Consider the following 56130-nt stretch of genomic DNA (forward strand, 5'->3'; position numbering starts at 1 on the left):
TTTGATCCTGCTGATTCCAAAATCGATGCTATCCAGAGACATCAATGCCTGATTGACCGTCGATTCGCCCGACCCTGTTCCGTGAGCAGGGTCGACGGCGGAGCAGTGCAGCGAGAGGCGTTTTGATTCAGTCCGCTCGTGAGAAGCAGTTCTGGCTCTGAATCCGTTCAGGAACGCCCAGCAAGGCAGTTGTCCACCCGAAAACGGTGTCCTCCAATGACACCGTTTTCATGTCTATCGACGAGTCGACCAAACTTAAACCAAGTCTTCAGGCTGCATCGTCAAGATAATTTTCCCAACGTTCTCGGATGACTCCATCCGGCGATGGGCATCGGCAGCCTGTGACAGCGGGAAAGTGCTATCAACGACCGGCTCCAGGCTTCCAGCGCCATCGAAGCGATCAAGCCAATGCTCGCGAAAGCGCTTGATCATGGCGTGTTTCTCTGGCTGCGTGCGGGACTTCATGACCGTACCGATGATTTGCAAGTGACGGTAGAGGATGTGCTCCAGCTCCACAGTCACTTTGCCGCCACCGCCAAGGATACCGACCTGGATCATGCGGCCACCGTGAGCAAGAGACGCGACGTTGCGTGCGAAGTAGGGCTCGCCAACAAAGTCGATAACGACATCGACGCCTCGACCATAGGTTTTATCGGCAATGACTTCGGCGAAATCCTGTTTCTTGTAGTCAATAGCGATATCGGCCCCCAAGTGCTCCACACGCGATAACTTGCTGCCTTCGGTTGTCGCATACACCGTGGCGCCTGTGGCGTATGCCAATTGCACTGCGGCAGACCCTACGCCTCCAGCGGCAGCGTGAATCAATACTGAGTCGCCGGATTTCAGCCGGGCCAGGTGCATCATCGCTTCATGGGCGGTGACGAAGACCTCGGGAATTGCCGCCGCGTGCACATAGTCGAGCTGCGCAGGGATGTGCATGGCCATGCGGTAGTCGATGCGTGCCAGTTCGGCATAGGCGCCGCCTCCGACGACGCCCATCACTCGATCTCCCACCTCGAACCCCGTAACCGCGCTACCTTTGTCAATCACCTCACCAGCGATTTCCAACCCGATAATCAGCGAGTCGCCGAAATTCGGATGGCCATATCCACCGGTTCGATGAGTCAGATCCGCACGGTTCACGCCCGCTGCATAGACACGTACTAGCAGGTCGGTAGGGCGTACTTCAGGATTGGGAGCATCTGCGAGTTCCAGGACGTCCGCCGCGCCGAATTCTCTGATGTTGATGGCTTTCATCTTAGCTTTGCTCCGATTCGGTAAACGTTGCATTGGCAATAGCAGACGCTGTGATGGCGCCAGGGAAGCCCACGTAAAACGCCAGGTGGGTAATCGCCGCCGCAATTTCGTCATGAGTCACCCCATTGCTGACCGCCCGCCGTAGGTGTGCAGGCAACTCTTCTGAGTGACCACCGGCAATCAATGCGGCCACGGTGATCAGACTGCGGTCACGGGGGGACAACGCGGGATCGCTCCAGATCTGCGGGTAGAGCGTTGAGTCGACGAATTGCGACAGTTTCGGTGTAAACGCTCGGGCCGCTTCGCGAGGACTGCTGAAATTGATATTGGACATGGGACAGTTCCTTAAACTTGGCTGATAAATTTGTTGGTGAGATAGTGCTCAATTCCCTCAATGCCGCCTTCCGAGCCGTGACCGCTTTCTTTCATTCCGCCGAAAGGCAGCTCGGTGGCGACGATGCGGTATTGGTTGATCCCGATCATCCCGGCCTCCAAGCCGTCAGCGACGTCAATCGCAGTTCGAGCGCTGGAGGTGAACGCGTAGGCTGAAAGTCCGTAGGGCAAGCGGTTGGCTTCTTTCAGGCCATCAGTCAGGTCATCGAAAGGCATCAACACGGCGATGGGCCCGAACGGTTCTTCGTGCATGACGCGGGCGTTCATGGGGACATTTGCCAGAACGGTGGGTTGGAAGAAAAAACCTTCACCTGGTAAGGCCTCGCCACCGACCAATACTCGTGCACCTTTCTCGACGGCATCGGCTATCAGCTCCTCCATCTTTGCCAGCTGCCTTGGGTTGGCGAGCGGTCCGACCTGCGTCTGCGGATGCAGGCCATTACCGATTCTCAGGGCTTTGGTTGCAGCGACAAAATGATCGACAAACCTTTCATATGCGCCACGCTGGATCAGAAAACGGGTGGAGGAGATACAGACCTGGCCAGTCCCTCGAAACCGGTTTGCGACACCCTCAACAGCGGCCTTTTCAATGTCTGCGTCTTCAAAGACCAGCACGGGTCCGTGGCCACCCAGTTCAAGGGTGATTGGCTTGACGCCCTCGGCTGCTCGGGCTGACAGGAGTCTGCCGATGGGCACTGAGCCGGTAAATGTCACCTTACGAATGACCGGTGAGGCGATCAGGTGACTGGACACTTGATCCGGGACGCCAAAGACCACTTGCAGTACACCTTTAGGCAATCCTGCATCGTCGAGGGCGCGAGCCAGGGCCAGCGCCGTGGAGGGGCTTTCTTCGCCTGGCTTGAGAATGACACTGCAACCGGCGGCCAAAGCTGCCGAGAGTTTGCGAGCGGGAGTAATGGCCGGGAAATTCCAGGGTGTGAATGCCGCCACAGGTCCGATGGCCTGGCGTTTTACCAGTTGCAGTACGCCTGGACGGTTGGCCGGTACAACACGGCCATCGATACGACGGGCGCTTTCGGCGAACCACTCAAAGTACTCAGATGCACGGGTAACCTCATCCATGCTTTCACCCAGCGGCTTGCCTTCTTCCAGTGTCATCTGCGCTGCAATGTGAGGTGCTCGTTCCAGGATCAGATCCGCGGCCCGTTTCAGGATTTTTGCGCGTTTGTCAGGTACGGTCTGGCGCCATTCTTCGAAGCTCAGCCGAGCCACTTCAAGGGCGTGATCAAGGTCGACTGCGGTGGCGAGGGGGACGCGTCCGATTTCACGTCCGGTTGCCGGGTTAACGACAGAGGCTGAATCGCGCCCTTCGGCACTGATCCATTCACCACCGATAAAAAGATAAAGCGGATCGTATGAACTGTTCATGATTTGGCCTTCAGTTGGTTGTCAGGGATTCGTATGAAGATCGGCGCCTGAGTGGCTGTGCCGCAGGGCCTGTTCAGGCGGCCTGTGCAACCAAGTCTATGGAAGGTGAGCCATTTGATTTAGTCGGCCAAAAGGGAATCATTGTTGTACCCAGAAGTAATATCGAGCACAGGGAGGAGCGTGTAGCATCTGGGGCAATCGCTCGTTCTCACGGGTAATTGTCAGATCTACAGGAAGGTCGGGATGGATAAACTTTCGAACATGTCGGTGTACGTAAAGGTTGTCGAGATGGGCAGTTTCACTGCCGTGGCAAACCATCTGGACTCCACAGTAGGTAACGTATCGCGTGCTGTGTCCGCACTTGAAAACGTACTCGACGCCCGTCTGTTGCAACGCTCGACTCGGCGTCTCTCGGTGACCGATGCGGGCCGACGGTTTTATGAGCGGTGCACGAAAATTTTGGCAGACCTTGAGAGTGCGGAAGCCGAAGCGAGCAATGCAGCCTTGAATCCCAGGGGAACTCTACGTGTGCATTGCGTACCCGGACTGGCGAGGCAACTGGTCACCGGCGCCGTGCTGGAGTACCGCAAGGAATTTCCGGATGTGACCGTGGATTTAATGCTGTCCCAACGAATGCCCAACCTGCTGGAAGACCAACTGGATGTCTCGATCCTGATTGCCCGAACGCTGCCGGATTCCGCGTATGTCAGTCAGAAGATTGGAATCAGCCATTGTGTCTTGGTAGCGTCACCAGACTATCTGAAGAGGCATGCGGCCCCGGTGACCCCAGAGGATCTCAGCGATCACCAATGCCTGCTGCTGGGCACTGTGGACTATGTGAGGGATGAGTGGCAGTTGAAGAGCAAGGCGGGTGACGCGAAATTTGCGCCCACGGGGCCAAGTTTCAGCGTGAATGATATGGACGCGATGGCGGTTGCCATACGGGAGGGCGCTGGGATCGGCTTGCTGGCTGGATTCACGGCCATCGAAGACTTGCGCTCAGGGAAGCTGGTGCGGGTCTTGCCTGACTATCACACGTACGAGCGCAACGTTTATGCCGTCTATACCTCTCGACAGTTTGTCGACGCAAAGATAACTCGCTTTATTGATGTTTTAAAACATCAGGTTGGCAGTAAGCTGGCAACCACTGCTAAAGAACTCATCGATTGAAAAGTGACTGGTAATAAAGGTACTTGCGCCTCGGTCAGGAAACGCTCTGAGGCGCAATTATTGTAAGAACCGGTTGATCAACCGTTGCTGCAATCGCTGCGGCGACGTCAAGGTGGGTGGCGTATGTATATTGCTCGATAGGAGCCTGTTGCCCTTGAGTTTCAGCCCAGGATTGTCCGCCTCTGGCCGTTTTCTGCCTTTGGCGGCCGGCTGAAAACAGCCCAATTGCGGTCATTCAGCACTCTTTCGCATTTCGCCATGGATACTTTTTAGAACCGATCTGCGATTCAATTGACTGTTAGCACCTATGAAACTGGCACAACGAGGGTACTGACTTGACCGATCTGCTCCTGATCATAAACGGAAATATTACTGCCTTCTCCTTCTAAGCTGTGATGACGAATGTAGGGGGGCTGACGTACCCGTATCGATGTCGTACCACTCAGCGATCACAGAAGCGAATACCGCCCTTGGCCTTCAAGTGGCTTGGAGCCTCGACGATCTGCACAGTTACGATTTCCGCCGGTATTTCGTAGCTTTCCACCACGGCCTCGGTGATCCTTTTCAAAAGCAGATGTTGCTGTTCAACAGTCTTACCTGCAGCGGCGTAGACGATGACTTGCGGCATATTGGTTTCCTTCGATTCAGCAGAGTGGCTGGGACTGGGTGTCCGACGATCCACAAGCAGTCAGCGAGTCAATTCTGACTGACGTAGTGCATGCGAATTAACGAGATCCCGAGGCCACTGACCTTCGAGCCCCATCAGCAAGTTGTCCAAGGCACGCTTGGCCATCGCATCGCGAGTGTCATTTGTTGCCGAGCCAATGTGAGGTACCGTCACGACATTTTTCAGCTTGAAAAGCCTTGAGTCAGTCAACGGCTCTTCCACGTATACATCCAGGCCGGCCCCCCGAATCGTCTTTTCCTCAAGCGCTTGGATGAGCGCGTCCTGATCAACCACCGGGCCCCGAGAAACGTTAATCAAAATGCCCTCTGCGCCGATTAGTGCCAGCTCTTTTTGGCCAATGAGGTTTCTGGTTTCTGCTGTCAATGGTACGACCGGACAGACAAAATCAGACTCAATTAACAGCTGTTCCTGCGGGACAAATCTTGCACCGAGTTCTTGTTCCAGCTGAGGTTTACGACTTTTGCCGCTGTACAAAATATTCATGCCGAAGCCGAAAAATCCCCTGCGTGCGATGGCTTCTCCGATTTTGCCCAGACCGATAATACCCAAGGTTTTTCCGTGCACATCACATCCAAAATAGGAGGTGTCGATTGTCGTTGACCAATTCCCATTTTTTGTCCAGGCATCAAGCTCCGGGATACGTCTCGCTGTGGCTAGAATCAAGGCAAAAGCGAGATCAGCAGTGGTTTCGTTCAGCACATCTGGTGTATTGGTCAACATGATCCCCCTGCTATTGATATAGCTGAGGTCATAGTTGTCATAACCAACCGAAATGCTGGAAATGATCTCAAGGTTTTTAGCCGATGCCAGCTCAACCTCGCCCAGGCGACGATTCCCGCCGATCAGTCCATGAGCGTTGGGAAGGGCTGCCTCGAACTGAACATCCATATCACCAAGTTTGGGGCTCATGATGACGATGTCGTACTTATCTATGTAAGGCTCTAGCATGCTGGGCGAGACTCGGCTGAAGGCCAGGATTGTCTTTTTCATGACGCTTTATTCCACCTGTCTCAAGTTCAATTGGAGCCGTTATCCGACTTCAAATAGGTTTTTGCCCATTCGCGGTAATTGTCCGAAAGTGTGTATTTTGAAAGCAGCTCCGGGAGCGAAAGCTCGCGCCCCCCTGCGCCACTTTGTTCGCGCAGCGCCTCGTAGGTCGCATTAAGTGCGGACAAATACGGGGCATGTCCATTGACCACTATCCGTACATTCGCCGCGCTCAGTTTCTCAACATCGCCCAGTGCAGGATTGCCGTAATTGATGAGCATGATCGGAACGGTGAGATGCGCTGTGAGTGCTTCCAGATGCTGCAAGTCCTTTACTCCAACGAAGCAAATAGCGTCTGCGCCAGCCTTTTCATAAGCCGTAGTCCGAGCAATCGAATCTTCCAAAGTGGTAACGGCCACGTTCGTCCTGGCGATGATGCTAAGGGCATCATCTGATCGGGCAAATCGTGCGGCGTAGATCTTGCTCGCGGCCTCTTCCATGTTGATGAGGACGTGCGATTGCTCGTCGTACTTGGCGGGCAGATGCGTATCTTCCAGCGTCAGGGCGGCAACGCCGGCCTTCTGTAACTCCGTAACTGTCCGCATCACATTGAGCGCGTTTCCGAATCCATGGTCGGCGTCCCCAATGATTGGGATTTGGCTGGCACGCCCGACTCTGGAAACCTGCTCAACATACTCATCGAGCGTGAGTAACGAGATATCCGGGGCACCCAGCACTTGAAGCGAGGCGACCGATCCACCCTGGATAGCGACCTCAAAGCCAAGGTCATCAGCCATTCGAACAGAGATCGGATCAAATACTGATGCGGCAAATTTACAGGTTGTTCCATGAAGCAAATCACCGAACGCCTGTCGTAGTTCATGATGAGATCGCTCAATCATTTTTCGGCTCCATCACATTTCAACTGAGTACATCGCTGAATCGTCCTGTGAGAACGAGACATAGCATTGGCTACCGGTCATTACGCCTTGTTTGAAGAGGAATGACCGGTAAGCGATGGCGATTACTTTTGCGCCAGCAACGCTTTACGCTCTGCTTTCTCGCTTTTCATTGCAGCAATTTCACGCTCGCAGGCTTCGACATCGAACGAGTTGTCCCACTTGGCAATCGCGATAGTGCCGATGCCGTTGCCGATCAGGTTGGTCACGGCTCGCGCTTCGTTCAGGAAACGGTCGATGCCCAAGAGCAGTACAAGGCCTACCAGCGGAATGGAGTGGATGGTTGTAAGCGTTGCCGCAAGGGTTATGAACCCGGCACCCGCCACACCAGCGGAGCCTTTTGAGGTCAGAAGGAACACGCCCAACAGAATCATTTGATCCACAAACGTCAGTGGCGTATTGGTTGCCTGTGCGATAAAAATCGCGGCCATGGTGAGGTAGATGCAGGTGCCATCCGCATTGAAGGCATACCCAGTTGGTAGCACCATGCCCACCACTGACTTCTTGCAGCCCAGCTTTTCAAGTTTCACCATCATTCGCGGAAGCACGGCTTCGGTTGAGCAGGTGCCAAGCGTGATGAGAATTTCATCTTTGAAATAACGAAGAAATTGCAATAGCGGCATGCCCGACCATCTAGCAACCGTGCCCAGCACTACCACGATGAAAATCAAGGTCGTGATGTAGAGCGCGATCAGCAACTGGCCGAGTGACAACAACGAACCAATCCCGTACTTGCCGATGGTAAAAGCCATCCCTGCACCGGCACCAATCGGAGCCAGGCGCATTACCATTGCCACGATCTTGAACAACCCTTGCAGAAACAGATCGATGGTATTGATCAGCGGTTTGCTGGTTTCGCCCATTTGAACGAGGGCAACGCCCATCAAAACCGAAATCAGAATGACCTGAAGCATGACTCCATTCGAGAATGCGCCGATGAAGGTGCTCGGGATTATGTTGAGAAAGAAATCGATTGTTCCGCCCTGTTCACTGGCGGCTTGGCTGTACTTGGTGATAGCGCTGGCATCAAGCGTGGTAGCGTTGATATTCATCCCAACGCCTGGCTTTGCGATATTGACCACAATAAGGCCGATGACCAGCGCAATGGTTGAAAGGATTTCAAAGTAGAGCAGCGCTTTGACGCCGATCCGCCCGACTTCCTTAATGCTGCCCATCTTAGCGATACCAACGACGACGGTACCGAAAATGATAGGCGCCAACAGCATTTTGATGAGTTTGATAAAGCCATCCGCAAAAGGTTGAAGCCTGGCTCCGAATTGCGGTTCAAAGTGGCCGATTGCTGCACCGATTACGATGCCGATCAGCACCTGCACATACAGCTGGCTGTACCAGCGGGACTTGGAGATTTCCACGGAAGCACCTCATTTTATTTTTGTGATGGGCGTGTGGCGTGGCGTCAGTGGATGACGCCGGATAACTGTGGCCTCAAGCGCAGAGGCCACAGTTCGGGGCTATCAGCCTTCGCCCAGCTCGCGCATAACTGCGTACAGAGCTGACTTGGCTTCAAAACCAACACCAGGGATGTCAGGAAGGCCTACGTAGCCGTTTTCAACCTGTATGCCGTCAGCAAATCCACCGAATGGCTGGAATACGTCCGGATAGGATTCGTTACCGCCCAAGTGCAGGCCCGCAGCGATGTTCAGGGACATCTGGTGACCACCGTGCGGCACTACGCGGCGAGAAGACCAACCCATTTCCTCCATCACCTTCAAGGTGCGCATGTACTCCACGAGCCCGTAGGACAGTGCACAGTCGAATTGGAGATAGTCGCGATCAGGGCGCATGCCACCGTGGCGCAGCAGGTTACGTGCATCCTGGTGGGAGAACAGGTTTTCACCAGTAGCCATTGGCAGTTCGTAGTGATTGGCCAACTCGGCCTGGAGTGCATAGTCCAGCGGATCGCCAATCTCTTCGTACCAGAACAGGTTGTACTTTTTGATGGCTTCGGCGTACGCAATACCTGTCTGCAGATCGAAGCGACCGTTGGCATCTACCGCGAGGCGACGACCGTCGCCAACTACTTCGAGTACCGCTTCGATGCGACGGATATCTTCGTCCAGTGGCACAGCGCCGATCTTCATCTTGACGACGTCGTACCCACGATCCAGATAGCTCTGCATCTCTGCCTTGAGCTTGGTCTGGTCTTTGCCTGGATAGTAATAGCCACCCGCCGCGTAAACCCAAACCTTGTCATCTGCCACGCCATCGCGATAACGGTCGGCCAGCAGTCGGTATAGCGGCTTGCCTTCGATCTTGGCAACGGCATCCCACACGGCCATATCAATGGTGCCGACTGCAACTGAACGTTCGCCGTGGCCACCTGGCTTTTCGTTGGTCATCAGGGTCTTCCAGATGGCGAACGGATCCAGGTTGTTGTTCTCATGGTCGATTAGAGTCTCCGGATCAGCTTCCATGATTCGCGCCAGGAAGCGATCACGCATCAATGCGCCTTGACCATAGCGACCGTTGGAGTTGAAGCCGTAGCCGATGACAGGTTTACCATCGCGAATCACATCCGTGACAACAGCGACGACCGAACAGGTCATTTTGGAAAAATCGATGTAGGCATTGGCGATTGGGGACGCAATCGAAACTGTTTTTTCACGGATGTCTACGATACGCATGACGGGTTCCTCTTGTTGTTGGTGGCCCCACGTTATGCTTTGCGATGACACTCGCCCAATGCTATTAATGCCGCGCCCTATGCACAGGAGGCATTGCCCTTGGAACTCGTCTGGCTCGAAGATTTTTCAGCTCTTGCGGAATACGGCAGCTTTGTTCGTGCCGCAGAAGCGCGGCACGTTACTCAGCCGGCATTCAGTCGCAGAGTCCGTTCACTGGAGAATTGGATGGGGGTGGATTTGTTTGTGCGCACCCCTCAAGGAGCAACGCTTACCGAGGCAGGAAGGCAGATTTTGCCCGCTGCACAGGAGGCTGCCAGACGCTTGTACAGGATGCGCACAGAGGCACAGGAAGTGGCTGGGATGGCAGCCAAAACACTCCAATTCGCGGCAACTCACTCCCTGTCATTTACATTTTTCCCAAGATGGCTGAGAAGTACTGAAAACGGCGCGCCGATAGAGGCTGTACGCCTGCACTCAGATAGCATGGCTGTTTGTGAACAGATGCTGATCCAAGGCCAGGTTCAGTTCCTGCTCTGCCATCGCCACCCCGACGTTCCGCCGTTACTGGCTCCCGATCAGTTCATTGGGAAAAAGGTTGGAGAGGATGTGCTAGTGCCTTTGGCAAGCGTCTCTGCCAATTTTGGTACCTCACCTGAAACGCTGCCCTACTTGGCATACACCCACGAATCGGGTCTAGGCCGCATCGTCGCTCACCGACTTCACGGAAAGGAAGACTACCTTCACCTAAAGCCACTTTTCAGCAGCCACCTTGCAGCGGTACTGATGTCCATGGCCTTGGAAAGCAAGGGTGTCGCATGGTTACCGAAAAGCCTGACAGAACAGGAAATGGCTGACGGTCGTCTGGTCAGGGCACTCGACGAAAGCTGGGATATTCCCCTAGAGATTCATCTCACTCGTCCCAGGGCCCCAATCAGCCCCTCTGCGGAAGAGTTCTGGGCCAAGCTGGGTGACTAGTCATCTCATTTCGCTCGAGGCCGCGAATTTCCTACAACAGCCAGTGCGGCCTCGCAGCGAGGACTTTATGTTTGATGTGGTTTTTTAGAGCCAATGGCCTGCGCGCTATATTTCGAACATTCAAGTCATGAGCCAAAGGCGGGACAGCCTCAAATGATCGATTGGGCTATGTACCTTCTATTGGGCGCTGCCCTGGGTACGTTATGCCGGGGGCTGAGGCCGATCACTGTCCTGACGAAAGACAGAAATCGACCTCAAACCCCTCTCATTCGGTTTCCGCCGCGGATCGACGCGTGGTAAGCGTCGGCGATCGAGGAACTAAACGGTTCTGACTGCCAAAGCTTTTTGTCGACGATACAGAATCGTCGTCGCCGTGAACCCGCACACCGCCGCGAACATCAGCCAGTAGGCAGGTGATGCCTTATCGCCCGTGGCCTGGACAAGCAGCGTCGAGATTGCCGGGGTAAAACCGCCAAACACCGCGGTGGCCAGACTGAAGGCCAGTGAAAACCCGACGACCCGCACGTTCTGTGGCATGACTTCGGTCAGTGCCGCGACCATGGCGCCGTTGTAAATGCCAAAGAAGAATGAGAAGTACAGCAGGACAGCGAGCAGTCGTTCGAAACTCGCCGCCTCTGCCAGCCAGTGCATGGCGGGATAAGCAGTGAAGATGCACAGCAACGATATCGCCAGCAACAGTGGCCGACGGCCAATGCGGTCGGAGAGGGCGCCGCCGATAGGCAGCCAGATAAAGTTGCTGATGCCGACCAGCAATGTGACCACCAGGCTGTCGGTGGTGCTCAAGTTCAGTACTGTCCTGCCAAACGTCGGTGTGTAGACCGTAATCAGGTAGAACGTGGTGGTGGTCATGGACGCCAGCAAACCGCCCGCCAGTACGGTGCGCCAGTTGTCACGCATCGAGCGAAAAACTTCGCGAGTTGTTGGACGATGGCTGCGAGCCGTGAAGGCAGCGGTTTCTTCCAGTGAACGACGAATAATGAAAATGAACGGGATGATCACGCAGCCAATGAAGAACGGAATACGCCAGCCCCAATCGGCGATTTCAGCGGCTTGCATCGTGGCATTGATCGTGTAGCCCAACGCGGCCGCGACGACGATCGCCACCTGTTGGCTGGCCGATTGCCAACTGGTGTAGAAACCGGTGTGACCGGGGGTGGAAATTTCCGCCAGATACACGGAAACACCGCCCATTTCCGCGCCGGCGGAGAAGCCCTGTAGCAGCCTGCCCAACAACACCAGAATCGGTGCCGCCACGCCGATGGCGGCATAGCCCGGCACCAGGGCGATCAATACGGTACCGGCGGCCATGATCGACAGCGTCACGATCAGCCCCTTGCGACGGCCCACCTTGTCGATGTACGCCCCCAGCACAATGGCGCCTAACGGACGCATCAGGAATCCGGAGCCGAATACCGCGAAGGTCATCATCAACGAGGCAAACTCGCTGGTGGCTGGAAAAAATGTCCGGGAGATGTAGGTCGCGTAGAACCCGAACAGAAAGAAGTCGAACTGCTCGAGAAAATTACCGCTGGTGACCCGCAAAATGGCGCCCAATTTGGACCCCTTGGCTCGGGTTGTTGCCGTTGTCGTTTTCATCATGGCTACCGTTATGCTCACTATTGTTTTTGGAATGAGTGCTTCAGCCGTCAGTCGCTGCCGGCGTTGATCGGGTTGGGTTGACGCTTCTCGATGGCGTGTTTGAGCAGCGCTGCGCTGCGGAATATTCCATGGGCGAATTTGCTGTAGGGCATGGTCAGGAAAAACGCCATGACCAGGCCGAGATGGATAGCCAACATCAAGCCCAGGGCGCTGGTTTCACGCAACGCCAGGAGCGCCAGGCCGCTTGCGCTGACCAGAAACAGCAGCGCGATGAAGCCGCGATCCATGGGTTTTTGGTTCTCGTCGCCGTGCGCAGGGTTGCGACGCAGGTTCAGCCAAAGAAGACCCGCCGGGCCGATCAGCAGGCCGATGCCACCGGCAATACCCAACATCACCGGCAAGCTGAAGATCGGATAAGGCGCCGACCACTTCAGCAGATAGTGAAAGAGCGTGGCGACACCGGTGGCGGCGAAGCACAGCATGAAGCCGTAGAAGGTGAGGTGGTGGAATCGGCGTCGCCACAAGGTGAATTTATCATCGGCATTGTTGCAGCCCTCGCCATGGCCACCGTCCAGGTATTTGAGTTTCGCGACGTTGGCCGTAGCCTCCAATGCAGCGGACGCTTTCAACGGCAGTGGCGCTGCGACCGGTGAAACGTTGCGCCAGAAGCGCCGTACACCCAGGGTCAGGGCAAGTACCGCAAAGCCGAACACTGAGCCGAACATCAGCGCCAAGGTGTTATGCGGGAAAATCTTGTAGAAGTTGCCCCCGGGAATGGCCGTGAACAGGTTGCCCATGAGCATCAGGGTCAGGCATAAAAACAAGGCCAGTCCCCCACCGGCAGCCAGCGCCAGGGTCAGGCCGTTGCGCTGATACAACCTGCCCATCACTGGCGGCCAGGCGTATTCGGCGTAAGTATCCAGGCGCACTTTGGCCATGGCTTTGGGTATGTTGACGTCGAATTCGTGTGGGGCGGCGTACTGACAGGCGTGCAGGCACGCGCCGCAGTTATGGCACAAGTTCGCCAGGTAATGGATGTCGGCCTGAGTGAATTCCAAGCGCCGGGTCATCGCCGGAAATACCGCGCAAAAGCCTTCGCAATAACGGCAGGCATTGCAGATGGTCATCTGCCGCTGGACTTCACTTTCGTCAAGATTCAACACCGGGATCAGCCCGCCCGACGCTTGGGGATCAAACAGTTGCATGTCGAGACTCCGAGTTTGCAGATGAAACGCCAAAGCCCACCGAAGCAGCCGCCTGCACACCGGCGATACGGCCAAACGCAGTACCGATGGCCATGCCGATGCCGGCGGTGTAGCCCTTGCCCAGAACATTGCCGGCCATCATTTCTCCCGCGACGAACAGGTTGGGGCTCGCTTTGCCGTTGAAATGCACGGCAGCGGTTTCGTCGGTGGCGAGGCCGAGGTAGGTGAACGTGACACCCGGTTTAAGCGGGTAGGCGTAGAAGGGTGGTTTCACCAATGGCCGAGCCCAATGGGTTTTGGCGGGCGTCAGTCCTTGGGTGTGGCAGTCGTCCAACGCCGTGTGGTCGAACGTGCCAACGCGGCAGGCGTTGTTGTAGTCCTCGACAGTCTTGACGAATTTTTCTTGAGGCAGCTGCAACTGACGGGCAAGGTCTTGCAGGGTATTGGCGGTGGTTCCGGGAAAGACCGGCGGCATGAAGCGGCCGATGGCTTGTTGATCGATGATCGAATACGCCTGCTGACCGGGTTGTCCGGCCACCAGACGCCCCCAGATCGCATAACGCTTTGGCCAGAAATCCTCACCTTCGTCGTAGAAGCGTTCGCCATCACGATTGACCACCACACCCAGCGATACGCAGTCGATACGGGTACAGATGCCGCCGTCGTAGAGTGGCGCGCGGGCATCAATCGCGACCATGTGTGCTTGCGTCGGATCGCCGATCACATCTGCGCCAAGGTCGAGCATGCGCCGTAGCAAAATGCCGGTGTTGAATCGGGTGCCCCGGATCAGGAAATTGTCCGATGGCCATTCACCGCGCTCGTTCTGACCCCAGGCTTCGCGCAGCCATTCACGATTGGATTCGAAGCCGCCGGCCGCCAATACGCAGGCTCGGGCTTCAATGCGTTCCGCGGCGAAATGCTGACCGTCGACCTCATGTTCGCCCACGTGGGCGGCGACGAATTTCCCCCCATCCAGCTCGATGTCGGTCACTTGCGTGTTGTAGCGAACTTTTACACCCAGGCGCTCGGCGCTGCGGAAATACGCATTGACCAGCGCTTTGCCGCCGCCCATAAAAAATGCATTGGTCCGCGCCACGTGCAGCGCGCCGGACAGCGGTGGCTGAAAATGCACGCCGTGCGAACGCATCCAGTCGCGGCAAGAAGACGATGCCCGAATGGCAATGCGTGCAAGCTTTTCATCCGTGAGGCCACCGGTAACCTTCAACAGGTCTTGCCAGTATTCTTCTTCCGGATAGGCATCGATCAGCACGTCCTGCGGTTCGTCGTGCATGCACCGCAGGTTACGGGTGTGTTGGGAGTTGCCACCGCGCCAGATTTTCGCAGAGGCTTCCAGCAGCATCACGCTGGCGCCCGCTTCTCGCGCCATCAGAGCGGCGCACAAGGCAGCGTTGCCACCCCCTATGATTAAGACATCGATCATTATCGCTCCTCGATTTGCAAGGAAGCGGGAACGAAGTGCTCCTTGCGAGTGGGGAGAACGATAGGGTGGGGACGGAGTGGCCGAAAGGCTGCATTTGACGCGGGGTGTTTAGTTTTTCTAAAGGCTTTTTCGTCAAGACGGACTCATGTGTCCGGGGTGAAGGAGGATTACGCGTCTACACCTTCTATCCATGTCGCTCCTGGCCACTGTTTGTCGACGACCAGCTGTCGCGCCACATCGACAATGACCAACCGCGTTGCCAGCGCCGCCGGAGAGAGTTCGTCGTCAGCCAGCGTCGCCAGAAGATTACGCCGGCCCACATGGGGATCGGCAATCCTGATCAGTGAAAGTCCGGACCCGTCTTTCAATGCAGCGGCCGCCCCCGGTTGTATCGTTGCCGCATGACCGGCCCGAACGGCGTTCATCAAAACAGCGAGGCCGTCGACCTCCATAATGACATTGGGCGTTAGCCCGACCCGCTCGAACGCGCTGGTCAATGTTGAACGCAACCCATGCTGCACGCTGGGCATCACCAGCGGCAGGCCGCCGAGGTCGGCTAACTGCACGCTGTCGCCAGAAGGCGCTTGAGGCAGGCTGGGCGAGGCAATGACAAACAGCTTTTCATCCAGCAGCGGAGTCACGCTCCAGCGTTTCCCCCCTTCGAGCTGGAAGAGGATGGCCAGATCAATTTGCCGTGCGTTGAGCTGCGCCGCCAAGTGGCCGGAAAGCATTTCCACCAAATGCAGTTGTATGTCCGGATAACGCGCACGCATTGCGTTGATCAACGGCAACGCGAGCACCGTTGCGGTAGTCGGCGGTAAGCCGACGCTGACATAACCGCTCATTCGCCCGCGATGGGCGGCCATGATTGCGTTGTCCGCCTGGCGTAGCGTCAATTGGGCATGGTGTAAAAACGCGAATCCGGCGCTAGTGGGCGTCACGCCGGTGGAGGTTCGATTCAGGAGGCGGGTGCACAGTTCGCTTTCCAGCTTGGAGATTTGCTGACTGAGGGCTGACACACCAACGTCCAGTTCAAGTGCCGCACGCCCCAGGCTGCCCAGCTCGATGATTTTTACGAAATAGCGCAGTTGTCTCAATTCCAATGTGGCTGCTCCCCGCGAATTTGTTATTCAAATACCTGAACGTCTGTCACGCAAGTTACGAAGCCCGACGAGGCCGCATTGTCGCAGGTTTGGGTTGGCCGTTGAGCGCGTGCGCCTTGTCGAGGACTGTAGCCGTTGCCCCGAAGCTGTCATCAAGACTGAGGCCATTGATAACGGTTGGCACAGGGAGTGTCGAATAACCGTTCCTCGCCGATTGCTGTTTGTCAGGATGAACTCATTGCGGAGTCATCGGCACCGCTGCGTCATATTGATGAATTCTAAGTTCCTGATGATCGTAGCCAGCGTATTTCGCACACGGTCTCCAACCTCACCGGAACCTGCATTGTGGAATAATTTTGTACATTGATAGGATAAGCTGATCAATTTGTCTGATCCCGAGTGCGCACCATGGCCATAAACTTCGACCTCAACGACCTGCAAGCTTTTCGCGCCGTGGTCGAGCAGGGCAGTTTTCGCAAAGCCGCCGACACCGTGCGTATCTCTCAGCCTGCGCTGAGCCGGCGTATCGAAAAACTTGAAGACGCCCTCGGCGTACGATTGTTCGAACGCACTACACGTAAGGTCAGCTTGACTCAGGCCGGGCGCGGTTTCATGCCCAGCGTCGAGCGCTTGCTGGACGATCTGGACGTGGCGCTGCTGGGAATCAGCGAAGTCGCCTCGACCCGGCTCGGCCATGTCACGGTGGCCTGCGTGCCCTCGGCGGCGTATTACTTCATGCCGCGCGTGATCGCCCATTACCACCGGCAGTTCCCGAGGATCAAAGTAAAAGTGCTCGACTCGAGCGCCCACGACGTACTCAGCGCCGTCGTCAATGGCGAAGCCGATTTCGGTCTGAGCTTTATGGGTACGCTGGAGACTGAAGTCGAGTTCGAGCCATTGGTGCAGGAAGGTTATGTGCTGGCCTGTCGGCGCGATCATCCATTGGCGGGTCGAACCAGCGTGACCTGGGATGAGTTCTATCAGCAGGATTACATCTCGCTGGACAAGACCTCGGGCAATCGCTTTTTGCTGGATCAGGCGCTGACCGGAATCGTGCCGCACCGGCAGAGCATCTGTGAAACCCGGCATGTGACGACGATGATCGGCTTGGTGGAAGCGGGGTTGGGGGTCGCGGCGGTGCCGCTGATGGCGATGCCGGCAGCTGATCACCCGATTCTGACGCGGGTGCCGCTGACCGACCCGCAGGTGATGCGCAGTGTCGGCCTGATCAAGCGCCGGGGTCGCACGTTGACCCCGGCTGCGTTGGAACTGGAACGGCTGGTGGTGGAAATGAAAGTTCAGGTCAGCGACTGACCGAATCCAGCCCGGTGGCCTTTACATCCGGTTGAGCGGTCGAGGAAGCCAAATACTCCAGCAACGCCTTGGCTTCAGCCGGGTGTTGCGCACCCACTGGAATGCCGGCAGCGAAACGCGTTACCGATTGCACCGACTCTGGAATCTTTGCCACAAAACTTACGCCCGGCACGGGCAGCAATTCGCTGACCTGCTGGAAGCCCAGTTGGTAGTCGCCAGCGGCAACCACCGAGCCCACGGGGATTTTCGAGATCATCTTCGATTTGGGTTTGAGTTGGTCTTCAATGCCCAGGCGCTTGAACAACTGATTCTCGATGTACACGCCGCTGGCGCTATCGGAATAGGCGATGGACTTCGCGTCGAGCAAGGTCTTCTTCAGTCCGTCAACGGAGCTGATGTCCGGCTTCGTCGCGCCCTCGCGCACTACGAGCCCGATTCGGGAATCGGCCAGTTCAACCCGTGAAGCGGGATCAACTTTGCCTTGCTTGATCAGGTCATCGAGGGCGTAGCCGACCATGATCACTACATCAGCTTTTTCTCCGCGAGAAAGACGGTTGGGAATAGCTTCCGGCGCTTTGCCCATCGACGGGCCAAGGGCGGTGTCGAGCGTGTGGCCGGTAGACGCGGCAAATTTAGGGCCGAGGATTTTGTAGGCAGCGGTGAAACCACCGGAGGTCATCACGCGGATTTCTTCCGCTTGGACCAGGGTGCTCAGACTGAGGCTGGTCAACAGGGCGAAGGCGGCAACATTGAATAGTTTTTTCATGGTCATTTTCTCGAAAGTGCAGGTTCAAGACATCGCTGATTGGAGGCGGTAAGTGGAGCGGCGATAGAGATATAACGTGGCGCACAGGGCGCACAGCGCGGCGAAACTCATCCAGTAACCAGGTGCGGCCTTGTCGCCGGTGTACTGAATCAGGAAAGTCGACATCGCCGGGGTGAAGCCGCCAAACACCGCCGTAGCCAGGCTGTAAGCCAGGGAGAAACCGGCGACCCGAACTTCGACCGGCATGATTTCCGTGAGCGCGGCAATCATCGCGCCGTTGTACAAACCGTAAATGAACGACAACCACAGCAAGACCAACAGCATGTTGACGAAGCTGGGCGCGTTGACCAGGTAAGTCAGCGCTGGATACGCAGTGGCGAGGGTTAACAGTGCCATGGCGATCAGCACTGGACGCCGACCGATCCGGTCAGACAACGCGCCGCCAATGGGTAACCAGAAGAAGTTCGAAACACCAACCAGCAAGGTCACCAATAACGCATCGGACGTACTCAGGTGCAGCACGGTTTTGCCGAAGGTTGGCGCGTACACGGTGATCAGGTAAAAAGCCGTGGTGGTGAGGGCGACCATCATCATCCCGGCGAACACGATGACCCAGTTCTGCGCCAGAGTGCGGAACACATCGCCCATACTCGGCCGATGCTTGCGCGCTTCGAATTCCTTGGTTTCTTCGAGGTTACGGCGCAGGAAAAAAATGAACGGCACGATCATGCAACCGAGGAAAAACGGAATCCGCCAGCCCCAATCGGCAATCATTGCGGGCGCCATCCACTGATTCAACCCGTAGCCCAAAGCCGCCGCGACGATAATCGCCACTTGCTGGCTGGCCGACTGCCAACTGGTGAAGAAGCCTTTGTTGCCCGGAGTGGCGATCTCCGAGAGGTACACCGAGACACCCCCCATTTCCGCACCGGCCGAGAAGCCTTGCAGCAAGCGACCGATCAGCACGAGGGCGGGTGCAAATAACCCGATGGTTTCGTAACCGGGCACCAACACAATGAGAATCGTGCCGCTGGCCATAATCGACAGCGTCACGATCAAGCCTTTGCGCCGACCCACATCGTCGATGTAAGCACCGAGTACCACCGCACCCAACGGACGCATCAGGAAACCCGCGCCAAACACCGCGAAGGTCATCATCAGGGAGGCAAACTCACTGCTGGCCGGGAAGAACACAGCCGCAATCTGCGTAGCGTAAAAGCCGAAAAGGAAGAAATCGAACTGTTCGAGGAAGTTACCCGAGGTAACTCGAAAAATCGCACTGGCGCGTGAACGCCCGGAAGGGTTTGATGTTGTCATTGACCTGTACTCCACCGCTTTTATGACGTGCGCTGCCTGGACGCGGCGCACGGATCTTATTAGGGCGAATGGTGGAGTAGGGGGATCGATATGATAAGTGCATTGTTGGCATTCATTAATGCATCAAACAGATCAATGGAAGCAAAGGGCAGGGCCGGTAAGCGGCTCACGCACGGTCCTTCGTCGACTTCCGGGTACCAGGTTGTTTTCAATCGGTCTGACAACTGAAAGCTTCAGGGAACGATTACCTCGGCACGCTGGGTACCTCAAGCCCGACTTTCACACGGTCCAGCGCCACGATGGTCTTGAACCAGGTCACGTTGGCATTCTCGGCAAACAATCGCCGCGCCAACGCCTGGTATTCCTGCATGCTGGCAACGGTTAACACCAGGACGAAATCCACTTCGCCGGTGACGTAGTAGCACTGCTGAACTTCGGGCACCGCGAAGTGTGCCTTCATCGCCTCCAGTGCCTCGATGCTCGTGCGCTCGGCCATCACCTCCACAATGATCGTGATCGGCCGTCCTACGGCGGTGGGATCGACGATGGCGACATTGCCCGTGATGACACCCCTTTCTTCCATCCGCTTGATGCGGCGCTGCACGGCAGCCGTGGAGAGATTGACCTGCTCGGCCATCAGGCGCAGCGGTGTGGTGTTGTCGCGCTGGACGAGGTCCAGGATGGCACGGTCGAATTTATCCAGTGGTTCAGAGGCTGCGTCGATTTTTGCCATGTCAGGCTCGCGAGAAAATTTCTCGAAAACTACCAGAAAACTGCGGCCCTTTATCTAGCTGCGAGAAATATTATCTTGCCTGCAGACGGCTCTCGCCGCCTTGATCGGGAATTCACACAGGATAATTGGCATGCTCGCACTGTTTCATCTTTCCCCTGTCCTGTTGGTGACAGCCATGCTCGTCGTGCTGCGCCGGCCGCCGGTTCATGCCGCCATCGCCGGCACTCTACTCGTCGTGGTGCTCTGGCTCGCCGGCGTTGCCGAAGCGTGGCAGCCGAGCAGTATGGTGGCTGCCGTTCAAGATACCGCTGTGCTGTTTGCCAGCACGGCCTTCGTGATCGTGCCGGGTCTGGCCTTCGTGATTTTTATCGAGCGCCTGGGCGTCAACCTGGCGCTGAGCCAATGGGTGCGGTCACTGGGTTTGCGACGCGGCGATCAAGTGGCGTTCATCGTTCTCGGGCTGGCACCGTTACTGGAAGCGATGACCGGCTTCGGCGTGTCATTGATCGCAACGGTGCCCCTGTTGCTCAGCCTCTTCGAGCGCCGGGTCGCGCTGCGCATAGCGCTCGCCGGCATGGCAATCATGCCGTGGGGAACGCTGGGCCTGGCTTCGGTCATAGGCGCCTCGCTGGCTCACCTGGACGCCGCCGCGCTGGCGTCGACCTCGGCACTCACCAGCGCACCGGTTTTTTTCGCCCTCAGTGCGATAGCGCTCTATCTGGCAGGCGTTCGTGAGTCGCGGGAGTGGAAGGCGCTGGGCGTTTTCTGGCTGCTGTTTGTAGGTGTGCTTTACAGTGCCAGTCGGTGGTTGGGGCCGGAAGTGGCCGGTGTTGCCGCGGGCCTGGTGACGGCCGTTGCCGTTCTATCGGCCGGGCTTTGGCGCTTGCGTCGCAGCGATAGTGAGCGCGGTTCAGTGCAATGGCCGCGTCAGGCCTGGCCGTATCTGTTGCTGATTGTCTACATCGTCGCGTTGAAGATGGTGTGGACGATCACCTCTTGGCAGGACAGCTGGATCGTACAAGGTGCCCAAGTCACCTGGAAGCCACTGGCATCACCCGGCCTGGCGCTGGTTCTGGTGCTGATCGGGTTAGGTTTTTACACGCGCAACACACCACGCCAGACAGCGTCCGACATCAGTGTGCCTGCTGCCTTGGCGGCGCGTGCGAGGCGGCCATTGCTGACCATTTTTTTCTTTCTCGCGATGTCGCAGATGATGGTGAAGGCCGGCTTCCTCGCGGGCTTGATGCAACTGCTGGCGGGCTTGTCGCCCACCGCCGCGACGTCGCTGGTGGCCCTCTTTGGTGCGTTGTCAGGCTACATGACGGGGTCGAACGTGGGCGGCAACGCGATCTTCATGCCGGCCATCGCGATGTTGCCCGAACACTCTCGGCTGTTGCTGGCAGCGGTACAGAACAGCGCGGCAGGGCATGCCGCACTGGGCTCGCTGTCGATCGTCATGCTGATCCTGGGTCTTGCCAAAACCCAGGCGACGGAAGAGGGCGAACTGGTAAGGTTTGGCTTCGCGCTGGTCTGCCTCAATACGGCATTGGTCGCGTTGGGCGCAGGGTTGCTGAGCGGGTGGTTTGGATAGCATTGCCGGGTGAGCTGGCCGGTCTGGGCACGACAACGAGTTTGAACGTGCTCAGGCAAATGCAGCCTCGACAAATGCTTCCAGCGCCTTGGCTTCCAGGATCTCGATAGAGAAGTGACCGAAGCGCTTGGGCAACCAGATGATGCGTGTCCCGGACGGGGATTGCAGGTTCGCACGGGCCAATGGCTTTCCGTTTTCGTCTTCCGGTTGAACACCCGCCGCCATCAATTCGTCATAGGTCTTTTCGATGTCGGGTGTCGAGTAGCAATGGCGATAAATCATTCCCTCGCCCGAGGCGTCCAACAGCTCCCGTAGATTCCCCGCCAGTGGCTGTACCAACATGAAACGCTCCTGACCGATCAGCGCAATCGCGTAGCGTACATGCAAGCCACCTCTTTCCCAGACGAGCGTTTTGGAGATCCTGGCTTTCAGTATCTGTGCGTAGTAATCACAGGCTTCTTCGAGATTCTCGACCAGTACATCGATGTGGCTGAACTTCAGATCCATTGCATGCCTCCTTTCGAATTGAGGTCCATGGTAACTATCGCACCTTCAGAATTCGATGGTGTTCATGAAAAGTCGCCCGAGTGATGCGCGACCAGTGACGACGAGCGTCTGCTTTTGCCGGTGGCAGCCTGCCGAAATGACTTAGGATAATCGAAGGCTGGAATGGAACCTCTCGACTAAAGGATGCGACATTTATGGAAAACCCGTTTGCTCAGATCAACGAGCGTTTGAACAAGCGCCGTTTTACGGTAGCGGACAACGCCCAAGGGCTATCCGGTGCAGGCACTGTATTTCTTTACCATGTCGAGGAGGATGCCATTTCGGGCACTTACCAAGGCGGCCGGATTCGCATGGGGCATCAAGTCGGGCGCGTGACGGGCCCCGATACGATTGAGCTTCTTTTTCAGTGCTTGACTACGGAGGGCGAGATGCTTGCCGGCTGGTCGCGTGGCACGGTAGGTGTTGATCAAGCAGGACGTACCACTCTGAATTTCGTATGGGGGTGGTTGTCGGGCGCGACTGGCGGTGGGGAGTCGAGCTATGTCGAGCTTGTCGCGTAGCGCTTAGAAGAACTTCTTAAGCATGTCGGTCGCGCCGAAATTTTCCAATAACTGCCTTGGCCGGTGGTCGCCTCAGGGTGAACGACCGCTTTTGGCTGGGGATTCAGCTGATCGAAGGGCAGTTCCCGACCCAAGAGCTGCCTTTCGCCAAAGTCCGCTTTGGGTTGCAGCCCTTCGCGACCATGATCGGGCGTGCGGAGTACGCTCATCTCAGGAGGGAAGTCTCCCGCATACCTGATTGAAACTAATCCGTCGAAAAGCCCCTGACGAGGCCTGAGTCATCAGTGAACAAAGCCGTCGGTCACCTACGGTCACTCTTTTTGCTCAGGGGTTCAAACTTCGAGGTGCGACTCTAACGGAGGCGTACGACAATGAGCACTACCATACTGAGCGCGATGACCTTAGCGCTGCTAACCACAGCCTGCCTGACAGCGTTTGCAGACTCCAACGACGCTGCCGACAGCGCATCTGGATACATCCAGGCAGTCGGGAGAAATGGTTCACACTCGATGCATCCCAACGCGCCTTTAGCAGCCGAGCAACTCGCTGACGATGACGTATCTGCATATATCCAGGCAGTCGGGAGAAATGGTTCACACTCGATGCATCCCAACGCGCCTGTAACAACCGAGCAATTCGCTGACGATGACGTAAAGGTGCTACAGCAAACTGGAGATAAATAGCCACATGCTCCCAAGAGCAACTGAGACCACCGTATGAGTGCTCGAAGCCCGCAGCCGTCAACGGCCGTTGCTGGAGTGACAATCATCCAGCACGGCACCCACAATCCGGCCTCCGCGGGCTTCGATCACTCGCGATTCAACTTCCCTCTATCCAAAAGCCCTGTGACAACAGGGACTCGCACCTTTAATGGCGACTGGCGGCATTCGAGCCGAAAGCTCCGCGAAACAATGTCAGAAATAGGGCAAGTAATGCTGAAGTGACGCGGTAAAGGTATGCCCCGACATTCGATCCAAAGCCGTCAGTCGGGGTTATGGTGAGTCGCCCCCAATCAGAAGCGCTCGTCGAATATCGCAGGCAAGGTGAGTTCCTTGACGAAGCTTGCCGAAGACAGACTCAAGGCCATGCGTACGACGTGTACGACGTCATGGACGGGGATCAGATGGCCTTCGCCTCTCTGCTCGGCAAGCGCTCGCGGCTTGCTCAGCGGGTCCTCGGTATTCAGATAACCCAGGTTCAGGCAGGTCACCCCCAATCGCTGATCCCGATATCCCTCGCGCAGAGCATCGGCAATACCGCGCAAGGCAAACTTGGAAGCGCCGAAGGCGACTTCCGGTCGTCCACTCTGTGGCAAGCCTGAAGTCGATCCGGTCAGGATGATCCTTGGGTTGGCGCTTTTCAGCAGCACCGGAAGCAATCGTTTGATCAGCAGAATGGTCGAGGTGATGTTGCAGTTGACGATGGCCTGTAGCTGGTCGTCGTGGTCGGCCAGAAAGTCGTACACCGGATCAAAGGCAAACTCTTCCCATATGCCCAGGTTGTAGATCAGCGTATCCAACCCGTCATCGACCACTGCCTGCTCGATGACCTGCGCAGCCGTTGCGGATTCACCCAGGTTGGCTTCAACCCAGCGCACATGAACCTCGGCCTTGTGTGTCAGGTGTTCGGGGCGGGTACGGGAGACACCAATCAATGTGTCCCCTGCCTCACCCAGTCCCTCGATCAACGCTCTGCCCAAACCTTTGCTTGCGCCTACCACCATGGTTTTCATCGATTGTCTCCTTGACGTGCGTGCTGATCAGGGACGGTATGCAAGCAGACGATTCACCGATTGACAATCAATCGGCTGTTTCCAGATATTCCGAAGTTCGCTGATGATCGCTTTTCATTACGACGTCAATAGCATCTAAAGTTCAGAGAGATATCCCGCCACTCTGAAGGAACGACTCATGCACAGATTTCGGAGATTGATTGCCGCTGTTACATGTCTTGCGCTGGTCAGCGGCTCAGCGACTGCATTGGCCGATCCCGGTAATGGAAAGGGCCAGGGAAACAGCAAAGGGAATCCGCAGAACAGCCAGGCCCATGGCAACCAGGGAGGCCAGGGAAGCAAAGGCAAAAACGCCGGTGGCGGCGATTGGAATCATGGCCCAAGCATCGATCGGGGAAGCATTCTCGGGATCGTTGGCGGATACAGGGAATACTGGAGTCCCGGCCCCGCCTTGCCTCCCGGCATTCAGAAGAACCTCGCTCGAGGCAAACCTCTTCCTCCCGGCATTGCGAAAAAGCTGGATGGTCGGTTGATTGGCAGGCTGCCGCATTACGATGGATATGAATGGCAGCAAGCGGGCACCGACTTGATACTGGTCGCGTTGGCAACCGGGCTCATCTACGAAGTGCTCAACGGTGCGTTTGATTAATGCCTGAATGGCGAGTGGGGTGATTTTTCTGGGCCCACGCTGATGCCTGATTATCCGACCCTGCGGAAGAAATGCTGCAGTGGCGGGGACGTGCGACAGACCCGGTTACAGAGCCTGCCGCGCTCCTGAAGTCATCATGGGTTCTTCTGCGGATAGTTGCCGCGCAAGCCTCCGGACTTGTTGCCGGTTTTGCTGGGCAGGTTCGGCACGATCGGGCGGGATTTGGGCTGAGGATTGGAGCGGCTGCGAGGTTGAGGTTGTTTGCTCATTTTTCTACTCCTGATTATTCAGTTGCGAAGTAGTCTCCTGATGAAGTTTAGCTACCTCGCCAGCGCTATTCATCCACGCTGATGCCCGACCCTCCCAGTTCCTCGGGCACATCCTTCAGCTTCGGCAATCCATCCTTGATACGCAGCACGCTCTCTTGATAGTGCACGTGAACGCCTGGCGAGTACGCGAGATCCGGGATCACCGCGGCATACACATCGATCAGCCCCATCCCGGGGTGTTCAGTGAAAATGTGCCCGCCGCAGGTCTTGCACCACTTGCGGTAACTCTGCGGCGTCTTGTTGTAGGTGCCGATGTTGTCAGCACCGCGAGTCACTTGCACCGCATCGGGTTTCCACAGCGTGAACGCATTGACCGGCCCTGCTGACCAATGCCGGCACGACTCGCAATGGCAATAACCCATCCCGACCGGCTCGCCGCTGACGGTGAACTCGACTGCGCCGCAAAAACAACTGCCCTTGTAAGAGCGTTCAATGTTCATGGCGTGACTCCTTGATCAATGGTTTGCCTTCATTCGTCGATGTAGCGCACCGGCGTCGCCGGCGTGCGCCGCACCTGCAATTCGAAAATGTCAGGGCGCGCGTAATGCCCGGTAACGTCGAGCGCTCGCCGCGCTGGCGCCACGAGTGCGACGTCGATGTCCGCATACAAAATGCCGGCCTCGCGGTGCAATGGACCGGCGACGATCCGGCCCTGCGGATTGACCACCACCGAGTCACCGTCGTTGATCCATTCATCCGGCTCGGCAAACAGTTGCGCACGCGCCGGGAAGTCGTCGGGGATGTCGCTGCCGCGCAGCGCGGTGCCGCTGCCGAGCACCCAACAGCGGCCTTCGAGCGCAATGTGACGCATCGTGCTGATCCAGCCATCGCCCGTGTCGTACGTGGGCGCGACGTAGATTTCCACCCCTTGGGCATACAGTGAATAGCGCGCCAGTGGCATATAGTTTTCCCAGCAGATCAGCGCACCCACGCGGCCGACCGGTGTGTCCACCGTACGCAACCCGGAGGCATCACCGAAGCCATGCACCATGCGCTCGGGATTCGTTGGCATCAGCTTGCGGTGGCGGTTGAGCACTGCGCCGTCCGCGCCGATAACGACTACGCTGTTATAGAGTGTGCCGCCACCCGTTTGCCGTTCGCATTCATTGATGCCGCACACGATCGTCACGGCGTGAACCCTGGCGGCTTCGCACAATTCGTTCAGGTCACCTTTCGCGATATCGACGGCGTTGGCCAGCAGCCGCGTGTGCAACTGTCCCACTACGGCCCCGTCCTTTCCCGCCGCCAGCCGCCAGATCCACGACGGGTAACCGGGAATGAACGATTCGGGCAAAACGATCAGCGAGGCTCCAGCCGCTGCCGCCTCGGCGACCGATTGCACGGCCCGGGCGATCGTCGCGCCGCGGTCGAGCAACACGGGCGGGCGCTGAATAATGGCTACCTTGGTCATGGCGTTCTCCGTTTGCACTTGGCTTCGAAGGCTTGAGCGTGCGCGTGGCGGAGTGACGGGGCTAGTTCACAATCTGAAGCGTTTCAGTCGCGGGGGCCAGGCAATGGACGAAAGCTACGGTCAGTTCTGCACGGTCGCACGCGGTGCCGAAGCACTGTGCGAGCGCTGGACACCTTTGGTCGTGCGCGAGCTGTTGTGCGGCAGCAAGCGCTTCAACGAACTGCACCGCGGCGTACCCCGAATGTCCACCAGCCTGCTGGCACAGCGGCTGCGCCACCTGGAAGAAATCGGCGTCGTACACCGCTCGGCCACCGGCAAAGTCTGGGAGTACAGCCTGACCGAAGCGGGCGAGGAACTGCGCCCCATCATCATGGCACTGGGTCATTGGGGCGCACGCTGGATCGGCAGTCGCCTGCACGATGACCAACTCGACGCGGGCCTGCTGATGTGGGACGTGCGCCGGTTCGTGCGAATCGAAACATTCCCACCTCGACCGGTGGTCATCCACTTCAAATTCCGCGACGCCCGGCCCGGCGAGCAAGCGTGGTGGCTGGTGGTCGAGGAGGGTGTGGCCGACCTGTGCCGCGACGACCCCGGCCGTGAACTGACGCTGGTCGTGGATTCCAGCGTGCGCGCATTGACCGAAGTGTGGTCGGGCGATCGCACACCGCGGGAAGTGCTTCAGTCGCGAGAGTTGCGAGTGGATGGCGCGGTGAAGGATGCGGAATGTCTGTGGCGTTGGCTGGGCACGAGTGCGTTTGCGGGGACGCGAAGCGCGGCAGTCAATCGGTGATCTTGGCTGAGCCCGGGTCACGTTAACTGTTTGGAGTTAATCCGATGTTGAACGTGCTTTTCATCTGCAGCCAGAACCGCCTGCGAAGCCCCACGGCCGAACGATATTTCGCTGACTGGCCGGGCGTGAAGACTGCGTCGGCAGGTATCAGTAACGATGCGTATGTTCCAGTCAGCCTGGAGCTGCTGCAGTGGGCTGATCTGGTATGTGTCATGGAGCCGATTCATCGCAACAAACTGGTGGCTCGATTTGGTGCGGAGCTGGTGGACAAGCGTGTCGTTTGTTTGGACATACCGGATGTTTATCAGTACATGGAGCCTGGGCTGGTCAAGGTGTTGGAGGTGAGAGTCAGGCGGTATTTGCCTTCCTGAGGTGATGCCTCCTGCTGGGCCGGTTCACGTTTGAATAGACTCTTTTTTTGCGTCTCGCGAGAAGCAGCACTAGTGGTCCCAAGGCCGTTAGTCCCTTTGCAGAAGACGGCAATCGGCTGTGGATTCAACCGGTCGATGCAGCAGGTTGGTTAAATCGTTCAGCGGGCGGTTCGAATGTGGGCTTTAATGTCGTGCCCATAGGCAGCCTCGTTAGCTTCGACTCCGTACGAAGATGGAATGCGCCGACCGGCGGGTTCAGTTGGCCATGCACATGTCTAATCAAGGAAGAATCGACATTGAAAATACCTTTCTGCGCCCTGTTTTTGGCCTGTCTGACGACTATCGCACTCGCTGACGAAAACCCAATCGGCTTCCAGTCTTCCACACTACCGGACCCGCAAAATGACCGCTCACTGGAGATGGTCGTCTGGTACCCCAGTGCAACGACCGCCGCCACGCAATTGATCGGCGATGATGTGGTGTTTGTCGGGGCTTCTGCCGTTCGTGACGCGCCGCCCGCTGCCGGCAAGCATCCCTTGGTCGTGCTCTCCCACGGGTACAGGGGAAACTGGAGCAACCAGATCTGGCTTGCCAGTGCTCTGGCTCACAGGGGTTACATCGTCGCTGCGATCAATCACCCTGGCACCACCACTCATGACCGTAGCCCTCAAGCAGCGGCGCAGTTATGGCAGCGGCCCATTGATGTGCGCCGCGCCATTGATAGCGTCACGACTCAACCTGAAAAATTCGGCGTGGTCGCCAATGGCCAAATTGCAGTAGCGGGCCATTCACTCGGCGGCATGACCGCCCTGGAGATTGCCGGTGCTCGTTTCGACCCGGACCGCTTCGCTCAGGAGTGCAAAGCACACCCGCAGTTAGCCAGTTGCTCCGTCTATGGAAAGATAAACCCTGCAAGCACCGCAGAATCGAAGGCCGCGTTGGCCGCCGATTTGCGTGATAAACGCGTCACGGCCGTGGTGACATTGGACCTGGGCCTTTCACGGGGCCTGACCGATGAAAGCCTGGCCGCGCTGCCGGTACCCGCGCTGGTGATCGCTGCCGGCGTGCCGTCGCACGATCTACCCGCTGAGCTGGAGTCTGCCAACCTGGCCAAACGCCTGCCTCCAGCGTCAAGCCGTTACGTCGAAATCAGCGACGCGAGCCATTTCAGTTTCTTGTCGATGTGCAAGCCTGGCGCGCAGGCAATGCTCGAAGAAGAAGTACCGGGCGATGGCATCATTTGCCTGGATGGCGACAACGGTCGTGCGCGTGAAGTGATTCAACAGCAGGTTACATCGCTGATAGCGGAGTTTCTTCAGTCGTCTGTCTGGGCGCTGAGCGAGCGAAGTGAACAACTCGAACCGTCAGTCAGCCTTACAAGCCATACCCGGCCGCAATGATCAGCGGAGAAATCAGCAGCGTTGCCCAGAACCCCGATTTTGGAACCGCAACGACGCATATGATCGAGATCAAAAGTACATAGATGCCAACCATTTTCAGCAGCGCGAGATCGCCCACGGCCACGGCGTGAACCGCTGCCTGCCCTGCGAGCATGAAAAGCGGCCCCAGCATGGTAAACCAGAGCGCAGCACGCCGATCTTCGTGTGCTCTGAACTGGTCAACGAAGCCGCCACCTACAGCGGCGGCGAATGCTGTCTTGAACTTGATGATACCGAATGGGATGTGTAAGACGCCCAGGGCGAACAGGGTCCATGCGACGATGTTTGACATATCTTCCATGCTCCGTGGCGGTCAGTATTTCATCGGGTGTGTTGTACCTCAAAGACAGGTGTGGCCGCTCGCTATTTACTTCACGTGACTGACCGGCATTAGCCACATGAGTCCGTATTTGACCCTTTGTCGCCTCCCAACCGATCACGTCTTCAAGGGTGTTTACTTCTAGTCAGACCCTTGTCTTTACAGAGAAGAGCGCGATGAGCATTGAACAGGTGGCCCCTGAAACGAAAGGGGTGGCGGTGAAGTTACTGGCAACGGTCGACCTCGGCCCCGAGATCGAGGGCATGGCAGGGCGCCAACTTCGAATGCGTTTGGTGACCATCGATCCTGGAGGCGTCTTCGGGCCGATTCACAACCATAAGGACAGACCAGGCACCGTCTACATACTGCAAGGAACGATCACTGATCACCGCGACGGAGTCGCCACCGACTATGGGCCGGGAGTGGGCTGGCCCGAAGACAGGAACACCACGCACTGGCTGGAGAACAGAGGCACCATTGCGGCGGTGGAAATCTCGGTTGATATCGTCAGGCAAGGGTGAGTTCGCTGACTGCATCGAGACAATGAACACGAAAAAGCCCGGCTGATCAGGCCGGGCTTTTTGGGCATTGCGGTGACGCGATTTGTTTATGCTGCGCGGCTTTCGATCAGACGATCCGAGCCACCTTCAGCAACGCGGTTCTCAATCAGACGATCCGAGCCACCTTCGGCCACACGATTCTCGATCAAGCGATCCGAGCCACCTTCGGCAACGCGGTTTTCGATCAGACGATCCGAGCCACCTTCAGCGACGCGTTTTTCGATCAGACGATCCGAGCCACCTTCGGCAACGCGGTTTTCGATCAGACGATCCGAGCCACCTTCAGCGACGCGTTTTTCGATCAGACGGTCCGAACCACCTTCAGCGACGCGGTTCTCGATTAAACGATCCGAGCCACCTTCGGCCACACGATTCTCGATCAAACGATCCGAACCACCTTCAGCCACACGACTTTCAATCAGACGATCCGAGCCGCCTTCAGCGACAACCGGGTGAGTCGAGGTCGCGGCAAAAGCGTTAACTGCAAAAACCGAGAAAGCGATTCTGAGGATGGTTTGGCGTTTCATGATCGTGTGCTCCGGGGTGTTGTTGGTTGGTATGGAGCCAATGTTACGCCGCGGATTTTTTATGAGAACTTCATTGACGTGATGGTGACCATCGACGGCATTGATAGAGCGAACGGCCTGCCTCTGGTGAACGTGATGATGGAGTGCAGCGCTGGCAAGCGGAACGAGCCAGCACATTGATTACATTGCGTATCAACTGTAATGCGCGGCAACGTCTTTCTCAGCGCTGCCAGTGACAAATACAGTGACTCGCCACGATTTGCTCACCGGATGTACTAGCGGAGCAGGTGACGATCTCAATGTGTTTACTGCGTAATTAAGGTGTCTTTCATGATTCAGAACATGATGAAAACTGCTGGTCTGGCTGCACTTCTTGTCGCCAGCGCAGCAATGCCATTCGCCCAGGCACAATCATTGCCACTCGATAAAGTCGGTGCTTTGCATAATGAAGACGTGGAGTGGCGCAGCTTTCCAGCGTTCCCGAAAGAAGTGAAACTGGCTGTGTTGGCCGGCGACCCGAGCAAGCCAGCGCCCTATGTGGTGAGAGTCAAAGTGCCCAGTGGCACCAAATTAATGCCCCATACCCATCCTGAAGATCGTATCTACACGGTGATGTCCGGTGTGTTCTACATTGGCTTCGGTACAGTTTTCGATCCGGCAAAACTGGTGGCTTACGGTCCGGGTAGCGTAGTGATACTGCCGGCCAATACGCCACATTTTCACTGGGCTAAATCAGGAGAGTACATCTCACAGGTTTACGGAACGGGTCCGCTGGGCCTCGAATATATTGATAGCCATGATGATCCCCGGAATGCGGCGAAGTAACTTCGTTTGAACTGAGCAACCCATGCCATTCGATGGCAGATAGGCTAGGATTCGATGCATCAAGCTATCAATCGCTCGACGCCAGACTCTTGCAAATCGCTGACTTCGAAGGCAACACATGGATTCTATCTGGGTAGCGGTAGCCATTTTCACCTGTTTGCTGGCAGCATCGTTGCTGATGATGCAACTGTATCCAAAGCTGGCGGCGCGCCACAAAGACGAAGACACGAATGCCGTGGTTCGTCTGGTGGCGAACATATTCGTGGTAATGACTTCGTTGGTATTCGGCCTGATGATTAATTCGGCCAAAAACACATTCGAAGCCATCGACTCCAATGTGCATGCTTATGCAACAAGTCTGATTATTCTCGATCGATCATTCCGAGCCTATGGCACCGCCGCAGAAAAGGCCCGGGGGCATCTGATGGTTTATGTCGAAGAGGCCATTGCCAATCCTTATCGGGGTGACCAGGCGCTACAGCACCAAAAAAGTCTCGCGGTCCAATATCTGGACGCTATCGGTGGGGCATTGACCGCCATCAAACCAGTGGACCGCTTTCACGAGACCATGATGGTGGATATACGTCAGCAGTATCACTCTCTGATCGAACAGCGCTGGAAGATCGTTGAACAATCAGAGGGTGCCATCCCAGGCCCGCTGATCGGCATGCTGGTGGCATGGATGACACTTATCTACGCCAGTTTGGGGTACCGGGCGCCGCGAAACCCGATGGTCGTGGGCATGTTCACCGTATCGGCGCTACTCATAGCCGCCTCTGTTTATCTTGTACTGGACATGAATGTTCCGTTCCACGGCCCGATACAAATCTCAGATGCCCCGTTGCGCAGAGCGCTTGCAGAGATGCAGTTGTAGAGGCTTGTGTTTAGCAAAACACGGTTTTGAACAGGCTCGAATGCCTGTGTCTCCTGTATGAAAAATCAATCCACAGCCATAAACAGTCACTCGGTCTAGCGTGAGAAACCGTTGGCAATGCGAAACTCGAGATTGTTTTAAACTCTCGCATTGACATATCGATAAATCTCGATATCCTCGGCTCATGGAATTGATCGAAATATTCAAAGCCCTCTCAAACCCGACGCGTCTTGAAATCCTGAAAGGTTTGAAGGATCCCGCAAAGAACTTCCCTCCGCAGGACGAAGGTGACGTTCTCACGGTCGGCGTTTGCGTCAGCAGTATTCAAGAAGGGATCGGACTGTCGCAGTCAACGGTGTCCGGTTATCTGGCCACGTTGCAACGGGTGGGCCTGGTCGAAGTCAGGCGCATCGGTCAGTGGACCTACTACAAACGCAATGAAGCAACCATCAGCGCGCTTGCCGAGATCATCGGGAAAGATTTGTAATTTTTTACCGCAAGATATCGAGATATCTCGATATTCCATTTTGTCGATGCGAGGATTTACTATGAAAGCGATGATACTTAAATCATTCGGCGGTCCTGAATCGTTCGAACTCTGCGACGTGCCCAAGCCCGTGCCGCAAACAGGGCAGGTCCTGGTCCGGGTGCACGCAACCTCCATCAATCCATTGGATTACCAGGTTCGACGTGGCGATTATCCCGACCTGGTGCCACTGCCGGCCATTACCGGGCACGACGTCTCTGGTGTTATCGAAGCAGTTGGGCCAGGTGTGACGACCTTCGCTCCAGGAGACGAAGTCTGGTACACCCCGCAAATATTTGAAGGGCAAGGCAGTTATGCCGAGTACCACATCGCGGCCGAAAATATTGTCGGGAAAAAGCCTCCCTCGTTGAGCCATCTTGAGGCGGCAAGCCTGACCCTGGTTGGCGGAACGGCGTGGGAAGCACTGGTCGTGCGTGCGGCGCTCAGGGTAGGGGAAAGCATTCTTGTCCACGGCGGCGCGGGAGGTGTCGGTCATGTCGCGATCCAGCTGGCGAAAGCCATTGGCGCAAGGGTGTTCACGACCGTGCGTGAAGCAAACGTTGAGTTCGCACGCAGCATGGGGGCCGATGTGATCATCGACTATGAAAAAGAAGATTATGTTGATGCCGTCATTCGGGAAACGGGTGGCCGCGGCGTTGATGTTGTGTTCGACACCATCGGCGGCAACACATTGTCACGCAGCCCCGACGTGCTCGCACAACTGGGTCGCGTCGTCACGATCGTAGACATTGCGCAGCCACAAAACGTCGTTCAAGCCTGGGGCAAAAACGCGAGTTATCACTTCGTTTTCACCCGGCAAAACCGCGGCAAGCTCGATGAGTTGAGCGCATTGATAGCGCGCGGTCAGCTACGGCCACACGTTGGCGCCGTCTATTCGCTTGCCGACATTCCCCTCGCACATGCCCGGCTGGAAAGTCTTAACAACGGTATTCAAGGAAAAATCGCGATTGCTGTCGAGCCATCGCTCATCTCGTAAGTGCGCACTTTCAATCGTTCACGTCCATTCAGAGGTACGCCATGATTTATGAAATCGCTCTGCTCCCCGTTCACAAAGAACGGATTGAACCGTTCCGACGTGCATTCGCCGAGGTCGCTCCTTTGCTCAGCCGCGCCGAAGGTTACGGCGGCCACTTGCTTGCGCAAGGGATCGAAAGCCCCGAGATGTTCAACCTGATAGTGAGGTGGCGATCACTCGAAGATCACACGCCGGGCTTCGAAGCGAGTGAAGACCATCGGCTGTTCATGATGGGCATAGAGGAATATTTTTCGGGAGAACCGAAGGTCTTCCATATTGAGGGCGAAAACTTTAGGACTGACGGGCCTCGCACATTGAAATAACTTGCAACCCTTGCGTGATTGAGAAATTCCACGCGTCTCTCTAGATTTTTTCCCACAACGCCGGGCCCCTCTGACAGCGAATAGCTGCCATGTCGGAGTTGCAGTTTGTACAACTTCGACACTTGGAGGAGGGGCTCATGACTGCCCTGGAACCGTTCTTTCTTGCCGAGTTTCTCGGCACCGCCACTTGGTTGTGGCTCGCTTTTATCAGCATCGTTAGCGGCCTGTTGATCTTCGACCTCGGGGTGCTACACCGCGGGCATCGAGAAATCGGCGTTCGTGAAAGCCTGCTGCTGTCTGCTGGCTATATCACCGCTGGCTTGCTGTTCGGCCTCTGGGTCTGGCAGGTCAAGGGCGGTGACGCCGGGATGGATTTCTACACCGGCTTTCTGATCGAGAAATCGCTGTCGATGGACAACGTATTCCTGATGGCGATGATCTTCAGCTTTCTCTCCATTCCGCGTAAGTATCAGCACGAGGTGCTGTTCTGGGGCATTCTCGGTGTGATAGTGCTGCGCGCTGTCATGATTGGCCTGGGGGCGGCGCTGATCGCCGAGTTCAGTTGGATTCTCTATGTGTTCGGCATCTTCCTGCTGTTGACCGGGGTAAAGATGCTGTTCAGCAAGATCGATGCCCAGCCCAACCTTAGCGATAACCTGCTGGTGAAGTTCCTGCGCAAACACATGCGGGTGACCGATCGCTTGCATGAAGGGCGCTTCTTCGTCCGCCAGGCGGATGCCAGTGGCAAGTCCGTGGTCTGGGCGACGCCGTTGTTCCTGGCCCTGGTGCTGATCGAGTGTGCCGATTTGGTCTTCGCTGTGGACAGCGTGCCGGCGATCTTTGCCATCACCCAGGACCCCTTCATCGTCTACACCTCCAACATCTTCGCCATCCTTGGCCTGCGTGCGTTGTATTTCGCCCTGGCGGCGATGATTCACCGCTTCGCCTATCTCAAGTACGCCCTGGCGCTGGTGCTGGTGTTTATCGGCGGCAAGATCTTCATGGTCGGCATCATCGGCAAGATTCCGGCGGTCATTTCCCTGAGCGTGACCCTGGCTTTGCTGCTGGGCGGCGTGCTGCTATCGCTTTGGAAAACCCGCGACCAGGCCTCTGCCGGCCCGCAGGTTTAGATCCGGACAGATGGCGGCTGCCACACGAAAACGGCAAACCCGGCGCGAGGGCCGGGTTTGGATAATCCGTGCCAGTCATGCGTGCGGCGAATATCGGCATTTCGACGACTATCAGCGTGGCGCTTCAACTTAAGAGGGGGCATGGGGGTAACTATTGATAAGTCCATCGACAGGTAGACATTAGCTACGCTCTATCAAGAATAGATACTTGCCGAGGTACTAATGCACGCCAGAACAACCACCTTGCCCGCCCTTACGCTCCTTGCGTTTTGCTGTCAGCAAGTGTGGGCTGGCGGCATCATGCTCTACGAAGTCGGCACCGATAACGCCGGCCTCGCCAACGCCGGTGCCGCCGCCCGCGCCCAAGGCCCTTCGACAATATCCAGTAATCCGGCGGGCATGAGCTACCTGCCAGGCACGCAGATCACCGGCGGTTTGCAAGTGCTTTACGGCGACCTGACCTTCGATCGAGATTCCGACACCAATGTCCCTGGCAGCAGAAGTGGCAATGCCCTTGATCCGATTCCCGGCGGCAGCTTCTTCATCTCGCATGAGCTTGACGATCACTGGAGTGTCGGTTTCGGCCAGTACGGCGATTTCGGTCTGGCGGTCAATTACGACAACGACTGGTCCGGGCGTTACTTCGCGCAAAACTCCAGCCTGCTCGGCTTGTCCCTGGTGCCCAGCGTGGCGTATCGCTTCAACGAGCAATGGTCGGTGGGCGTGGGCATCAAGGCCATGTACGGCATGTTGCAGGCGCAAACGGCTATCGACCGGTCCCCCTTCGGTTTCACCGACCGCACGGACGGTCAGTACAAATACAAGGATGGCACCTGGGGCTATGGCGCCAACGTCGGGGTGATCTACGCCCCGCAAGCCGGCACGCGCATAGGCCTGACCTATACCAGCAAAGTCGACTTGAACTTCGAAGACCGGCTGGATGTGCAAGGCGACGGCCGTCTGCTGGAGCGCGTCAACAACACCAATATCAAACTCGACACGACAGTGCCGCAGACCCTGACCCTGAGCCTTTTCCAACAACTGGACCAGCAATGGGCGTTGCTGGCCTCAGCCAACTGGCAGGACTGGTCGGAATTCGGCGATATCGGAGTGCAGGTCGATACCACCGCGCTCGGCACGCAATCGAAAACGGTCGATGCCGGTTTCAAGGACACCTGGCACTTGTCACTGGGCGCGCAGTACCAAGCCGCCGAGCAGTGGCTGTGGAATGTGGGTGTGGCCTACGACAGTAGCGCAGTCTCGGACAGCAAACGCAGCGTAATCGTGCCCATGGGCGAATCCTGGCGGATTGCCGCGGGAGCCACCTATGCCCTGAACAGGGACACCGATGTCAATCTCAGCTGGGTCATGGTCTGGCTGGGCGACATGCCGGTGGACCAGACCAAATCCGTGTCAGGCACTCGAACTTCCGGTCAGTTCGACAATGCCTGGATTCAAGCGCTGACCGGCAACATGACCTGGCGATTCTGATACTCAGTAAACGAAAGAACGTCCATTTCATCCAAAGAGTAAAACCACTATGGATCTGTCCGGAAATCTGGAAATCAGGTTCCAATCGTCGTTCAAACTGAATGGGATTACCGGCTGGAGATTAGTGACGCTGCGTATTCCGCCACCTGCAAGCCCCATCTTTTGATCCCAGTCCGCGACCTACTGGCCTTCTAAACACCACCAACAAATTCAGGTAGGTATAGCTGGATTATTTGGCGTTGGCCGCAGTTGAAAAATGGAAAGACAATTTCTCGCCCCCCGCAACCTTTACCACCTATCGATGAGCGACTGACTGGCCGAACAGTCATCCGGTCGGCTAGAAACCCAGGCGTTCCCCCATCCTCACAAAACAAATTCACAATCACTGACTGGTTGATTTATCTCAACTCTGTCCGCCCGGGCTTCGTAATACTTCAGCAGTGCTGAGCACGAAAATAATAGAGGCAGGCTTGATTACGGTGTGAGGGTAAGCACAGTCAGAATGACGCCACTGCACCGTGCTGTCGCCATTTCAGGGTCTGCGCTGTTCGTTGATTTGTACGAAATGATGCCCGACGTCAGAAGCAGTTTCGGGAATGTGTTTGCAAACACGAGGAGAAAAACATGCTAGCTCCGCTTCCCAAACAAATAGCGCTCGCACTTTTATCGACCTGCGTTGCCATCGGCGCGGCGCATGCCGCTCCCAATGAGGCCTCCGAGGTCACTCGAAAAGCCAACGACGCCTTGCTCAGCTACTTACCCTTTGCCAATAAACAAGACTTCGAAGACGCGAACCACGGCTTCATTGCCGATTTACCCAGCCCTGTGATCAAGGGCGATGCGGGCAACACCGTGATCGATCTGTCCCAGTACGATTTCCTCAAGACAGAAGGCCCGACACCCACCACCGTCAACCCGAGTTTATGGCGGCAATCGCAGTTGCTGGCGATTCGAGGTTTGTTCAAAGTGGTGGATGGCATCTATCAGGTGCGCAATATCGACCTGGCCAACATCACCTTCGTGCGAGGCAAAACCGGTTGGATCGTAATCGACCCACTGACCTCGGCGGAAACAGCCAGAGCGGCACTGGCGCTGGTCAATGACAAGGTTGAAACACTTCCGGTGTCTGCGGTGATCTTCACCCATTCACATGTCGACCACTTCGCTGGCGTGCGTGCCATTGTCACTGAAGCCGATGCGAAATCCGGCAAAGTCCCAGTGATCGCCCCTGAAGGTTTCATGGAGGAAGCGGTCAGTGAAAACGTGTTTGCCGGCACTGCGATGAGCCGTCGCGCTTCTTACATGTATGGCAACCTGTTGCCAAAAGGCTCCAAAGGGACCGTCAGTGGCGGCTTGGGCATAACCACGGCAGCCGGCACCATCACGCTGCTCGAACCGAACAAACTGATCGAGAAAACCGGAGAAACACTCAGCGTCGATGGCATCGAGGTGGTGTTCCAAATGGCACCCGGCACCGAAGCTCCGGCGGAAATGCTGTTCTATTTCCCGCAATTCAAAGCCATTGACCTGGCAGAGGATGCCAACCACACCTTGCACAACATACTTACCCTGCGTGGTGCAAAAGTTCGCAGCGCGCAGAAGTGGGCCAGCGCTCTGGGGCAAACCCTTGATCTGTGGGGGGCGGATGCCGTGGTGTCGTTCGGTAGCCACCATTGGCCGCAGTGGGGTAATGATCGCGTTGTGCAGCATCTCGAGAAACAGCGCGACCTCTACAAGTACATTAACGATCAGACGCTGCGCATGGCCAATCAGGGCATGACCATGAACGAGATCGCCGAGGCGTTCGTCCTGCCTGATAGCCTGGCCAAAGAGTTTTATAACCGGGGTTACTACGGCAATCTCAAACACAACGTGCGCGCGACCTATCAGCTGTATTTAGGCTTCTGGGACGGTAACCCCGCGAACTTCGACCCGCTGCCGCCAGCAGAGGAAGCGAAAAAGTATGTCGAGATGATCGGCGCCGACAAAATGATTGATACAGCCACAGCGGCCTATGCCAAAGGCGAGTATCGCTGGGCAGCAACCGTGGCCAACAAGGTGGTTTTTGCGGACCCGAAAAACCAGGCGGCACGTGCCATCGAGGCCGATGCTCTGGAACAGATGGGTTACCAGGCCGAGTCCGGCCCGGCGCGAAACTTTTACCTGTCCGGTGCGCAGGAACTGCGTGGTGGCGTGAAAAAAATGGTCACGCCCAATACCAGTTCACCTGACATCATTCGCGGCATGACCACTGAAATGTTTCTCGACTTCCTGGCCATTCACTTGAACGGCCCTAGAGTCGGAGACAAGTCATACCTCTTCAACCTCAACTTCCCCGACATTAACGCCAAGTACGTGTTGACCGTAAAAAACGGCGTCATGAACTACAGCAAAGACAAGCAATTGGATCAGGCCGATGGCACTGTCACTCTAAACCGAACCACCCTCGACGACATTGCCCTGGGCAAACTGAAATTGGGCAATCTCTCTGAAAGCGGCGAAGTGACCATCGACGGCGACAAGGCCAAATTCAAGGAAATGCTGACCCACTTCGACCAGTTTGACTTCTGGTTCACCATTTCCGAGCCTTAGCCCAGACGAGCCTGCACCTGTAAAGAACGCCCCACAGTTGGGGCGTTCACGTATCGGAGGTTGGTAGAGAAGGGGCATCTATCGGCCAAAGTTGGGAAAACCCGCCAGGAAATTTAGCTATATATTGGTTTCGCTGTCCTCGATGCGGTCAGCCATGCGTCGTCTAAACAAGGAGACTCCGATGACCACTGCACATGTTTTCATCGCCACCAGTCTGGATGGCTTCATCGCCCGACCCGACGGTGACATTGACTGGCTTTTGCAGCGCGATGATCAGAGCGAGGATCACGGCTACCTGGCCTTCATCGCCGACAAGGATGTGATCGTGATGGGGCGGGGGAGCTATGAGAAAGTGCTGACCTTCGACACCTGGTTCTACGACCGGCCAGTGGTGGTGTTGTCTCAACAGTTGGCCGGCTCGCAAGTGCCTGAGGCGCTAGAGGGCAAGGTGCGTTTTTCCAACCTCACGCCTTCAGACCTGTTGGCGGAAATGGCGAGCCAAGGTGTGCGTCGAGTCTATGTCGATGGCGGGCAGTTAGTGCAATCATTCCTGCGTGACGGGTTAGTCGCCGATATGGTGATCACCACCGTTCCCGTGCTGATCGGGTCGGGAAGACCTTTGTTCGGGGCCCTTACGCAGGACATTGCTTTGAAGCTGGTCACCAGCCGGTGCTTTCCTTCGGGGCTCGTGCAGTCTACCTATCAGTTGGTGCGTTGATCTTCTGAAGGGGAGGCCGGATCAAAGGCGAGGGTGAGATGGCATCTCGTCTACGGTGCTGTCGTGAAAATCACCGCTTCTGGCCGATTACTACCCGTCGCGATAGGGAGCAAACGATCCAAAGCGGCCCCTTACGGAGGGCAGAAATCGGCCAATAGCTGACGTTGGGATCAAATCCGCTTCCGGCAAACTCGAACATTCACAGATCCCTCGCTTGAACCTAAGCAGATCTATAGCTAGACGGAACTAGAAAAATTTGTGGGTCCGATCCAAAGCCTAAAAATTCATCGTGGAAAGGAGCGACGCCGAATACTGCGTCGTGATCAATAGGATTGATCCGGCTATTACATAGATTATTGACAGTCGCCGGTCATCCGGTAAAGCTGGATCAAGCTTGAACGCGCGCCTGACGGCAAACGCATCCGGACGATGGAAGTCGTAATGCCGAAAGATAAAAATAAAGCAGTTTGCGCAAGCCCTGATTCGCAACCGACGCCGATTAAGCGCTTTCTGTTCCCCGTCACTATTGGCGCGCTGCTCATGGCAGTTGTGGGCATCGGCTGGTTCCTGTTGAGCAGCAAACCTGCTCCCCTTGCGTATGCGCCGGTCGGCACGCAGGTCGTCCAACCGGCCAAGCCACAACCGGTTGCCATAGTGCAGGAAATAGCGCCGGCAAAAATGGTCAATGAGCAGAAATGTCAGGGTTGCCACAGCGCCCAAGTCAAGGACTGGCAACGTTCCCATCACCAATTGGCGATGCAGGTAGCCAACGCTGAAACCATGCTTGGCAACTTCAATAACGTCACCTTTAAGGCGGAAAAAGAAACCACTCATTTCTCGCGCAAGGATGGCGGATTCTGGGTCAACACCCCCGGCATCGATGGCAAGAACGCGAACTTCAAGATCGCTTACACCTTTGGAATCGCTCCGCTACAGCAATACCTGATCGAGGTTGGCGACGGTCGCTTGCAAGCCCTGGGCGTGGCTTGGGATACCGAAAAAAAACGCTGGTTTCACCTCTATCCAGGCCAGGGCGTGACCTTCAAGGACCCGATGCACTGGAGCAAACCGAGCCAGAACGCAAATTTCATGTGCGTCGAATGCCACACCACTGGTTACAAGCGCAATTTCGATGCCGAAAAAAATACCTTTGACAGTCACTGGAACAGCCTTGGTGTCGGCTGCCAGGCGTGCCATGGCCCGGCCTCCAATCACCTCGAATGGACGGAGAAAAAAGGTGACTTGCTCCACGACGGGTTTGCCGTCGACCTCAAGGACAAAAATGCCACCGTCGAAATCGAAACCTGCGCACGCTGCCACTCCCGACGTGCGCCGCTGGGCGATGGTTTCACCGTCGGCAATCGCCTGATGGATGACTACCTACCGAGTCCCCTGACCCGCGAGCTGTATGCCCTAGACGGCAAGATAAAGGGTGAAGTATTCGAACATGGCTCCTTCGCCCAGAGCAAAATGTCCGACAAGGGGGTGCGTTGCAGCAATTGCCACAACCCCCATAGCAACGAACTTAAGGCGCCGGGTAACGGCATATGCCTGCAATGCCACAATACTGTCGGCAGGACCTCGGTGGAAGGTGTTGATGGCAAGGGTCTGCAAGCGAAGAATTACGACTCCATCGAACACACCCGCCACACCATGGGCCAACCCGGCTCGCAGTGCGTGGATTGTCACATGCCCGGCAAGTTCTACATGGGCAACGACTTCCGGCATGATCATAGCTTCAGCATTCCCAACCCCGAGCGGGCGGAAAAACTCGGCACGCCGGATGCGTGCCTGACTTGCCACCAGGGCAAGGCCGGCGACAAGCTCACCGAACAGTTCAAGCTTTGGACTGGCGTGGGCGCGACGCAAGCGCCACGTTACGACGAGAGCCTGTGGCTGATCCGCGATGGTTTACCCGGCGCCGCGCAAGCCTTGTATGAACAGCTGCAACGAAGCAACCTGCCGTCGATTCAACGGGCAACCTTGCTTGCGGAACTGGCGTTTTATCCCAGCGAACAGGCGCTCAAACTGGCCACCAAGGACTTGAGCAACCCGGCACCGCAAGTACGCGAAAGCGCCGTTCGGGCGATCAGCGCACTCCTGCCTCCCCCGGACCGCGCGCAACTGTTGACGCCGTTGCTGAGCGACCCGGTGAAGGCTGTGCGCATTGCGGCGGCGCGGGACTTGCTTGGCGTGGCGCGTAACGGTCTGGGCAATGGTCAGAACGCGTGGAATGCCGCCATTGGCGAGTATGAAGCGGTCCAGAAGAGCTTGGCCGAACGCGCCGAAGCCAACCTCAACCTGGCAATGCTGTATCAGGCCAGCGGTCGCAGCGGCGAAGTCGAAGCGCTGCTGCGCACAGCCCTTCAGCGTGACCCGGATTTCTATCCGGCACTGGTGACGCTGGTGCAATGGCTGGAGGCCAATGGGCGCAGCCACGAGGCTCAAGCGTTACTCACGCAAAGCCTGAAAGAACACCCAGAGTCCGCCCTGCTGCGACATATCCAGGGCTTGTCGCTAGTACGTGCGGGTAAAACGGATCAAGCCATGCCGGCTCTGCGCAAAGCCGCGCAACTGGAACCCGATAACGCCCAATACGGCTACGTCCTCGCAGTGGCGCTGCATGACAGCGGCAAGGTTGAGGCGGCGTGCGAGGAATTGGAAAGGCTATTGAAAGTGCAGCCCGCCAACCGCATTGCGCGGGTGGCGTTGATCCAGTACTACCTCGAAGGCGGGCAGGAACCGAAGGCGCAGGTGCTATTGCAGGGCTGGAAGAAGATGAATAAGGATGACCCATCGTTGAAATGATCCGTAGCGTCTGAAGTAGCTACCGAAAAGGGAGAAGATGCGCTCGGCAAATCGATGCGCGCCGGTATGTTGTTTTATCGGCTGAATTACATGAGCGCTGGGGCATCGCCTTACGCTGGCGTTCCGCACTTTGCCCATCCGCATCCGCTCCATGGCGGAACATGACTATCTGGAATCAAGCCCGGACGTACTTCGCAATACTCGCACTACAGATGCCGGTTTGATCGCCCGCGCTTGCGTGGCGCCTATTCGGGTTAACTTTCACATTGAACATTATCTAATAGCGTCAGTGCCGTATTTACGCCTGCCACAATTGTATGCGCTTTTGCGCGACGGTGGCATCGTACCGAAGCCACCCACTTACTTGCAGGTGCTCCGGTTGGTGAGTATTCGGGCTAACAACGTCTGATTGATAAGCCGGGGGATTTTGGGGTGCTATAAAAGTAAATTCTTATGAGCGTAACGCCGTATAAATGAGCTATACCCAATAGTCCCCCCCCCCCCGCACTTTTTCCATTATTGGAGGTTGGCAATGAAACTCTGTACACCCCTCGCAACGCTATTGATCACCGCAAGTCTCTTTGGCTGCACCAGCTCATCAAACCAATCAATGAACCTTCCTTTGGCAGCGACCCACAAAAACCTGGGGCATGTTGCCAATACCACGCTGACCGGCGTGGGAAATCAAACCAACTTTGACTTTTCCATCACAGGCGTTCCACTCGGAACAGTCATGCCGCCGCGCCTGTACACCTTCATCAACAAAGGCAGTTGCAAGCAACCAGGCCCCGTTGCTTATGCAATGAACGACAAGGTCAACACTCAATCCACCGCTGGCGCCGGGGGTTGGAGCTTCTATAGAAGCGCGCCGATCGCCATGGCAGATCTGCTCTCCGGCAAGTTTTCGGTTGTCGTGAGAACGTCCCCCGAAGATGGCAACGTCGATATTTTCTGCGGCGATATAGCGCAAGTAAACCGATGATGCTTGTTTAGTTCATTTGGAAATAGAGGCAATACCCTACCTGATGATTGAAGCCCTATTTACCGGAATTACTAGTGGGTGCACATACAGTTTGTAAGGCTGGCTTTACAAGACTTCCCAAAAATATTTCGAGCGACATGTTCAACTGAAAAAAACGCACTAAACTCCTTTTGCGTCTTAACCTGTGCAAGGTTTAAGCAATAAGAAAAAAAATGATTCTGTACGCACTAACTGGGCAAACACTCGGTGGTAAATGCACTAAATATCGATGTTGACGTGCACTCATCAACCGGTTGCTAACGCCATGAAACAACGAGGAATCCTGGTATGGAACAGCTATTGAATCGTTTCAAGCTATCAGTCGTTTTTGCTGCACTTTTGTCATTGAACGGACTGGCCCACGCTGCTCAAACGGAGAAGACCAACATCCTGTTCATCGTCTCCGACGATACCGGCTACGGTGACCTTGGCCCCTACGGCGGTGGGGTCGGTCGAGGAATGCCTACGCCGAGCATTGATGAGCTGGCGGCAGAGGGGGTCACTTTTTATTCTTTTTATGCTCAGCCAAGCTGCACGCCTGGTCGGGCAGCCATGCAAACCGGACGTATCCCTAATCGTAGCGGCATGACCACGGTGGCCTTTCAAGGCCAAGGCGGTGGTTTGCCGGCGGCGGAGTGGACGCTGGCCTCGGTTCTGAAAACCGGGGGGTACGACACCTATTTCACCGGTAAGTGGCACTTGGGCGAAGCCGATTATGCGCTGCCCAATGCGCAGGGCTACGACGTGATGAAATACGTCGGTCTGTACCACCTCAATGCCTACACCTACGCAGACCCGACCTGGTTCCCGGACATGGATCCGGAAACCCGTGAGATGTTCCAACGGGTCACCAAGGGAGCCTTGTCTGGCAAGGCGGGGGAAAAACCGGTCGAAGAATTCAAGGTCAACGGCCAGTACGTGGACACCCCTGTCGTAGACGGCAAACCCGGCGTGGTGGGCATTCCGTTCTTTGATAACTACGTCGAAAAAGCCGCCCTGGAGTTTCTCGACACTGCGGCCAAATCGGACAAGCCGTTTTTCATCAACGTCAACTTCATGAAAGTGCACCAGCCCAACATGCCGGCACCGGAGTTCGTTCACAAGTCCATGTCCAAGTCCAAATACGCCGACTCCGTGGTCGAACTGGACACCCACATTGGCCGCATCATGGACAAGCTCAAGGCGCTCGGCCTGGATAAAAACACCCTGGTGGTCTACACCACCGACAACGGGGCCTGGCAGGATGTTTATCCGGACGCTGGTTACACGCCGTTCCGCGGCACCAAAGGCACGGTGCGTGAAGGCGGCAACCGGGTACCGGCGATTGCCGTCTGGCCAGACAAGATCAAGCCCGACAGCAAAAACCACGAAATGCTCGGTGGCCTGGACCTGATGGCAACGTTCGCTTCCGTGGCGGGCGTGAAGTTGCCGGAAAAAGATCGCGAAGGTCAGCCGATCATCTTCGACAGTTACGACATGACGCCCGTACTCACCGGCAGTGGCCCTTCACCGCGCAAAGAGTGGTTCTACTTTACCGAGAACGAACTGACACCAGGGGCCGCCCGTGTTGGCAACTACAAGGCGGTGTTCAACCTGCGCGGCGATGACGGCGCGCAAACCGGCGGCTTGGCCGTGGACACCAACCTGGGATGGAAAGGCGCCGAAAAGTATGTGGCCACCGTGCCGCAAGTCTTCGACTTGTGGCAAGACCCGCAAGAGCGCTATGACCTCTTCATGAACAACTTCACCGAGCGCACCTGGACGATGGTACCGATCACGGGCGCGATCATGAAACTGATGAAAACCTACGTCGAATACCCACCGCGTAAACTGCAAAGTATGGGTTATGACGGACCTGTCACGCTGTCGCAGTACCAGAAATTTCAATCCGTGCGAGAGTCTCTGAAGCAAGAGGGCGTCAACTTGCCGATGCCTGCTGGTAACTGATCAATCAGCCGATAGTTGGCGACCTAATCAGCGGTCGCCACTTCGCAAATTGAAGTTGGCGAGTAGTCACCACGCGTCAAAGATAAGGCGGTGGATTTTCAAAGGTCCACCTTCTCGCGCGGTTTCAAGGGAGTAGTCCATGAAAGACATCTTGTTGGTTCGTCCGGCAATACGCTGGCTTTGGCTTCTCTTATTGTGGCCGCTGCTTCTGCAAGCGGCTGAACCTTTACCCTCTTGGCGTGAGGGCCCTTCCAAACATGCCATCGTTGAATTCGTCCAAGCAGTGTCAGCTGATGGTTCCGAGGATTTTGTGCCACCTGCTGAACGCGTTGCAGTGTTCGATAACGACGGCACGCTGTGGAGCGAACAGCCGATGTATTTTCAGATGCTGTTCGCCCTTGAAGAGGTCAAACGCCTGGCACCACAGCACCCTGAATGGCAACAACAACAGCCGTTCAAGGCAGTCTTGGAAAACGACCAGAAAACGTTAGCCGGCAGCGGTATGGAGGGTTTGATGAAGATCATCGATGCTACCCATACAGAGATCAGTACCCAAGAATTTTTGACCAATGTCCGAAAATGGCTCGCCAAGGCCGTGCATCCCAAAACGCATAAACCCTACACCGAAATGGTCTACCAGCCGATGCTGGAATTACTCGCCTATCTAAGAGCCAACGGGTTCAGAACCTACATCGTTTCCGGAGGCGAAGTGGAGTTCATGCGCGCCTGGGCAGAGGAAGTGTATGGCGTTCCACCGGAGCAGGTGATCGGGACTACCTTCACCGCCGAGTATCAATATAACGCCGGCAAGCCGGTAATCATGCGCATGCCCAAGCTCGCTCATAACGACGATGGTCCGGGTAAACCCGTGAGTATTGACGCGGTTATAGGCCGACGACCGATCTTCGCTTTTGGTAACTCCGATGGAGATCAGCAAATGTTGCAATGGACTGCCGCAGGCGACGGCAAACACTTCATGGGGCTTGTGCACCACACCGACGCGCAGCGTGAGTGGGCGTACGACCGGGAGTCGAAGATAGGCAAGCTGGACAAAGCGTTGGACGAAGCCCTGGCGCAGAACTGGACGGTAGTTGATATGGCGAAAGAGTGGGTGAAAATCTACCCTTTTGATACCGCGGCGCCATGAAACCTATTGCCTCTACCTTTTCACTGCAACTTGGGTTCGATGACTGAGTTGGCGTTACTTGGGAAACAACAGCGTGAATGCCACCCGAAATCCCCAGCCCTCGGCACCATCTTTCGGGCTGTCAGCCCAGTAGCGAGGACCTGCTTGAAGGCTCATGGGTTGACGACCCACTTTGAACAGCTGTGTGACGAACAGGTTTATCGGCACTGACCATTCGCGGGTTTGCCAGTCGTAGGTCGATTCCGTGTTGATGCCATAGGTGGTGTAGGTATGGGTGGTGTAACTAAAGAACGGTTGCAGGAAGGTTTGGTTGATTTTGTCTTTGTCATCGGGCGGGCTGTTTTCCAGCGACCAGATGTGGTTAGCGAGAATGCCGCGGGTCCAGCCATTACTTTGTTTGAGGGCAACCACAGTTGGACCCGCCCCCCATTGTTCACCGCTCAATAGGTCATCGCTGCCGGTCGGCACCAGAATTGCCGGCCCCGCCCCCCAGATCCACCCGCTCGCGGTTGGGTGCTTGGGTGAAAAAAAGAAGCTCTGGGTCACGTCACCGATTCCGGATTTGTCCGCCTGCCCACCAGGTACCAGGCCGTGCTGATCGATAACGGGCAGGATAGTTCGGGAAATAAGATTCCACTTGTCGTTGAGGCTGAATGGCAGCACGGGCTGGATATTGGTGACGCTTTGATACCCCTCGCCACTGGGGCCAAGTTTCTGGTTCCAGTTGTATTGAATAGGCACGCTGTAAAGCGCAGCAACCGGATTCAGGGCTTGTTTGGCCAGCTCGGCCTGGCTATCGGCGGTAAGGCCGGTCGTGGGCCAAATCACTGTAAAGGCCATAGGTGTCGTGAGGAGAACGAATATTTTCATCAGTAGCTCCTTCTCGATATCGAGAATATGGACTACGAAATAAGGCGGGGCGAGGGCGAATAAACCAGCGCCCGGTTAGCGTAGTTCAGGTTTCACGCCACAACTCAATTCGTCTTAGAAGCGCGTGGGGAACTGGTGGTGAATCCAGGGACAGGAAACCGCCAGCATCCCTAATCCGGAACCGATGTTTGTCGAGGTTCATATGCAAACCAGAACAACAGCCTTACCCGCCCTTACGCTTCTTGCGCTGTGCTCTCAGCAGACCTGGGCTGGCGGCATCATGCTCTACGAAATTGGCACGGATAACACCAGCCTGGCTAACGCCGGTGCCGCCGCACGGGCCCAAGGCCCGTCGACCATTGCCAGTAATCCGGCGGGCATGAGTTACCTGCCGGGCACGCAGATCACCGGCGGTTTGCAGGTGCTTTATGGCGACCTGACCTTCGACCGCGATTCCGATACCAACGTCGCGGGCAGCGGCAGTGGCAACGCTCTTGATCCCATTCCCGGCGCCAGCTTTTTCATCAGCCACGAACTGGATGACCACTGGAGCGTCGGCTTCGGTCAGTACGGTGACTTCGGGTTGGCGGTCAATTACGACAACGAATGGTCAGGTCGTTACTTCGCGCAGAATGCCAGCCTGCTTGGTTTGTCGATGGTGCCGAGCGTGGCGTACCGCTTTAACGAGCAGTGGTCAGTGGGGGTCGGTGTGAGAGCCATGTACGGCATGTTGCAAGCACAGACCGCCATTGACCGCTCGCCGTTGGGCTTCACCGACCGCAGCGACGGGCAGTTCAAGTACAAGGATCAGGATTGGGGTTTTGGTGCCAACGTGGGTGTGATTTACGCCCCGCAACCGGACACGCGAATCGGTCTGACTTACACCAGCAAGGTCGACCTGGAATTCGAAGATGGGCTGGACGTCAAGGGCGATGGCCGGTTGCTGGAGCGGGTCGATGGCACCAACACTCAACTGGATATGACGGTGCCGCAAACCCTTACTCTGAGTCTCTTCCAGAAACTCGACCGGCAATGGGCATTACTGGCCTCGGCCAACTGGCAAGACTGGTCGGAGTTCGGCGACATCGCCGTGCAGGTCGATACCACGGCGCTGGGCTCGCAATCGAGAACCGTCGACGCCAATTTCAAAGACACATGGCACCTCTCCCTCGGTGCGCAATACGAGGTCACCGAGCAATTGTTGTGGAACTTCGGCGTGGCGTATGACAGCAGCGCGGTTTCCGACGGCAATCGCACCTTCACTGTGCCCATGGGCGAATCGTGGCGCATTGCAACGGGGGCCACTTATGCCGTGAACAAGGACACTGACGTGAACGTCAGCTGGGCCATGATCTGGCTCGGTGACATGCCGGTGGACCAGACCAAATCCGTGTCGGGCAATCGAAACTCCGGTCAGTTCGACTACGCCTGGATTCAAGCCTTGACCGGAAACATGACTTGGCGATTCTGAAGTACGGCTAACAAAGAAAACGATCTTATCCAAGGAGCAAACACCACTATGAACGTGTCTCGAAAATTGTTTATCGGTGCCGCACTGGCTGGTCTTTTGCTTGGAGGTTGCACCTCGAAAGTTACGGAACGAGACCAATACTCCGGCTTTCTGCCCAACTACAACAACCTGCAAGAAGTAACCACCACAAGTGGCGAGAAGGCCATGCGCTGGGTCAGTCCGTCGTGGAACGTAAATGCATACGACACGGTAGTGTTCAACAAGCTGGAACTCTATCCGGCACCCAAACCCAACGAACGAGTCAACCAGCAGACACTGGACGAATTGCAAAACTACATGACCAGCAAAGCCAAAGGCGTACTGGGCCAGAAATACCGGGTGGTGTCGAACGCGAGCACAGCACCGGCCGGGTCAAAACCTCTGACTCTACGCGCTGCCATCACCGGAGTCAGCGCCTCAAACGAAGGCATGAAATGGTATGAAGTGGTTCCGATCGCGGCCGTGGTCGGGGCGACGCAGGCCGCCACCGGTCACCGCGATCAGGACACTAACCTGTTCATCGAAGCCGAGTTCATCGACGCAAAAACCAATCAGACCGTCGCCAAAGTTGTCCGCAAGATTTTTGGCAGCCAACTGTCGAACGAAAGCCAGAAAATCACCACGAAAGACTTTAAGGCCGCCATCGACAAATTGAACGCCGATCTCTGGGCGTTCATCCGCAGCTAGCCCGGTTTCAACTGCCAACACAAGTTGGCGGTTGAACACACCTCAAGCAGAGGGCAACTGACATGTGGACCTCTTTACCGTTTCGATGCTCAACCGTGCAAAGACCTTTGCTCGCCGCTGCGCTCATCGTCAGTGTGCTGGTGCTGAATGCATGCGCGACGGTCGATGCCCAGACGACCGCGTACGTTGGGGTTGAGCATCCCGCTCCGACCCTGCCCAGCGAAGTGCAGGTACTGCGGGTGGAACCTACGCGATCCAATGTGCAACTGGGCGAAATCATGATCGATGCAAGTGTCGATCCGGCGCCGCCCATCACTGAGGTCGAACAGAAACTGCGTGAAGAAGCTGCCAAGCTTGGTGCAGACGCAGTGGTCGTCGTTTACGACCACATTCAGCCAGTCGCCGCCTACGTGACCGGACCTCTATGGAGCAGGGACATCGAAACGATCCAGGGACGCAAGCTCAAAGGCATTGCCATCAAATACCAATAACGAGGTGCACAGTAATGAAAGTTATCCTGACCTGGCTGAAGCTCACGTTGACGACAGTGCTTATTAGTGCCTGCTCCGCCGTGGGATCAACCGATGGGGGGGCCGGTGAAATCGAAATACGCTCAGGGAAGATTGAGCAGATTTCGGTAACGCAGATGCAGACCAATCATGACAGTGGCGTCGGCGCGGTTCTCGGGGGCCTCGGCGGACTCGGTATCGGTAGCCTGATCGGTCGCGGCACCGGGCGCGATGTCGCGATGGTTGCAGGCGCGCTCGCTGGTGCTGTTGGCGGAAATTACGCAGAGAAGAAAAAGTTCGACCAACCGATAGAGGCGCAACAGATCATCGTGCGGGTCAAAAGTGGCGTACTGGTGTCGGTTACCCAGCCGATCAATCCATCCTTGGGTAAAGGTATGAACGTTTATATCCAAGGCTCAGGTAATGATGCCCGAGTGGTACCGCAAGGCGGTTAAAGCTGGGGCATGGGTCGGGTTTCATCCCGAGCAACTGACGACGCCTAGCTCCCAGCGACATGGAAAACCAGCGCCGGCTAGCGCGATTGAACACACTCTGTTCGCTACAGTCGAGAAGACCGGCAACCTGGGACATCGGCATGTGCCTTTCCGCCAGATAGCGGTCGGCACGGTCGCGCCGAAGAGTCTCGACCACTTCATCGAAACTTCGCCCTTGCTCGGCCAATCTTCATTACATCATACGCACGTGCATGCCGAGCTGTTCGGCAATCAAGGGCAAACTGCAACGCTGTATCGGCATCATGCGCAGGACCGGGCGCTCGACTTGATTGACGACATCCGATGTCGCTTGCAAGTCGAACTGAGCGAAATACTGCTCCAGTGCGTGATGCAGATAGGGGGCCTGCTGCTCGCTCAGTGATTTCAATTTGCACTGGGTGTTGAGTTTTCTGCTGCATCACGATGGCCCGTGACGACACATGCACCCCATGGGCGATGTCTCGGACCCGCAATTTGGTTAAGTCACAGGCACGCAGCTTGCTATCGATGGCCAAGTTGAAGAGCGCCAAATCCCGGGTCTTATCAGCAAGCTGAAGTCTTACGCGGATAGCCCAGATATCTCTGACTCGAAGCGGAGCTTTCTGCCCGACAAGCTTTCCCTTGTTCCAAGGTTCATGGTTGTATCTAGCAATGGTGTTCATGGCTCGTCCTCCACGTTGAGGGAGGACAAGGGTGGATCAGTCACAATGTCTGATGGTCACTATCCGACCCATAGCGGTCGTTGGTGGACCTCAAAGTTTAATCTCGGACACATGGCAGTCGGTTCTCCGACTGTCAAACTTTGGCTGCCGATTACAATCGACTGCTCTCGAAGACAGATGGTCCGTAACGGCGCGAGTTACGGGCCTGAATCTGACCTGTATCTCGTATTGATCTTGGCGATAAGGCGTACAGATAACGGGCACGATCTTCGCTGCGTAAGAGGAAGCTGGCTTATTGTGATCTACACTCCTTGGGCGTGTGAGTTGGCGTTTCGTCACAGGACTTACTTAGTCGCCAGGTAAAGAGACAGGCCTGAATTTCAGTCGGGTCGCGGTCTGGGTGGGGCATGTCAGTCGATCAGCAAAAAGCCTTGGCAATCGCGTATTCAGGGGAGTTCGACAACGCCTGGATTGAAGCCCTGATCGCCAGCATGACTTGTCACCGTTGAAAATAGTCGGGAGGGTTTCAGGCATTCAGATTATTTCACCGTGGTTTGAACACTAACGGTGCCAGCTTGCTCAAATCAAACGAGGTGGAAATGAACAGGAAGTCTAACCGGGGCTGGACGATGGCTGCGGCACTCGTCGTAGTGGGTTCAACGCTCTTCACGGGGTGTGCGAGCAAGAACGATCCGATCGCGCAGGCGGACAAGGCGGATTTAGCCAAGGGCGTACCCGCGCCGAGCCTCGAGCAGACCAGGGCGATCGCCGAGGAAGGCTTTATCTATGGCTTGCCGCTGGTCATGAACTACGCGGTGATGAACGAGTTCGCGGTGGACCCCAAATCCAGTCAGTTCAAGGCCTCCTTTAACCAGCTGCGCAATGAGCATCGGGTCGCGACACCCGCTGACACCGCCGTAATTACGCCAAACAGCGACACCCCATACTCGATACTTTGGACGGACCTGCGCGCAGAGCCTTTCGTGATCACCGTGCCGGCAGTCTCCAAAAAGCGCTACTACTCGGTGCAGCTAATCGACGGCAACACCTATAACTTCGGCTACATCGGGAGCCGGGCAACTGCCGGCGCCTCCGGGAGCTATCTGATTGCAGGCCCCGATTGGAAAGGGGCGATCCCCCCCGGCATCGATAAAGTGTTCAACTCCACGACCCCCTTCGCACTGACGTTGATCCGGACCCAGTTGTTCAATCCAGCCGACATGCCGAATGTCGAGAAGGTTCAGGCGGGTTACAAGGTCCAGCCGCTTTCCGCCTTTCTCCATCACCCAGCGCCGCTCGCTGCCCCGAAGATTGATTTCGTACCGGCCACCACGTCTGGCATTAAGGACAATTTTTTCGAGTACCTGTCGGCCGCGTTGGAGTATGTGCCGCCATCGGCTGATGACAAGGAGATCCGGTCGAAGCTGGCCAGCATCGGCGTAGGCCCCGGCCGCAGCTTCGAATTCAAAGACCTGTCGCTCGAGCACAAGGCCGTGGTCTTGCTGGGGATGAAGGCTGGCGACGAGAAAGTTGACAAGTTTCTCTCGAGCGGAATGAAAAATATCAACGGCTGGAATGTCGGTGCGTTCTTCGGTGACCAGGCATTCTACAAGGCCGACTGGTTGATGCGTGCCGGCGCCGCGAAGGGCGGACTGTTCGGCAATGACGCCGTCGAGGCGATGTACCCATATACCCGCACTGACGGCGCTGGCAAGACGCTCGATACTAGTAAACACAACTACACGCTGACCTTCCCCGCTGGAAAGCTGCCACCCGTCAATGCCTTCTGGTCGGTGACCATGTACGACGGCAAAAGCCAACTGCTGATCAAAAACCCGATCAACCGTTACCTGATCAATTCGCCGATGTTGTCGGCGATGAAGAAGAACGCGGATGGTTCGCTGACGCTATACATTCAGAAAGATTCGCCGGGCAAAGCCAAAGAAGCCAACTGGTTGCCGGCACCCGACGACACGGTCTATCTGGTGATGCGTCTCTACTGGCCGAAGACCACACCGCCTTCGATTCTTCCTGCCGGCAAAGGCAGCTGGCAGCCACCGGCGCTGGTGGTATCGAAGTAGTGCGACCCATTAATACCACTCGCCGTAGGTCGGTGTGGGCAGTGCTGCCTTTTTGCCAATAGCAGCTCATCATGAGGGGCTGCTATTGGCCGAAAGCGGACGAGAGTTATGCCTTAGAATCCAGATCTCAGATCTGTTTATAGTGCACAAAAAACGGGCGCCTTCAGCGCCCGTTTTCATTCACTCCTTCGTCTGCGCCCGCAATCGTCGACCAATCACATCCATCAAATCACACCCATCCCGCAAAGGAATGGCAAGCAGCTGAGAAAAGTCCTTCAACACCACCGTGTCGCAACCAAGCTCGGCGCGGTACGCGATGTTTTCCAATACCTGCGTTACCGTGCGGATGCGGTGATCAGCGGCTGCTTGCAGAACGTCGAGTGGAGCTTGGGTGTCGATGAGCAGGGAGGCTGGAATCAGGTCGATTCCGGTGAGGGGCATGTATCTTTCCATGGGTAAAACTCCGATCAAGGCAAAGTAAAAGAAAAAGCACTTTAGAATCTCGATCGATCAGGTCGCCAAACCCGAGTCGCCATTTTGGGCGACGGGACCGACTATAAGCCTCATCAGAACAGCGGGGAAGGTGACGCATTCCGAGGTTTGTGTAGGAATTTTTATGCCGTCCTAGGACGCAATATCTGCGTCCGAAAACCGCGTCAAAACATTCATTCAACTTTGTTCATCCCGGCTAACGCTATCCTCTAGAATCCCAACTCCGCAGTCGAGACGGACCTCCACCCAATGCAAACCCCCACCACCCAACACCCCCTCTGGAAAACCTACCTCCTTTTCCTCGCCCCCATGGTTCTCTCCAATTTCCTCCAATCCATGTCGGGCACCGTCAACAGCATCTACATCGGCCAAATGCTCGGCACTCAAGCCCTGGCCGCCGTCTCCGGCATGTTCCCTATCGTGTTCTTCTTCATCGCCCTGGTCATCGGCCTCGGCGCGGGGGCGGGGGTGCTCATTGGCCAAGCCTGGGGCGCACGGGAGCCGCATCTGGTGAAAACCATCGCTGCCACTACCTTGCTGTTGGGCGCAATCATCGGCCTGACGGCGGCGGTGCTGGGCAGCGTGTTCGCGAGGTCAGCCTTGCAGGGTTTGGGCACACCGGCCGATGTGCTCGACGACGCCGTGTCCTACGCCCACGTGATGATGTGGATCATGCCGTCGCTGCTGGTCTACGTGCTGTTCACCCAACTGCTGCGCGGGGTGAGCGATACGGTGTCGCCGCTGATTGCGTTGGTGGTGTCGACCTGCATCGGTTTGGCGCTGACGCCGGCGTTGATTCGCGGTTGGTTCGGCTTGCCGATGTTGGGGATTCAGAGTGCGGCGTATGCGGGGTTGGTGGGTAACCTGTCGGCGATGGGGTGGCTGGCGTGGCGGTTGATCAGAAAGGGGCATCCGTTGGCGCCGGATCGGGAGATGTTTGCGGCGATGCGCCTGGATCGGGTGATTCTCGGCAAGGTGTTGCGCATCGGCTTGCCGACCGGGTTGCAGATGGTGGTGTTGTCGGTGTCGGAGCTGGTGATTCTGGCGCTGGTGAATCAGCACGGTTCGCAGGCGACGGCGGCGTATGGGGCGGTCACGCAGATCGTCAATTATGTGCAGTTTCCGGCGTTGTCGATTGCGATCACCGCGTCGATTCTTGGGGCGCAGGCGATTGGGGCGGCGCGGGTGGAGCGGATCGGGCCGATTTTGCGTACGGGGTTGTTGATCAATGTGTGCCTGACCGGTGGCTTGGTGCTGTTGGGTTACCTGTTGTCACACTGGTTGCTGGGGTTGTTTCTGACGGACGATTCGACGCGGGCGAAGGCTGAGCATCTGTTGCACATCATGCTGTGGAGCCTGCTGTTGTTTGGCTTCCAGGCGATCATCGGCGGGATCATGCGCGCCAGCGGCACGGTGTTGGTGCCGATGGCGATTTCGATTGTGTGTGTGGTGGGCGTGCAGTTGCCGGTGGCGTATGCGCTGGACGGGCAGTTCGGGTTGCAGGGCGTGTGGATGGCGTTTCCGGTGGCGTATCTGGGGATGCTGGTGTTGCAGACGCTGTATTACAAACTGGTGTGGAAGCATCAGAAGATTGAGCGGTTGGTGTAGGCGCTGTTCCGGGTACGGCTGCGCACGAA

At 56.5% G+C, this 56130-nt stretch carries 54 protein-coding genes and 1 pseudogene; 29 read left to right on the plus strand and 26 right to left on the minus strand.

The annotated features are described in order from the left end of the window. Positions 1-255: 255 nt before the first annotated feature. The 3 genes from ACM6IQ_RS06865 to ACM6IQ_RS06875 are packed head-to-tail and all read right to left on the minus strand — an operon-like array spanning position 256 to position 3039. Entirely contained in the window at positions 256-1257 is a 1002-nt protein-coding gene (locus tag ACM6IQ_RS06865) for an NAD(P)H-quinone oxidoreductase (protein ID WP_414878339.1), read from the minus strand. 1 nt (position 1258) lies between these two features. Continuing rightward, positions 1259-1591 (minus strand): carboxymuconolactone decarboxylase family protein, encoded by a 333-nt coding sequence (locus ACM6IQ_RS06870; protein ID WP_017338369.1) that lies wholly within the window; start codon positions 1589-1591, stop codon positions 1259-1261. Positions 1592-1602: 11 nt separating this feature from the next. Then, positions 1603-3039: an NAD-dependent succinate-semialdehyde dehydrogenase gene (locus tag ACM6IQ_RS06875; protein ID WP_414878340.1), complete on the minus strand. Its 1437-nt coding sequence runs from the start codon at positions 3037-3039 to the stop codon at positions 1603-1605. Positions 3040-3282: 243 nt separating this feature from the next. Here ACM6IQ_RS06875 and ACM6IQ_RS06880 point away from each other — a divergent pair, with 243 nt between their 5' ends. Continuing rightward, on the plus strand, positions 3283-4209 hold the full coding sequence (locus tag ACM6IQ_RS06880; protein WP_414878341.1) for a LysR family transcriptional regulator: 927 nt from the start codon (positions 3283-3285) through the stop codon (positions 4207-4209). 442 nt (positions 4210-4651) lie between these two features. Here ACM6IQ_RS06880 and ACM6IQ_RS06885 read toward each other — a convergent pair whose 3' ends face one another. The 5 genes from ACM6IQ_RS06885 to ACM6IQ_RS06905 form a co-directional block, all read right to left on the minus strand. Then, the gene (locus tag ACM6IQ_RS06885) at positions 4652-4837 is read right to left on the minus strand and encodes a tautomerase family protein (protein WP_017338373.1); all 186 of its coding nucleotides are present in this window, start codon (positions 4835-4837) and stop codon (positions 4652-4654) included. 60 nt (positions 4838-4897) lie between these two features. Beyond that, positions 4898-5887, minus strand: a complete 990-nt coding sequence (locus ACM6IQ_RS06890) for a 2-hydroxyacid dehydrogenase (RefSeq protein WP_017338374.1) — start codon at positions 5885-5887, stop codon at positions 4898-4900. Positions 5888-5913: 26 nt separating this feature from the next. Further along, positions 5914-6786: an isocitrate lyase/PEP mutase family protein gene (locus tag ACM6IQ_RS06895; protein ID WP_414878342.1), complete on the minus strand. Its 873-nt coding sequence runs from the start codon at positions 6784-6786 to the stop codon at positions 5914-5916. A 122-nt stretch (positions 6787-6908) separates the two neighbouring features. After that, a complete protein-coding gene (dctA, locus tag ACM6IQ_RS06900) occupies positions 6909-8216 on the minus strand; it encodes a C4-dicarboxylate transporter DctA (protein ID WP_017338376.1) in 1308 nt (435 codons plus the stop codon). A gap of 102 nt (positions 8217-8318) precedes the next feature. Next, positions 8319-9488 (minus strand): mandelate racemase/muconate lactonizing enzyme family protein, encoded by a 1170-nt coding sequence (locus ACM6IQ_RS06905; RefSeq protein WP_414878343.1) that lies wholly within the window; start codon positions 9486-9488, stop codon positions 8319-8321. Between the two features lie 99 nt (positions 9489-9587). Between ACM6IQ_RS06905 and ACM6IQ_RS06910 the strand changes: the two genes are divergently transcribed. Continuing rightward, complete coding sequence (locus ACM6IQ_RS06910) at positions 9588-10463, plus strand: LysR family transcriptional regulator (protein WP_414878344.1); 876 nt, start codon at positions 9588-9590, stop codon at positions 10461-10463. 318 nt (positions 10464-10781) lie between these two features. Here the strand turns inward: ACM6IQ_RS06910 and ACM6IQ_RS06915 are convergent, their stop codons facing one another. The 4 genes from ACM6IQ_RS06915 to ACM6IQ_RS06930 form a co-directional block, all read right to left on the minus strand. After that, a complete protein-coding gene (locus ACM6IQ_RS06915; RefSeq protein WP_031318821.1) occupies positions 10782-12083 on the minus strand; it encodes an MFS transporter in 1302 nt (433 codons plus the stop codon). Between the two features lie 47 nt (positions 12084-12130). Continuing rightward, positions 12131-13288, minus strand: a complete 1158-nt coding sequence (tcuB, locus tag ACM6IQ_RS06920) for a tricarballylate utilization 4Fe-4S protein TcuB (RefSeq protein WP_414878345.1) — start codon at positions 13286-13288, stop codon at positions 12131-12133. Beyond that, positions 13275-14729, minus strand: coding sequence for an FAD-dependent tricarballylate dehydrogenase TcuA (gene tcuA / locus ACM6IQ_RS06925; protein WP_017338381.1), 1455 nt, complete (start codon positions 14727-14729; stop codon positions 13275-13277). The genes tcuB and tcuA overlap by 14 nt, the downstream gene beginning before the upstream one ends. 167 nt (positions 14730-14896) lie before the next feature. Continuing rightward, on the minus strand, positions 14897-15832 hold the full coding sequence (locus ACM6IQ_RS06930) for a LysR substrate-binding domain-containing protein (protein ID WP_414878346.1): 936 nt from the start codon (positions 15830-15832) through the stop codon (positions 14897-14899). Between the two features lie 408 nt (positions 15833-16240). Here ACM6IQ_RS06930 and ACM6IQ_RS06935 point away from each other — a divergent pair, with 408 nt between their 5' ends. Continuing rightward, complete coding sequence (locus tag ACM6IQ_RS06935; protein WP_414878347.1) at positions 16241-17146, plus strand: LysR family transcriptional regulator; 906 nt, start codon at positions 16241-16243, stop codon at positions 17144-17146. On the opposite strand, the gene ACM6IQ_RS06940 is transcribed toward ACM6IQ_RS06935, so the two are convergent. From ACM6IQ_RS06940 to ACM6IQ_RS06950, 3 genes are all read right to left on the minus strand, one after another. Next, positions 17136-17912, minus strand: coding sequence for a substrate-binding domain-containing protein (locus ACM6IQ_RS06940; RefSeq protein ID WP_017338384.1), 777 nt, complete (start codon positions 17910-17912; stop codon positions 17136-17138). The two genes, ACM6IQ_RS06935 and ACM6IQ_RS06940, sit on opposite strands and share 11 nt — an antisense overlap. A 24-nt stretch (positions 17913-17936) precedes the next feature. Next, on the minus strand, positions 17937-19229 hold the full coding sequence (locus ACM6IQ_RS06945) for an MFS transporter (protein WP_017338385.1): 1293 nt from the start codon (positions 19227-19229) through the stop codon (positions 17937-17939). A gap of 244 nt (positions 19230-19473) precedes the next feature. Next, entirely contained in the window at positions 19474-19962 is a 489-nt protein-coding gene (locus ACM6IQ_RS06950) for an Lrp/AsnC family transcriptional regulator (RefSeq protein ID WP_414878348.1), read from the minus strand. Positions 19963-20092: 130 nt separating this feature from the next. Here ACM6IQ_RS06950 and ACM6IQ_RS06955 point away from each other — a divergent pair, with 130 nt between their 5' ends. Then, on the plus strand, positions 20093-21553 hold the full coding sequence (locus tag ACM6IQ_RS06955) for a transporter (RefSeq protein WP_414878349.1): 1461 nt from the start codon (positions 20093-20095) through the stop codon (positions 21551-21553). 51 nt (positions 21554-21604) lie between these two features. Here ACM6IQ_RS06955 and ACM6IQ_RS06960 read toward each other — a convergent pair whose 3' ends face one another. Next, the gene (locus tag ACM6IQ_RS06960) at positions 21605-22060 is read right to left on the minus strand and encodes a VOC family protein (protein WP_414878350.1); all 456 of its coding nucleotides are present in this window, start codon (positions 22058-22060) and stop codon (positions 21605-21607) included. 194 nt (positions 22061-22254) lie between these two features. Here ACM6IQ_RS06960 and ACM6IQ_RS06965 point away from each other — a divergent pair, with 194 nt between their 5' ends. Further along, positions 22255-22620 (plus strand): hypothetical protein, encoded by a 366-nt coding sequence (locus ACM6IQ_RS06965; protein ID WP_414878351.1) that lies wholly within the window; start codon positions 22255-22257, stop codon positions 22618-22620. 1012 nt (positions 22621-23632) lie between these two features. Here ACM6IQ_RS06965 and ACM6IQ_RS06970 read toward each other — a convergent pair. Next, complete coding sequence (locus tag ACM6IQ_RS06970; protein ID WP_414878352.1) at positions 23633-24352, minus strand: SDR family oxidoreductase; 720 nt, start codon at positions 24350-24352, stop codon at positions 23633-23635. A 178-nt stretch (positions 24353-24530) separates the two neighbouring features. Between ACM6IQ_RS06970 and ACM6IQ_RS06975 the strand changes: the two genes are divergently transcribed. Beyond that, complete coding sequence (locus ACM6IQ_RS06975; protein ID WP_414878353.1) at positions 24531-25001, plus strand: anti-virulence regulator CigR family protein; 471 nt, start codon at positions 24531-24533, stop codon at positions 24999-25001. Positions 25002-25135: 134 nt separating this feature from the next. On the opposite strand, the gene ACM6IQ_RS06980 is transcribed toward ACM6IQ_RS06975, so the two are convergent. The 3 genes from ACM6IQ_RS06980 to ACM6IQ_RS06990 form a co-directional block, all read right to left on the minus strand. Beyond that, entirely contained in the window at positions 25136-25270 is a 135-nt protein-coding gene (locus tag ACM6IQ_RS06980; protein ID WP_414878354.1) for a hypothetical protein, read from the minus strand. A 65-nt stretch (positions 25271-25335) separates the two neighbouring features. Continuing rightward, on the minus strand, positions 25336-25770 hold the full coding sequence (locus ACM6IQ_RS06985) for a GFA family protein (RefSeq protein ID WP_414878355.1): 435 nt from the start codon (positions 25768-25770) through the stop codon (positions 25336-25338). A 29-nt stretch (positions 25771-25799) separates the two neighbouring features. Beyond that, positions 25800-26741 carry a carbon-nitrogen hydrolase family protein gene (locus tag ACM6IQ_RS06990; protein ID WP_414878356.1) on the minus strand — a complete coding sequence of 314 codons (942 nt, stop codon included), beginning with the start codon at positions 26739-26741 and terminating at the stop codon, positions 25800-25802. Positions 26742-26844: 103 nt separating this feature from the next. Here ACM6IQ_RS06990 and ACM6IQ_RS06995 point away from each other — a divergent pair, with 103 nt between their 5' ends. From ACM6IQ_RS06995 to ACM6IQ_RS07005, 3 genes are all read left to right on the plus strand, one after another. Next, entirely contained in the window at positions 26845-27534 is a 690-nt protein-coding gene (locus ACM6IQ_RS06995) for a winged helix-turn-helix transcriptional regulator (RefSeq protein WP_017338394.1), read from the plus strand. Between the two features lie 44 nt (positions 27535-27578). Next, positions 27579-27905, plus strand: coding sequence for a low molecular weight protein tyrosine phosphatase family protein (locus ACM6IQ_RS07000; RefSeq protein ID WP_414878357.1), 327 nt, complete (start codon positions 27579-27581; stop codon positions 27903-27905). Between the two features lie 296 nt (positions 27906-28201). Then, positions 28202-29305, plus strand: a complete 1104-nt coding sequence (locus ACM6IQ_RS07005) for an alpha/beta hydrolase family protein (RefSeq protein ID WP_414878407.1) — start codon at positions 28202-28204, stop codon at positions 29303-29305. On the opposite strand, the gene ACM6IQ_RS07010 is transcribed toward ACM6IQ_RS07005, so the two are convergent. Further along, positions 29280-29636 (minus strand): DUF6463 family protein, encoded by a 357-nt coding sequence (locus tag ACM6IQ_RS07010; protein WP_414878358.1) that lies wholly within the window; start codon positions 29634-29636, stop codon positions 29280-29282. The two genes, ACM6IQ_RS07005 and ACM6IQ_RS07010, sit on opposite strands and share 26 nt — an antisense overlap. 203 nt (positions 29637-29839) lie before the next feature. Between ACM6IQ_RS07010 and ACM6IQ_RS07015 the strand changes: the two genes are divergently transcribed. Then, on the plus strand, positions 29840-30184 hold the full coding sequence (locus tag ACM6IQ_RS07015; protein WP_017338397.1) for a cupin domain-containing protein: 345 nt from the start codon (positions 29840-29842) through the stop codon (positions 30182-30184). 86 nt (positions 30185-30270) lie between these two features. On the opposite strand, the gene ACM6IQ_RS07020 is transcribed toward ACM6IQ_RS07015, so the two are convergent. Then, the gene (locus tag ACM6IQ_RS07020; protein WP_414878359.1) at positions 30271-30750 is read right to left on the minus strand and encodes a phage infection protein; all 480 of its coding nucleotides are present in this window, start codon (positions 30748-30750) and stop codon (positions 30271-30273) included. A gap of 330 nt (positions 30751-31080) precedes the next feature. Here ACM6IQ_RS07020 and ACM6IQ_RS07025 point away from each other — a divergent pair, with 330 nt between their 5' ends. The 13 genes from ACM6IQ_RS07025 to ACM6IQ_RS07085 all read left to right on the plus strand — a co-directional run bounded on the left by ACM6IQ_RS07025 (position 31081) and on the right by ACM6IQ_RS07085 (position 47188). Next, positions 31081-31575, plus strand: coding sequence for a cupin domain-containing protein (locus ACM6IQ_RS07025; protein WP_017338398.1), 495 nt, complete (start codon positions 31081-31083; stop codon positions 31573-31575). A 118-nt stretch (positions 31576-31693) separates the two neighbouring features. Further along, positions 31694-32449 carry a DUF4239 domain-containing protein gene (locus ACM6IQ_RS07030; protein WP_017338399.1) on the plus strand — a complete coding sequence of 252 codons (756 nt, stop codon included), beginning with the start codon at positions 31694-31696 and terminating at the stop codon, positions 32447-32449. A 184-nt stretch (positions 32450-32633) separates the two neighbouring features. Then, entirely contained in the window at positions 32634-32936 is a 303-nt protein-coding gene (locus ACM6IQ_RS07035) for an ArsR/SmtB family transcription factor (RefSeq protein WP_017338400.1), read from the plus strand. A gap of 61 nt (positions 32937-32997) precedes the next feature. Further along, positions 32998-33972 (plus strand): zinc-dependent alcohol dehydrogenase family protein, encoded by a 975-nt coding sequence (locus ACM6IQ_RS07040; protein ID WP_414878360.1) that lies wholly within the window; start codon positions 32998-33000, stop codon positions 33970-33972. 41 nt (positions 33973-34013) lie between these two features. Further along, complete coding sequence (locus ACM6IQ_RS07045) at positions 34014-34334, plus strand: antibiotic biosynthesis monooxygenase family protein (protein ID WP_414878361.1); 321 nt, start codon at positions 34014-34016, stop codon at positions 34332-34334. Between the two features lie 137 nt (positions 34335-34471). Then, positions 34472-35464 (plus strand): TerC family protein, encoded by a 993-nt coding sequence (locus tag ACM6IQ_RS07050; protein ID WP_414878362.1) that lies wholly within the window; start codon positions 34472-34474, stop codon positions 35462-35464. A gap of 222 nt (positions 35465-35686) precedes the next feature. After that, the gene (locus ACM6IQ_RS07055; protein WP_414878363.1) at positions 35687-36955 is read left to right on the plus strand and encodes an OmpP1/FadL family transporter; all 1269 of its coding nucleotides are present in this window, start codon (positions 35687-35689) and stop codon (positions 36953-36955) included. A gap of 624 nt (positions 36956-37579) precedes the next feature. Then, on the plus strand, positions 37580-39547 hold the full coding sequence (locus ACM6IQ_RS07060; protein ID WP_017338405.1) for an alkyl/aryl-sulfatase: 1968 nt from the start codon (positions 37580-37582) through the stop codon (positions 39545-39547). A 181-nt stretch (positions 39548-39728) separates the two neighbouring features. Further along, positions 39729-40265, plus strand: coding sequence for a dihydrofolate reductase family protein (locus tag ACM6IQ_RS07065; protein WP_414878364.1), 537 nt, complete (start codon positions 39729-39731; stop codon positions 40263-40265). Between the two features lie 441 nt (positions 40266-40706). Continuing rightward, entirely contained in the window at positions 40707-43073 is a 2367-nt protein-coding gene (locus ACM6IQ_RS07070) for a tetratricopeptide repeat protein (protein WP_414878365.1), read from the plus strand. 532 nt (positions 43074-43605) lie between these two features. Further along, positions 43606-44055, plus strand: a complete 450-nt coding sequence (locus tag ACM6IQ_RS07075) for a hypothetical protein (protein WP_414878366.1) — start codon at positions 43606-43608, stop codon at positions 44053-44055. Positions 44056-44382: 327 nt separating this feature from the next. Next, positions 44383-46041, plus strand: a complete 1659-nt coding sequence (locus ACM6IQ_RS07080) for an arylsulfatase (protein WP_414878367.1) — start codon at positions 44383-44385, stop codon at positions 46039-46041. A 139-nt stretch (positions 46042-46180) separates the two neighbouring features. Beyond that, a complete protein-coding gene (locus ACM6IQ_RS07085) occupies positions 46181-47188 on the plus strand; it encodes an HAD family hydrolase (RefSeq protein ID WP_414878368.1) in 1008 nt (335 codons plus the stop codon). Between the two features lie 54 nt (positions 47189-47242). Here ACM6IQ_RS07085 and ACM6IQ_RS07090 read toward each other — a convergent pair whose 3' ends face one another. Next, positions 47243-48028, minus strand: coding sequence for a transporter (locus tag ACM6IQ_RS07090; protein ID WP_414878408.1), 786 nt, complete (start codon positions 48026-48028; stop codon positions 47243-47245). Between the two features lie 232 nt (positions 48029-48260). Between ACM6IQ_RS07090 and ACM6IQ_RS07095 the strand changes: the two genes are divergently transcribed. The 4 genes from ACM6IQ_RS07095 (at position 48261) to ACM6IQ_RS07110 (ending at position 51219) form a co-directional block, all read left to right on the plus strand. Further along, positions 48261-49529 (plus strand): OmpP1/FadL family transporter, encoded by a 1269-nt coding sequence (locus ACM6IQ_RS07095; RefSeq protein ID WP_414878369.1) that lies wholly within the window; start codon positions 48261-48263, stop codon positions 49527-49529. Positions 49530-49577: 48 nt separating this feature from the next. Next, entirely contained in the window at positions 49578-50255 is a 678-nt protein-coding gene (locus ACM6IQ_RS07100; protein WP_414878370.1) for a DUF3313 domain-containing protein, read from the plus strand. 62 nt (positions 50256-50317) lie between these two features. Further along, on the plus strand, positions 50318-50746 hold the full coding sequence (locus ACM6IQ_RS07105) for a hypothetical protein (protein ID WP_414878371.1): 429 nt from the start codon (positions 50318-50320) through the stop codon (positions 50744-50746). A gap of 14 nt (positions 50747-50760) precedes the next feature. Beyond that, positions 50761-51219, plus strand: a complete 459-nt coding sequence (locus ACM6IQ_RS07110) for a glycine zipper 2TM domain-containing protein (protein ID WP_414878372.1) — start codon at positions 50761-50763, stop codon at positions 51217-51219. On the opposite strand, the gene ACM6IQ_RS07115 is transcribed toward ACM6IQ_RS07110, so the two are convergent. Both ACM6IQ_RS07115 and ACM6IQ_RS07120 read right to left on the minus strand, forming a co-directional pair. Continuing rightward, positions 51137-51415 (minus strand): hypothetical protein, encoded by a 279-nt coding sequence (locus ACM6IQ_RS07115; RefSeq protein ID WP_414878409.1) that lies wholly within the window; start codon positions 51413-51415, stop codon positions 51137-51139. The two genes, ACM6IQ_RS07110 and ACM6IQ_RS07115, sit on opposite strands and share 83 nt — an antisense overlap. A gap of 193 nt (positions 51416-51608) precedes the next feature. Continuing rightward, positions 51609-51920, minus strand: a pseudogene (locus ACM6IQ_RS07120) (integrase); the annotation flags it as partial. Positions 51921-52549: 629 nt separating this feature from the next. Here ACM6IQ_RS07120 and ACM6IQ_RS07125 point away from each other — a divergent pair. Further along, positions 52550-54001 (plus strand): DUF1254 domain-containing protein, encoded by a 1452-nt coding sequence (locus ACM6IQ_RS07125; RefSeq protein WP_414878410.1) that lies wholly within the window; start codon positions 52550-52552, stop codon positions 53999-54001. A gap of 180 nt (positions 54002-54181) precedes the next feature. Here ACM6IQ_RS07125 and ACM6IQ_RS07130 read toward each other — a convergent pair whose 3' ends face one another. Beyond that, entirely contained in the window at positions 54182-54454 is a 273-nt protein-coding gene (locus ACM6IQ_RS07130) for a hypothetical protein (protein ID WP_414878373.1), read from the minus strand. Positions 54455-54742: 288 nt separating this feature from the next. Between ACM6IQ_RS07130 and ACM6IQ_RS07135 the strand changes: the two genes are divergently transcribed. Then, positions 54743-56101 carry an MATE family efflux transporter gene (locus ACM6IQ_RS07135; RefSeq protein ID WP_414878374.1) on the plus strand — a complete coding sequence of 453 codons (1359 nt, stop codon included), beginning with the start codon at positions 54743-54745 and terminating at the stop codon, positions 56099-56101. The last annotated feature ends 29 nt before the right edge of the window (positions 56102-56130 follow it).

Origin of the sequence: Pseudomonas sp. IT-P100, assembly GCF_949767185.1 — a bacterium.
Lineage (GTDB): Bacteria > Pseudomonadota > Gammaproteobacteria > Pseudomonadales > Pseudomonadaceae > Aquipseudomonas > Aquipseudomonas fluorescens_B.

Bases quoted from the DNA above. Each gene is read 5' to 3' on its own strand.
- ACM6IQ_RS06945 (WP_017338385.1), bottom strand. From the start codon at position 19,229: ATGACAACATCAAACCCTTCCGGGCGTTCACGCGCCAGTGCGATTTTT.
- ACM6IQ_RS06940 (WP_017338384.1), bottom strand. From the start codon at position 17,912: ATGAAAAAACTATTCAATGTTGCCGCCTTCGCCCTGTTGACCAGCCTC.
- ACM6IQ_RS07020 (WP_414878359.1), bottom strand. From the start codon at position 30,750: ATGAAACGCCAAACCATCCTCAGAATCGCTTTCTCGGTTTTTGCAGTT.
- ACM6IQ_RS07105 (WP_414878371.1), top strand. From the start codon at position 50,318: ATGTGGACCTCTTTACCGTTTCGATGCTCAACCGTGCAAAGACCTTTG.
- ACM6IQ_RS06955 (WP_414878349.1), top strand. From the start codon at position 20,093: ATGCTCGCACTGTTTCATCTTTCCCCTGTCCTGTTGGTGACAGCCATG.
- ACM6IQ_RS06975 (WP_414878353.1), top strand. From the start codon at position 24,531: ATGCACAGATTTCGGAGATTGATTGCCGCTGTTACATGTCTTGCGCTG.
- ACM6IQ_RS07000 (WP_414878357.1), top strand. From the start codon at position 27,579: ATGTTGAACGTGCTTTTCATCTGCAGCCAGAACCGCCTGCGAAGCCCC.
- ACM6IQ_RS06885 (WP_017338373.1), bottom strand. From the start codon at position 4,837: ATGCCGCAAGTCATCGTCTACGCCGCTGCAGGTAAGACTGTTGAACAG.
- ACM6IQ_RS06970 (WP_414878352.1), bottom strand. From the start codon at position 24,352: ATGAAAACCATGGTGGTAGGCGCAAGCAAAGGTTTGGGCAGAGCGTTG.
- ACM6IQ_RS06865 (WP_414878339.1), bottom strand. From the start codon at position 1,257: ATGAAAGCCATCAACATCAGAGAATTCGGCGCGGCGGACGTCCTGGAA.
- ACM6IQ_RS07045 (WP_414878361.1), top strand. From the start codon at position 34,014: ATGATTTATGAAATCGCTCTGCTCCCCGTTCACAAAGAACGGATTGAA.
- ACM6IQ_RS06980 (WP_414878354.1), bottom strand. From the start codon at position 25,270: ATGAGCAAACAACCTCAACCTCGCAGCCGCTCCAATCCTCAGCCCAAA.
- ACM6IQ_RS06870 (WP_017338369.1), bottom strand. From the start codon at position 1,591: ATGTCCAATATCAATTTCAGCAGTCCTCGCGAAGCGGCCCGAGCGTTT.
- ACM6IQ_RS06965 (WP_414878351.1), top strand. From the start codon at position 22,255: ATGGAAAACCCGTTTGCTCAGATCAACGAGCGTTTGAACAAGCGCCGT.
- ACM6IQ_RS06875 (WP_414878340.1), bottom strand. From the start codon at position 3,039: ATGAACAGTTCATACGATCCGCTTTATCTTTTTATCGGTGGTGAATGG.
- ACM6IQ_RS07130 (WP_414878373.1), bottom strand. From the start codon at position 54,454: ATGGAAAGATACATGCCCCTCACCGGAATCGACCTGATTCCAGCCTCC.
- ACM6IQ_RS07035 (WP_017338400.1), top strand. From the start codon at position 32,634: ATGGAATTGATCGAAATATTCAAAGCCCTCTCAAACCCGACGCGTCTT.
- ACM6IQ_RS07075 (WP_414878366.1), top strand. From the start codon at position 43,606: ATGAAACTCTGTACACCCCTCGCAACGCTATTGATCACCGCAAGTCTC.
- ACM6IQ_RS07040 (WP_414878360.1), top strand. From the start codon at position 32,998: ATGAAAGCGATGATACTTAAATCATTCGGCGGTCCTGAATCGTTCGAA.
- ACM6IQ_RS06935 (WP_414878347.1), top strand. From the start codon at position 16,241: ATGGCCATAAACTTCGACCTCAACGACCTGCAAGCTTTTCGCGCCGTG.
- ACM6IQ_RS07025 (WP_017338398.1), top strand. From the start codon at position 31,081: ATGATTCAGAACATGATGAAAACTGCTGGTCTGGCTGCACTTCTTGTC.
- ACM6IQ_RS07125 (WP_414878410.1), top strand. From the start codon at position 52,550: ATGGCTGCGGCACTCGTCGTAGTGGGTTCAACGCTCTTCACGGGGTGT.
- ACM6IQ_RS07070 (WP_414878365.1), top strand. From the start codon at position 40,707: ATGCCGAAAGATAAAAATAAAGCAGTTTGCGCAAGCCCTGATTCGCAA.
- ACM6IQ_RS07050 (WP_414878362.1), top strand. From the start codon at position 34,472: ATGACTGCCCTGGAACCGTTCTTTCTTGCCGAGTTTCTCGGCACCGCC.
- ACM6IQ_RS07030 (WP_017338399.1), top strand. From the start codon at position 31,694: ATGGATTCTATCTGGGTAGCGGTAGCCATTTTCACCTGTTTGCTGGCA.
- ACM6IQ_RS06950 (WP_414878348.1), bottom strand. From the start codon at position 19,962: ATGGCAAAAATCGACGCAGCCTCTGAACCACTGGATAAATTCGACCGT.
- ACM6IQ_RS06960 (WP_414878350.1), bottom strand. From the start codon at position 22,060: ATGGATCTGAAGTTCAGCCACATCGATGTACTGGTCGAGAATCTCGAA.
- tcuA (WP_017338381.1), bottom strand. From the start codon at position 14,729: ATGATCGATGTCTTAATCATAGGGGGTGGCAACGCTGCCTTGTGCGCC.
- ACM6IQ_RS07010 (WP_414878358.1), bottom strand. From the start codon at position 29,636: ATGTCAAACATCGTCGCATGGACCCTGTTCGCCCTGGGCGTCTTACAC.
- ACM6IQ_RS07100 (WP_414878370.1), top strand. From the start codon at position 49,578: ATGAACGTGTCTCGAAAATTGTTTATCGGTGCCGCACTGGCTGGTCTT.
- tcuB (WP_414878345.1), bottom strand. From the start codon at position 13,288: ATGCAACTGTTTGATCCCCAAGCGTCGGGCGGGCTGATCCCGGTGTTG.
- ACM6IQ_RS07085 (WP_414878368.1), top strand. From the start codon at position 46,181: ATGAAAGACATCTTGTTGGTTCGTCCGGCAATACGCTGGCTTTGGCTT.
- ACM6IQ_RS06905 (WP_414878343.1), bottom strand. From the start codon at position 9,488: ATGCGTATCGTAGACATCCGTGAAAAAACAGTTTCGATTGCGTCCCCA.
- ACM6IQ_RS07090 (WP_414878408.1), bottom strand. From the start codon at position 48,028: ATGGCCTTTACAGTGATTTGGCCCACGACCGGCCTTACCGCCGATAGC.
- ACM6IQ_RS07060 (WP_017338405.1), top strand. From the start codon at position 37,580: ATGCTAGCTCCGCTTCCCAAACAAATAGCGCTCGCACTTTTATCGACC.
- ACM6IQ_RS07080 (WP_414878367.1), top strand. From the start codon at position 44,383: ATGGAACAGCTATTGAATCGTTTCAAGCTATCAGTCGTTTTTGCTGCA.
- ACM6IQ_RS07015 (WP_017338397.1), top strand. From the start codon at position 29,840: ATGAGCATTGAACAGGTGGCCCCTGAAACGAAAGGGGTGGCGGTGAAG.
- ACM6IQ_RS06895 (WP_414878342.1), bottom strand. From the start codon at position 6,786: ATGATTGAGCGATCTCATCATGAACTACGACAGGCGTTCGGTGATTTG.
- ACM6IQ_RS07055 (WP_414878363.1), top strand. From the start codon at position 35,687: ATGCACGCCAGAACAACCACCTTGCCCGCCCTTACGCTCCTTGCGTTT.
- ACM6IQ_RS07135 (WP_414878374.1), top strand. From the start codon at position 54,743: ATGCAAACCCCCACCACCCAACACCCCCTCTGGAAAACCTACCTCCTT.
- ACM6IQ_RS07110 (WP_414878372.1), top strand. From the start codon at position 50,761: ATGAAAGTTATCCTGACCTGGCTGAAGCTCACGTTGACGACAGTGCTT.
- ACM6IQ_RS07065 (WP_414878364.1), top strand. From the start codon at position 39,729: ATGACCACTGCACATGTTTTCATCGCCACCAGTCTGGATGGCTTCATC.
- ACM6IQ_RS06985 (WP_414878355.1), bottom strand. From the start codon at position 25,770: ATGAACATTGAACGCTCTTACAAGGGCAGTTGTTTTTGCGGCGCAGTC.
- ACM6IQ_RS06880 (WP_414878341.1), top strand. From the start codon at position 3,283: ATGGATAAACTTTCGAACATGTCGGTGTACGTAAAGGTTGTCGAGATG.
- ACM6IQ_RS06915 (WP_031318821.1), bottom strand. From the start codon at position 12,083: ATGATGAAAACGACAACGGCAACAACCCGAGCCAAGGGGTCCAAATTG.
- ACM6IQ_RS06990 (WP_414878356.1), bottom strand. From the start codon at position 26,741: ATGACCAAGGTAGCCATTATTCAGCGCCCGCCCGTGTTGCTCGACCGC.
- ACM6IQ_RS06995 (WP_017338394.1), top strand. From the start codon at position 26,845: ATGGACGAAAGCTACGGTCAGTTCTGCACGGTCGCACGCGGTGCCGAA.
- ACM6IQ_RS06890 (WP_017338374.1), bottom strand. From the start codon at position 5,887: ATGAAAAAGACAATCCTGGCCTTCAGCCGAGTCTCGCCCAGCATGCTA.
- ACM6IQ_RS07095 (WP_414878369.1), top strand. From the start codon at position 48,261: ATGCAAACCAGAACAACAGCCTTACCCGCCCTTACGCTTCTTGCGCTG.